A 54,879-nucleotide genomic window follows, 5' to 3' on the forward strand; every position below is an offset into this window, starting at 1 on the left:
CCCCTGGGCCTATCCGCGCGTGTACTCCGCGTGCAGGTGATGGGTCAGGGGCGTCTCGGCATGGGCCATCCACATGTCGAACACCAGGCGATCGCCGTCGAGCACGAGCTTGCGGCGCACATCATGCACGGGCTTCGCCTCCACCGAGCGCTCGATGCGCACCGGATGGAACTCCAGCACGCCCTCGTGCCAGCGCGTCGCGTGGATCTCGGTGAACCCGGTTGGCTGGCTCAGCAGCAGCTCCACGCTGCCTGACGTCGTCCGGCGCAGGTAGCCGCACTCGGTGTGCATCGGTTGCTCGGTGCGTAGGTTCCAGGTGCGGGAGCGATAGAAAAGGAACGGCTTGCCCGAGGGCACGAGCTCGATCTCCTCGCGGTAGTCGAACTCCTCGATAGTGGGGTAGTGGCCATGGCCGGTGCCATGCCATGTTCCGGCGAGGGCGGCAAGCTCATGCAGCGGATCGGTGGGGCTGGTCATCATCGTCTCCCTGGGGCTGGTCGGGGCCTGCCTCGAGGGTATCGATAGGACCGGGCGCCGCGGGTGGTGCGGGCCAGCTTGGCGTGGTTCGGCCCGGTTCAGCCCGCGAGAGTGCGAAAAACGACAGGTGAACGGCGTCAACCTGTCGTTCTTCGCACTATCGTGACGTTTCGAGCCGCCGTGCCCCCTACACCGAGAGGACGTGCGCGGCGTAGCGGGCGACAGCGAGCACGAGGTCATCGGAGTGGCGGGGCCCGACGATCTGCAGGCCGACGGGCAGCCCGGCCTTGGTGCGGCCGACGGGGATGCTGATAGCGGGCTGCTGGGTCATGTTGAACGGGTAGCTGAACGGGGTCCACTGGGCCCAGGACTTCAGCCCGCTTTCGGGCGGCACGTCGTGGCCAGCCTCGAAGGCGGTGATCGGCATCGTGGGGGTGATGAGCAGGTTGTGGATGTTGTGGAAGTTGCCCATGGTGATGCCGAGCTGCGCGGAGACAGCGCGTGCCTCGAGGTACTCGACGGCAGTGTGGCTATTGCCGGCGTCCCAGACCTTGCCGAGCTCGGGATCGACCTTCTCGCGCGATCCCTCGGGGAACCCGGCCAGCAGGGCTGCGGCGCCGGCGGCCCAGAGCAGCTCGAAGGCCTCAATGGGGTCGCTGAAGCCGGGGTCGGCCTCGGTCACGGGCAGCCCGGCCTCGTCGAGCTGGCGGACGGCCGCATCCACGAGGCTGGCGACCTCGGGGTCGACGGTGATGTAGCCGAGGTTCTTGGAGTAGGCGACGCCGAGGCCGCGGACGTCGCGGTTCATCTGCCCCCGGTAGGTGGTGAAGGTGGGGCCGAGGTAGGTGGGGTCGCGCGGATCGGGGAGGGAAAGGATGTCCATGAGCAGGGCGGTGTCCTCGACCGTGCGGGTCATGGGGCCGCCGTGGGCGAGCGGACCGAAAGGACTCGCGGGGAACATGGGGACACGGCCGTGGGTGGGCTTGAAGCCGACGATGCCGCAGAACGAGGCGGGGATGCGGATGCTGCCGCCACCGTCGGTGCCGACGGAGCAGGGGCCGAGCCCCGCGGCGACAGCGGCGGCGCTGCCACCGGAGGAGCCGCCCGCTGTCTTGCTCGGGTCGGCGGGATTGCGGGTGATACCAGTCAGCGGGCTGTCGGTGGTGGCCTTCCACGCGATCTCGGGCGTGGTGGTCTTGCCGACGAAGACCATGCCGTCCTCGCGCAGGCGCGCGGTGATCGGGCTGTCGATGGTCCATTCCTGGTGGGGGTCGATGCACTGCGAGCCGCGCAGGGTGGGCCAGCCCTTGGTGAGGAAGATGTCCTTGATGGAGATGGGCACGCCGTCGAGGAGTCCCTTGACGTGGCCGCGGCGGTAGCGCTCCTCGGCCTGCTTGGCCTGCTTGAGGGCACGCTCGCTGTCGACGAGGCAGAACGAGTTGATCTCCGGGTCGCGCGCCTCGATGGCGTCGAGCACGGCCTGGGTGGCCTCCACCGGGGAGAGCGAGCCCGCGGTGTAGGCGGTGACAAGCTCGGTGGCAGTCAGCTCTGTGGGATTCATGCGTGCTCCTTAGCCCGGGACGTAACCACGATCTTTGTCCACGATATTGAGTAGCTCGGTTCCGCGCGTCCATCGCTGGAAGTTCTCGACGAACAGGCTAGTCAGGTCATCGCGCCAGCCGACGACATCGCCAGCGTTGTGCGGCGTGATCATCACGTTGCCGAGGTCCCAGAGTGGGTGGTCGGGCGGTGGTGGCTCGGGATCGGTGACGTCGAGGGCCGCCCCTGCGATAGTGCCCTCGCGCAGCGCGGCGACGAGGTCGTCGGTGACGGTGAGGTCGCCGCGGCCGACGTTGATGAAGCGCGCAGTGGGCTTCATGGCGGCGAACATATCGGCGTTGAACATGTGGCGGGTCTGCGGGGTGCTCGGCGCGATGGAGACGACGTAGTCGGCGGTGGCGAGCGCGGCGGGGAGGTCCTCCTGGGCAATGATCGTGCCGAGGTCGGGATCATTGTCGCGGGCACGGCGGCCGGATCCTGTGACCTTCATCCCAGCGGCGCGCAGGAGGCGCCCGATGGCGCGGCCGATGGGGCCGGTGCCGACGACGATGACGTGCTTGCCGGCGATGCGCTCGGACTCGCGGTGCTGCCACTCGCGCTCCTGCTGCAGCCGCAGGGAGCGGGGGAAGTCCTTCGCGAAGGAGAGGATCTGCCCGAGCACGTACTCGGCGATGTGGGGGTCGAAGATGCCGCGCGAGTTGGTGACCGTGACATTGCTGGCAGAGAGCGCGTCGAACATGAATCGCTCGACGCCCGCGGAGGCGATGTGGATCCATTCGAGCGAGTCGGCCTCGGGCCAGGCGTCGGGCACGGCGTGGCTGAAGAAGTCGTAGGCAAAGAGGATCTGTGCGCCGGGCAGGTTCTCGGGGAGGTCCTCGGCAGTGGTGTAGCGGAGGGTGGCGTGCTCGCGGACGGGGGCGAGGAGGTCCTCGTCGGGCCGGGTGTCGCCGTGGAGGACCGTGATGATGGGGTTCTCGGTCACGTTGACACCGTATGAGGCACTCGTATGATTGTCAACAATCTGCTTAAATGCCAGAAGGAACACTCACGACTGAAGGCGAGGGCCCGTGTTGGAACTCAACCTCCCCGACTTCGAAGGCCCCATCGCGCAGCGCGGGGTCGGGATCATCGCGCCCTTTGACATGGCCCTCGAGCGCGAGCTGTGGCGCTGGCTGCCACTCGAAGTCAGTCTCCACCAGGCGCGCACGCCCTACGAGGATGTCGAGGTCAGCTGCGCCATGGCCGAGCTCGTCTCCGACACCAAGCTCATCAAGGCCGCCACCCGCGACGTCATGCACGTCGAGCCCGAGGTCGTCGCCTACATGTGCACCTCCGGCAGCTTCGTCAACGGCGTTGCCCACGAGAAGGCGCTCCGCGACGCCATGATCGAGGCCGGGGCGCCCGATGCCATCACCACCAGTGGCGCCCTCGCCGAAGCCCTCGTGCATCTCGACCTGCGCCGCATCTCCGTCATCACCCCTTACGACGCACCGCTCACCGAGCGACTCCACGACTTCCTCGGCGAGCTTGACGTCGAGGTACTCAAGTCCGACCACCTCGGCCTCGGCGGCGGCATCTGGAAGGTCAACTACCGCACCATCGCCGAGCGCATCGTCCAGGCGGACACCCCGGAGTCCGAGGCCATCTTCGTCAGCTGCACCAACCTGCCCACCTACGACCTCATCGAGCCGCTCGAGAACCTCCTCAACAAGCCCATCCTCACCGCCAACCAGCTATCCATGTGGGCCTGCCTCGGTCACATGAAGCTACCCATGATGGGGCCCGGCAAATGGCTCCGCGACGTATTCCAGGGAGAGTGAATGAGCACCACCACCGCCACCGCCCTTGGCTTCATCTACCCCGACCACGCCGCCGAGGATGACTACCCGCTCGCCGAGAGCCTGCTCCGCGAGGCGGGCGCGGATGTGGCGCTGAAGGTCGAGCACATCTACGGCACCGACCTGCACGCCATTCCTGAGCTGCTTGATCTCGGTAGCCCCGACAAGCTCGCCCACGGTGCCAGCCTCCTGGTCGGCTCCGCGCCCGCCGCGGTCATCTGGGCCTGCACCTCGGGCAGCTTCGTCTACGGGCCCGAGGGTGCTCCCGGCCAGGTCGAGGGGCTTGCCGAGGCGGCAGGCACGGCCGCATCATCGACGAGCTACGCGTTCGTGCACGCTGCCCAGTCGCTCGGCATCACCAAGGTCGCGGTCGCCGCGAGCTATCCCGACGATGTCGCCCGGCTCTTCGTGGAGTTCCTCGCCGCCGCGGGCATCGAGGTGGTGCGCATGTCCAGCGCCGGTATCGATACCGCCGCCGAGGTTGGTACCCTCGCCCCCGACCAGGTCCTGGATCTCGCAACGTCCAACGACCACGCCGATGCCCAGGCCCTGCTGATCCCGGACACGGCGATGCACACCATTGGAGTGCTGCCCCGCCTCGAGTCCACGCTCGGCAAGCCCGTCCTCACCGCCAACCAGGTGACCATCTGGGAAGCCCTGCGCCTGGCCGGGATCACGGCGGTGCAGCCCGCGCTCGGAACGCTGTTCCAGGAAAGGCCCCACCATGACGATGTTCGATCTTGAACCCGTCGCCCGGCAATCCACCGCGGAACTGATCGCCGACCGGCTCCGCATCGCCATCATGCGGGGCTCGCTCGCACCGGGCGCGCAGCTCGGCGAGGCGGACCTCGCCGCAACCTTCGACGTCTCTCGTGGTCCGGTGCGCGAGGCCATGCAGCGGCTCGTGTCCGAGGGCCTGCTGCACAGCGTCCGCCATCGCGGCATCTTTGTCATCGAGCTGACGATGGACGATATCGAGGATGTCTACTTCGCGCGAGCAGCCATCGAGCGGGGGGCGATGTGCCGCATCCTCGATGGCAGGCGCGGGGCCACCCATGCCGCGCTCGGCCCGGCGGTGGAGATGATGCGATCGGCGGCCGACCGGGGCGATGCTGCTGCCGTATCGGACGCGGACCAGCAGTTCCACGAGGTCCTGGTGCAGAGCTCGGGCAGCCCGCGGCTCGTGCGTGCCGCCCGCACCCTGCTCATCGAGACCCGCATGTGCCTCGGCGCCCTGCAAACCACCTACGGCGATGTGCATGAGCAGGTCACCGAGCACGCTGCGCTGCGTGACGCCATCGGTGAAGGGCCCGTCGAGATCGCGTACCGGCTGCTCGCCGATCACATGGAGGACGCCGTGGCGCGGCTCCGGGCCCAGCAGGCCAGCGTCAGCGAGACGCCGGCATAGCCACGAGGGCGGCAGCGCAGCTCGGGCCATCGAGGAACGTGTCGTCGTCGCCATCGCCGGGGCAGCGGAGCTGGACGCCGGGATTGACATAGGCCTGGTGCCGATCGAAGGGTGACAATCCGTCGGCGCCGATGACATTGCCCGCGTCCGCTGGGTCCCCCGAGGGATCGCACACGCTATCGCCGGGTATGCACACCGAGATCACTCGCGGATTGCGCTCCATCCAGTCGTCCTGCTCGAAGCCACTCAGCGGGACCATGCGGAAGATGCCCTCGCCGCGCTCGGCGCCGGCCGTCATCGTCGATTGCGCGGCCGACCGGCTGGGGTCGCCGAACAGCACGATCCGTGACACATGCTCGAACACGCCCGTGCCGTGCTGCTCCTCCATCGCGAGGGCGGTGTTGATCACATCGGCGCCCTGCGAGACCCCTGCCACCACGACCTCGGTGCCACTGTCCCCGCACGCCGCGCCGATCTGCCCGAGCGCGGAGCGCAAGCTCTCGGCACCCGCATCCACCGAGTCCCGGTACACCACCGGGTACAGCAGCAGGCCCTCGCCCACCCGCACTGCCGGATAGTTGATACCGAGGCCAGCAGGCTCGGACTTGCCCGACTGCTCCCGGTGCGCGCTGAAGGACTCGAAGAACGCGTGGACGGTGGGCCCCATGCCCAGGCCCTCGGTGCCATTTGGGTATACGACGCTGCCCGGCGCGGTGGTGGCGGCCGCGCCCTGCGGTGGCTCGTTCGATCCGCGCACCCCAAGCACATAGGCCTCGGAGCATGATCCGCCGATCCTCTCGCCAAGCTGCTGCCCGGGGGCCGTCAACGCTTGCTCATTATCGTTGGCCTGGGCCGCGGCAGAGGGACTGGCGGCCATCATCGCGCTGATAGCGAGCAGGGCGGTCCGCGCGGTGTAGCGCCGGAGCCGGCCGCGCGTCCTCGTGGCCGGGCGGTTCGTGGCGTGGAGCATTACTCCTATTATCCAGGAAACAACCGGGGTAGAAGCTGAGGATCCTCCGAGAATATCGCGTACCGGGCTAGCGCAGGCCCGGCAGCAGGCTCGCCCACCATGAATTGCTCGTTGCCCCCCGCGGAGGTGAGGGTTCCGCGTGCCGGGCGGCGTGCGCGGTGGGGACCGCGAGGTAGGTGGGGCTCGAACGACCGGGAAGAGTAGGCCGATCGATCACCTTCCAGTGGTTCGACTCCGCCGATGAAGCGGCCGCGATCGCGCTCCCCGAGGCGACCAGTCCCTCCGGCAGCGAGCGCGCATGCTCGGCGAGCAGCACAGCCTCGTTCACCGGATCGCCGACGACCGTGTACTTCGAGCGGTCCGAGGAGCCGATGATCGCCGCGATGACGTGCCCATGGGAAATGCCAATGCCTGCGCGCGGCGAGAGGTGGCCGAGCCTGCTGGTGAGCTGGCGCGCGGTGGCCAGTGCGCAGGCGGCAGGATCGTCGAGTGGCTCGGGCGCGCCGAAGATCACGAGTGCTGAGTCGCCGGCGAACTTGTTGACGAATCCGCCGCCCTGCCCGGCCTCCTCTACCACGATGGCGAAGATCTCGTCGAGCAGCGTGACCACCTCTTCCGCCGGGCGATGCTCGACCACGCTCGTGGGTCCCGCCAGGTCGATGCACAGGGCAGCCACCGCGTGGTGCGTCTGGTGCTGCTTGCCCGGTGATTCCAGCACATGGCGGGCGAGCTGCTGGCCGAGATGGCGGTCGAACAGGTCCCGCAACCGGGTGCGCTCGCGCAAGCCGCGCGACATGGAGTTGAACCCGGCCTGCAGGTCTCCTAGCTCGGTGCCGTCGAAGACTGGCACCTGGGCATCGAGGTCGCCCGACTCGATCCGCGCCATTCCCTCGCGCACTACCTGCACCGAGGCGACGAGGGACGAGCTGGCCAGCACGGCGAGCAGGGCGCCGAACACCAGCACGATCGCGCCGATCGCGAGGATCGCGAAAGCGAGAGTGTCACGGTCGAGCTCGTCATCCAGCAAAGCCTCGGACGCGAGCACCAGGAGCGCCATCACCGGTACCGCGGTGCCCACCAGCCACCCGATGAGAATCCGGGCACTGATCGTGCCTAGCCTCTTCCGCGCGGCCGGATTCGCCGCGAGCGCCTTCGCGACGGTCGGGCGTAGCGCGAACTCGCTGAGCAGGTATGCCATGACGCTCACCACCACGGTCGTGACCGCCGCGAACAGCCCGACACGGATGCCGACCTCACGGTCGATGGAGCCGTAGCCGAGCGCGAACAGCACTGTCCCGAGGGCCCAGAGCGCAGCCTGGACGAGGGTCAGCCGCCACGGCATCGCCAGCGCGGATCGTTGCTGGGCCTCGTCCGGCACCTGGCCGTCGATCGCCCATCGCAGCTCGCGGGTGGCCCGCTGCGTCGCGAGCAGGCCGCCCAGGAGAAACGCGACGATCAGGTAGAACGGCACGGCGATGAAGTTCAGCTGCGCGAACCGGGCGTCCAGCACCATCGGCCCGGGCACCACCAGCGCAAGGAACGCGATCACGCTGCCCACGCCCACGCCATTGGCAACGAGCAGCAATGCAGTGAGCAGCACCTGGATGCGCAGGCGATCCCGCGGGTGCTCGGCGGGATCCCCGAGGATCCACGAACCAGGCACGACGGAAAGAGTGGTCTTCATGAAGCGCAGGGCATTCTGATCCGGTGATCCTTCGCAGCGAGGGAAGCGTGGTCACCTTGATTGTCGTTCGCGCAGGCCAAAGGGTTTCATGCGCAAGTAAAGGGCGTGGTGAGATGTTCGCCATGTCGCGTGGCAGGAGTGAGCGGGGTCACTGGGGAGTTGTTCACAGAGTGCCCCCGACAGGAATCGAACCTGTGGCCTGGACTTTAGGAGAGTCCCGCTCTATCCGACTGAGCTACGAGGGCATGCGCGGCACGCGGAAGCGAGTGTACCGCGAGGGCGGGCGGGCTCGCACGCGCGGCCCGGGGCGCTGGAAGGCTTGTTTGCTCCCCGCCGCACCGGGCTTGCCTGGCCTGTGCAGTGTTACACCACGTGAACAGGTGTACCGCTCGGTGGTGCATCGCCGATTGTGACAACGAACCTTGTCGCATAAGTGCTGTTCATTTCGCGTTTCCGTTGTCTAGACTCAGCAGAGCGTGAACACAGTGACGCATATCGTCAACGCTGGGTGAAGAACCGGGCCAGAGAGGCCCAGAGGGACAGTTGGGGATAGAAGTGAGCAACTTTCAAGCGATGAACCCTGTGCGACCGACCGTGGACATGCTGCGTCGCAACGAGATCTGCTCGCGCATCCTGGACGCTGCGGAGGAGTGCCTGATGCAATCCGGCTTCCGCGCCCGGGTGCACGCGGCGATCGCCAAGCGCGCTGGCCTGTCACGACCCACCGTCTACAAGTACTTCGGCGACCAGACGGCCATCATCGAGGCACTGTTCGAGCGGGAGGTCAACAGCTTCCTCAACCGCTTGCGCCCGGTCATCGAGAGCGGTACCCACGCGAAGGCACGGCTCGTCGACAGCGTTGTCTTTGTCGTGAGCTACGCCCGCGAGCATGAGCTGCTGCAGAAGTCGCTCAAGGAGGATCCGCAGGTCGTGACCCACTTGCTCAGCTCGCAGGGGCAAACCCTCATCGAGCGGGTCGCCACTTTCATGACGCCCTACTTCACCCGCGACGACGCAGAGATGGATGAGCGGGCCCTCGTCCCCATGGCTGAATGGATCTACCGCGTCGTCACCTCGTTGATCACCACGCCCGGCGTGGTCGATACCGAGAGCCCCGAGAAGCTGCGCGTCTTCGTCACCGAGCTGATGGAGCTGCCGAGCCTCAGTGGAGCGCTCGATGCCCGCCCGGTCCGCGAGGCGGGGGCGGCACCCCTGCAGTAGCGGGCACCTGGGACGGTTTCACGCTCGGCCAGGACCGTCTGGCAGGGTGATCGCCATGCGGACAATACTTCTCATCGGTATCGGCGCGGGCGATCCCCAGCAGCTCACCCTGCAAGCCATCGACGCGATCAAGCGGGCCGATGTGTTCCTCCTGGTCGACAAGGGCGAGGCCAAGCGCGAGCTCGTGGACCTGCGGCGGGCCTTGCTCGACACGCACCGGCCCGACGGTGGCTACCAGGTGGCCGAGATCGATGATCCGCCACGCGATCGCGCCCCCGGCGACTACCAGCATGCTGTCACCGACTGGCACGCCCGCAGGGCAGCCATCTTCGCGGAGACCATCGCCGCAACGGTGCCCGAGCACGCCACGGGAGCATTCCTCGTATGGGGCGACCCCACCTTGTACGACAGCATCCTGCGCATCCTCGAGCTCGTGCAGCACGGCGGCCGCATCGACCTCGAGGTCGACGTCATCCCCGGCATCACCAGCATCCAGGCGCTCGCCGCGCGGCACCGCATCCCGCTCAACCGCATCGGCGAGCCCATCCACATCACCACGGGGCGCCAGCTCGCCCAGGGCCTGCCCCCGGGGGTGACCAACGCAGTGGTCATGCTCGATGCCCATCACGGCTACACCGCTCTCGAGGAGCGCGAGCCCGGCGCCTGGAACATCTGGTGGGGCGCCAATCTGGGCACGCGAACCGAGCAGCTGATCGCCGGCCCCATCGCCGATGCGGCACCGGCGATCGGCCGTGCCCGCGAGACCGCCAGGGAAGCCGCGGGCTGGGTGATGGATACCTACCTGGTGCGGCGGGCGGACGCGGCGGGCTAGAACAAGGCGGAGGGGCCGCCGGGGATGCCGAGGCCGGGCTCGTTGCTATCCCAGCTCTGCGGCACCAGCCCCCACTTCTCCAGTTCCTTGATGACCAGCGAGCGCAGGGCGCGCGAGGTAGGAAAGCGAACGGGGTCCAGGCCATTGACGGCCAGCGTGTAGTGGTCGCCATTGCGCAGCAAGCAGGCATCGATCACGAGCTGCCCGGCGAGCGCGTCCACCGCGGGGAACCTCGGGTGGGCGGCCCGGGCCGCGCTGGAGGCCACCTTGTACTTGCCGAGATGCGTGAGCTGCTCGGGCAGCGTGCCGACGTGGGACGCGATCGCCTCGGTGATCGAGCTGGAGCTCGTCAGCCGGGTGGCGACCCGGTCGGGCACGATGTTGAGCGTGGCGAGCGGGAACGCCGCGGGGCGCGCAGCTTCGGGAATGCTGCCCGATGACGTGCGCTGGAATGCCTCGCGGGCCCGGTCGCGGAGGAGGAACAGCTCGCCGTACCGGCTGCCACGGGGCGCCCACGTGATCGTCGACAACGTCAGCGCATTGGAGCGCAAGGGTTGCCCAGGCCCGGGATCCTCGCTCGAGGTGTCGAAGGGCATGCCAATGGTGACCGGCTCGTGGAGCCCCTTGGCGCCGCTGCTGTACATGAGGTTCGACACGATGCACACCAGCAGGCTGTTCGGGGTGCCGCTCGAGCGGGCCGCGACGGCATCCCATTCGCTGGCCATCACATCAATGATCGTCGTGGCCTCCCGCCAGGCAGCCGGGATCCGGCCTGTGGCAGCGATCGTGGCGGCGCGCTTGCGGCGCAATGCGTCCACCCGGTTGCGCCGCATCTGCCGGACGATCTCGTCCCGATTGGTGCCCTGCACGAAGATCGCATAGAAGGCAAGCAGCGAGCCGAGGACGAACTGCCAGTACTGCACAGCGGCGTCACGAAGCTCGCTGGCGAGCGAGCGGCGCCGCACGAGGCCCGCGCGATTCTGCTGCTTGCCCGCGACCGCTGCCTCCACCGCCGCGATGAGGCCCCGGGCGTCAGTGAGGGCGTGCGAGCACACCAGCGAGATGATCGTTCCGCCGTCGTCGATGCGGACGACGCTGAGCTCCCACCCGATGCCATGCTCGGGATTGAGCCGGGTGAGGGTGCGCTCGTTGGCCCACTCGATGACCCGATCCCGGGGGATGGCGTGGCGCGTGTAGTGAATGGGCGCGATGCTCGAGCCCTGGGCCCAGTAGTGCCGGGCACCGGGCACGAGAGGCTTGATGACGCGCCGGTTGAGCGGCCCCACGGCGAGCCTGCGATGCAGCTGCGACAAGGTGGTTTCGTCGACGGTCTCGTCGAACATCCAGATCCCCTGCATCACCACCGGCATGCCGTGGCCGCGGTGGGTCCGCAGGAAGTGCATATCCACGAGGCTCAGGTAGTTGCCGTCCTCGGCGGCGAGCGTCATGAGCGGCCACGCCAGGACCGGTAGCGCGCGATCAGTGCCGCGGTGGAGCCATCGACCTCTCGGCCGGCCGGGGGCGCGGCGGGATCAGCGATGAGCGGCAGCAGTTCCTTTGCCTGCGTCTTGCCGAGCTCGACGCCCCATTGATCGAACGGATTGATGCCCCACACGGTGCCCTGGACGAGCACCTGGTGCTCGTAGAGCGCGATGAGCTGGCCGAGCACGGAAGGCGTGAGCCGTGGCGCGAGGATGGTGGTGCTCGGTCGATTGCCCGGCATGACCTTGTGCGCCACGAGGCTGGGCTCGGTGCCATCGGCGGCGATCTCCTCCGCGGTGCGCCCGAGCGCGAGGATCTGCGACTGCGCGAAGAAGTTGGCCATGAGCAGGTCATGCATGCTGGAGCCATCTGCGGTGACGAGGTCATCGGTGGGCTCGGCGAATCCGATGAAGTCGGCGGGCACGAGCCGGGTGCCCTGGTGGAGCAACTGGTAGAACGCGTGCTGCCCGTTGGTGCCGGGCTCGCCCCAGTAGATCTCGCCGGTGCTGCCGTCCACCGCGGTGCCGTCGCGGCGCACCGACTTGCCGTTGGACTCCATGGTGAGTTGTTGCAGGTAGGCCGGGAACCGTGCGAGATCGTCGGAGTAGGGGAGCACCACGCGGGATTGCGCGTCGAGGAACTCGCCGTACATCACGCCGAGCATCCCGAGCACGACGGGCGCGTTGCGGTCGAGGGGCGCCTCGCGGAAATGCTGGTCGATCAGGTGCATGCCGTGCAGGAACTCGGCGAAGCGCTCGCGGCCGATCCGCAGCATGAGCGACAGCCCGATCGCCGAGCCGACCGAGTAGCGCCCGCCCACCCAGTCCCAGAAGCCGAACATGTTCGCGGTGTCGATCCCGAACGCGGCCACCCCCTCGGCGTTCGTGGAGACCGCCACGAAGTGCCGCGCCACCGCCGAATCATCGCCGCCGAGTCCCTCGAGGAGCCAGCGCCGGGCAACCTCGGCGTTCGAGAGGGTCTCAAGGGTCGAGAAGGTCTTCGAGGCGATGATGAACAGGGTCCGGGCGGGGTCGATCATCGCGAGAACGGCAGTGAGGTCCGCGGGGTCCACGTTGGACACGAAGTGCGCGCTGATCCCGGCATCCGAGTAGTGGCGCAATGCCTCGCTAGCCATCGCGGGACCAAGATCGGACCCGCCGATGCCGATATTGACCACCGTGGTGAGGCGCTCGCCCGTCGCACCGCGATGCTCGCCGGAGCGCACCCGGTCGGTGAACTCGCCCATGCGATCGAGCACCTCGTGCACCTCGGCGACCACGTCGGTGCCGTCGACGACCAGGCTCGCGGATCGGGGCAGGCGCAGCGCGGTGTGCAGCACGGCGCGGTCCTCGGTGGTGTTGATGCGCTCGCCGCGGAACATCGCCTCGCGCTGCTCGGTGACGCCCGCCGCGTCCGCGACGGAGGACAGCAGCGACAGACCGGTCGCGTCAACGCGCTGCTTCGCGAAGTCGATGTGAAGGTCGCCCGCGGTGATCGACATGGTGGTGGCGCGATCCGGATCGGCCGCGAACAGCTCGCGCAGCGTGCGCGCCCGCAAAGTGAGCAGATGGCTCGCCAGCGCGTTCCACTGCGGGGTGCCACGCACCGCTCGTGGCGCGCGCTGGGGGGAAACGGCCTGGCGGTCGGGGGTGTGCGTCACCATGCGCTCCTCGGGGTCTCGTCTGGTCCCGTGCGGTCGAGCCTAGACGGTGGACGGCGAGGCTTCAGCGCAACGTGTCTAGCGATCCCTGCCGAGGCGTCCGCGGCCGAGCCGCAGCAGCAGCATCGCGAGCGTCTGCCCCTCGGGGCCGAGCTCGCTGAACCTCTCGATGACCCTCATCTCGCGGTTGTGCACGAGCCGCGGGCCGCCGGAGGCCATGCGCACCTGCCCGATGATGCGGGAGATCTCCGTGCGCCGCTTGATGGCCCGGAGGATCTGCGCATCAAGCTCATCGATCTCCTTGCGCAGCTCGTCGATGTCGGGCGCGGCGCCTTCGATGGTCGGCTCGCTCGACCCATTCATCGGTGGAGTGTGGTCGGCCGGTGGCATCGTCAACGTGTATCCCCTGTCCTGGCGTCTGTCCAGCTGCCCGAGCCCGTGGCCCGGCGCTCGCGTAGACCCCTGATTCTGCCACGTCGCTCGGACGGATCTCCCGGGTCCCGGCGGGATGGGCCGGGCGCGCGTGGTGGGCGTTGTCGGTGCACGGCCTTATCCTGGTGAGGTCCGCGACGAGCAGCAAATCATGGGGTGAGGAACATTCTTTCTGGTACAGGCCAGCACGGGTGGGGCAGCGCGACCGGGACGGCAGGGCAATGGCCGGGCGGCGCAGCGCCCGCGGCGGGCATGGTCGCGCCTGGGATGGGCGGCGATGCGGGGCAGATCCTCGAGGGCCTCAACCCCGCGCAGCATGAGGCAGTCGTCCATGCGGGCACGCCCCTGCTGATCGTGGCGGGCGCGGGCTCGGGCAAGACCGCTGTGCTCACCCGCCGCATCGCCTACCTCCTCGCGCACCGCGGAGCGCGCCCCTCGGAGATCCTCGCGATCACCTTCACCAACAAGGCTGCTGCCGAGATGCGGGAGCGCGTCGCGGCACGAATCGGGCCCGTCGGCGCCAGCATGTGGGTCGCGACGTTCCACTCCACCTGCGTGCGCATCCTGCGATCCCAGGCCGGCCTCGTGGAGGGGCTCAACACCAACTTCTCCATCTACGATGCTGATGACTCGCGCCGCCTGCTCGGCATGATCGCCAAGGATCTCGAGCTCGACGTGCGCCGCTTCACCCCGCGCTCGCTGGCCGGCCAGATCTCCAACCTGAAGAACGAGCTGATCGATCCCGCGCGCGCCGCCGACGATGCCGAGAGCGCGCCGGGGGAGCTGCCCCGCGTGGTGGCCCGCGTCTACGGCATCTACCAGCGGCGCCTGCGCGAGGCGAACGCGGTGGACTTCGACGATCTGATCAACGAGACCGTGCGCCTGCTGCAGCAGTACCCGGACGTCGCCGCCTACTATCACCGCCGGTTCCGGCACATCCTGGTCGACGAGTACCAGGACACCAACCACGCGCAATACGTGCTCGTGCGCGAGCTGTGCGGGGCGGGAACGAACCAGACAGAGGGGATCGCCCCCGCCGAGCTGTGCGTCGTGGGCGATGCTGACCAGTCGATCTATGCCTTCCGCGGCGCGACGATCCGCAACATCATCGAGTTCGAGCGCGACTTCACGGATGCGACGACCATCCTGCTCGAGCAGAACTATCGCTCCACCCAGAACATCCTGACCGCCGCGAACTCGGTGATCGCCCGGAACGAGGGCCGGCGGCCCAAGAACCTGTGGACCGAGGCGGGGGCGGGCGAGCCGATCGTGGGCTATGTCGCCGACAACGAGCATGACGAGGCAACCTTCGTCGTCTCCGAGATTGACCAGCTCGCCGATGCTGGCGACGTCAACTACTCCGACATCGCCATCTTCTACCGCACCAACAACTCCTCCCGCGCGCTCGAGGAGATCCTCATCCGGCACGGCCTGCCGTACAAGGTCGTCGGCAGCGTGCGGTTCTACGAGCGCAAGGAAGTCCGAGACATCGTCGCCTACTTGCGGGTGCTCGCGAATCCGGATGACACCGTGAGCCTGCGGCGGATCATCAATACGCCTCGCCGTGGCATCGGCGATCGCGCCGTGGCCTGCGTCTCGGTGCATGCCGAGCAGCGGGGGATCGGCTTCGGAGCTGCCCTGCGCGATGCCGCCGAAGGGAAGGTGGCGCTGCTCGGCACCCGGGCCCAGCGGGCGATCGGTGGGTTCGTCGAGCTAGTCGATGAGCTACGTGCCCCTCTCGCAGTCGGCGGCAGTGGCGTAGGCACTGGCGAGGGCACTGGCGAGGGCACTGGTGACGGCGACGACCTCGACCTCGGACGGATCGTGGAGACCATCCTGGACCGGACCGGCTACCGGGCCGAGCTCGAGGCCAGCAACGATCCCCAGGACGGGGCGCGGCTCGACAACCTCAACGAGCTGGTCAGCGTGGCCGCCGAGTACAGCCACGAGGCGATGCGGCTGCGCGCCGAGGGCGTCACCGCCGCAGAGGGCGAGCCCGAGCCTGGATCGCTCGCGGCCTTCCTCGAACGGGTCTCGCTGGTCGCGGATGCCGACCAGATCCCCGAGTCCGAGTCCGGCGTCGTCACGCTCATGACGCTGCACACTGCCAAGGGGCTCGAGTTCCCGGTCGTGTTTGTCACGGGGTGGGAGGACGGCCAGTTCCCGCACATGCGCTCGCTGGGCAACAACGATGAGCTCTCCGAGGAGCGGCGCCTCGCCTATGTCGGAATCACCCGCGCGAAGCAGCGGCTCTACCTGACGCGAGCGGTCACCCGGTCCGCGTGGGGCCAGCCCACCGCCAACCCCGAGTCCCGGTTCCTCCAGGAGATCCCCGAGCAGCTGATCGACTGGCGGCGCACCGCGCCGAGCCCTGCCAGCCAGTTCGGGGCCAGCCAGCTCGGCAGCGCCCAGTTCGGGGGCAGCCAGTTCGGGGGCAGCTGGGGCCAGTCCAGCGGAGGCCAGCGAGGAGCGGGCCAGGGCGGATGGTCCTCGCGCAGTGGCCAGGCTAGCCAGGCTGGAGCAACACCGGACCTGCCGCGCGCGCGGCCGCGCCGCCCCATGCTCGAGCTGGCTGCCGGTGATCGTGTCAGCCACGACTCGTTCGGCCTCGGCACCGTCGTCAGCACCGAGGGCAACGGAGCCATGACCCGGGCGACCATTGATTTCCGCGGCGCCGGCACGATGACCCTGATGCTCGCGGGCGGCGTGCCCATGGTGAAGCTCTAGGCCTGCGCGCAGCGCAAGGGGCGCGTGCCCCGGGATTGGCACGCGCCCCTCATGCTGCGCTGGATGCTAGGCCATGCCTAGCGGGTCGCTCAGCTAGCGCCGAAGACGTTGACGCCCTTCTCGGACAGCCAGCCGATGGGGTCGATCTTCTGGTCGCCGTTGATCCACACCTCGAAGTGCAGGTGCGGCCCGGTGGAGAAGCCGCGGTTGCCCATGGTGGCGATCTGCTGGCCGGCCTCTACGCGCTGGCCGACGGACACGGTGTTGGTGTCGTTGTGGCCATAGACGGTGACGGTGCCGTCATCGTGGCGGACGCGGACCCACAGGCCGAAGCCCGCGGCGGGGCCGGAGTCGATGACCTCGCCACCGGCGACGGCGACGATCGGGGTGCCGATCGGGCCGGCGATGTCGACGCCACCGTGGAGGGTGCCCCAGCGCTGGCCGAAGGTGGAGGTCAGCACGCCGATCGCGGGCAGCTGGAACAGCGGCTGGCGCAGCGCCGCCTCGCGGGCCGCGCGCTCATCGCTGAAGCGCTGCGCGGTAGCGAGCTGCTGGGCGAAGGCGGAGGGGTCGAGGGCCCGATTGACATTAAGGACCTGCACGGTGCCGGCCGGGGCGCTGGCCTCGGCGGCAACGAGGTCGATGTTGTCGTCGGAAGCGCTCGAAGCGGCGAAGGTGATGTCGTTCGCGCTCGACGTGGTGTCGGAGAGCAGCACGGCCTGTCCGCCGACGACGGATGCGCCGATGGTGACGATCGCGAGGGCCATGCGGCCCTTGGGGGAACGCTTCAGGGCATGGGTGTTCGATGTGGTGCGCAGCATGGGGTATCCAGAAAGGGGTGCGAATCCCTCGGGTTGGTTCCGCCGCGGTCTCGCTCAAGACTGCGGTGTCATCCCGGTTGATGACTCCAGCGGTGGTGGTGCTTACCGCCGGTGCACGATTCCTTATCCCGTCCGCGGGGCCTTGTGCCTGTCGGGGCGCCCCGTGGTCGTGATCAGATCGTGACTTGCACTGATGAAAAGGTAACGAAACGGTTGCGACGCTTGCAAGCATTCACGGTCGCTCGGGGCGTTATTGAGAGCGCACTCACAGCGCAGGGGGGCAAAACCCCTGTTTGCGGGAGTGCAGATGGTATTTACCCACGCAAATTGTCTCACGATATGGAACGGTGTTCGCTCCCGGCTAGCGCTCTAGCGGGTATCGAGACCTTATTTCCATCAATCCGGCCGATCCACGACTGCTATCGATGCGGCAGATCTGCTAGCCCTGCCTGACTGCTGCCGCGGCTATCACGGTGGTGGCCGCGGATCAAGGATGGATGGCCCGCATCGGGTGGAGGGGGTCGGTCCATATATAGGTGGCGCCTCTATAGGAAGCAGTTGCCAGCCGCCCCCTCACCACGCCGCCCTGGCCTTGGTGAACCCGGCGCGCGACTCCCGATCGCCCACCAAATACAGCCATAACGTCACGTTTCGTGGCCCCGCGCGATAGGTTGGATTCGCCTAGGGCGTGACGTAGCGCACGTCCGGGCCATGCCTGTGCCGCGCGCGCACATGGCCTGGACTAAGGTCCGACTTGGCTCGCCCCAACCCGGGTGAGCGTCACAGTAAATGAGACGGTGAGCACATGGATCTCTTCGAATACCAAGCGAAAGAGCTTTTCGCGAAGCACGGAGTCCCCACCACACCGGGGCGCGTCGCGGACACAGCTGAGGAAGCCGAGCAGGTCGCCGCGGAAATCGGCAAACAGGTCGTGGTCAAGGCCCAGGTGAAGGTCGGTGGCCGCGGCAAGGCCGGTGGCGTCAAGCTCGCCTCCGACGCCGCTGATGCCCGCGCCAAGGCCGAGGACATCCTCGTCCTCGATATCAAGGGCCACATTGTCAAGAAGCTTCTCGTCGCCGAGGCCAGCGACATCGCCGAGGAGTACTACATCGGCTTCCTTCTCGACCGCACGAACCGCACCTTCCTCGCGATGTGCTCGAAGGAAGGCGGCGTGGAGATCGAGCAGGTCGCCGTCGAGAACCCCGACGCGCTCGCCAAGGTTCCCGTGGACGCCACCGAGGGCGTCAGCATCGAGCTCGCCCGCCAGATCGCCGAGCAGGGCAAGCTGCCCGCCGAGGTCCTGGACGCGGCCGCGGAGACCATCGCCAAGCTGTGGGAGGTCTTCGTGAACGAGGACGCGCTCCTCGTCGAGGTCAACCCGCTCGTGCGTACCCCCGATGACCAGATCCTCGCCCTCGACGGCAAGGTCACCCTCGATAGCAACGCCGACTTCCGGCAGCCCGACCACGAGCAGTTCGTCGACGCCGATGCCGCCGATCCGCTCGAGGCCAAGGCCAAGGAGAAGGGCCTCAACTACGTCAAGCTCGAGGGCGAGGTCGGCATCATCGGCAACGGCGCCGGACTCGTCATGTCCACCCTCGATGTGGTGGCCTACGCCGGCGAGGACTTCGGTGGCGTCAAGCCCGCCAACTTCCTCGACATCGGTGGCGGCGCCTCGGCAGAGGTGATGGCCAACGGCCTCGACGTCATCCTGGGCGACCCGAGCGTCAAGAGCGTGTTCGTCAATGTCTTCGGTGGCATCACCGCATGCGACGCCGTCGCCAACGGCATCGTCAAGGCCCTCGAGATCCTCGGCGACGAGGCGAACAAGCCGCTCGTGGTGCGCCTCGACGGCAACAATGTCGAAGAGGGTCGACGTATCCTCGACGAGGCCGCGCACCCACTCGTGCAGCAGGTCGACACCATGGATGGCGCGGCAGCCAAGGCCGCCGAGCTCGCTGCAGCGGCAAAGTAAAGGGGAACGAAGACAATGGCTATTTTCCTTACCAAGGACAGCAAGGTCATCGTCCAGGGCATCACCGGGGCGGAAGGCACCAAGCACACCCGCCGCATGGTTGCCTCGGGCACCAACATCGTCGGCGGCGTCAACCCGCGCAAGGCGGGTAGCGACGTCGATGGCATCCCCGTCTTCGCCTCCGTCAAGGAAGCGATGGAGAAGACCGGAGCGGACGTCAGCGTGCTGTTCGTGCCCCCGTCCTTCACCAAGGCCGCCGTCATCGAGGCGATCGACGCGGAGATCCCCCTCGCGGTGGTCATCACCGAGGGCGTGCCCGTGCACGATTCCACCGAGTTCTGGGCATACAACCTGAAGAAGGGCGGCAAGACCCGCATCATCGGGCCGAACTGCCCCGGCATCATCAGCCCCGAGCAGTCCAACGCCGGCATCATCCCCGCCAACATCACCGGCGCCGGCAAGATCGGCCTGGTGTCGAAGTCCGGCACGCTGACCTACCAGATGATGTTCGAGCTCGCCGACTTCGGCTTCACCACCTGTGTGGGCATCGGTGGCGACCCCGTCATCGGTACCACCCACATCGACTGCATCCAGGCATTCGAGGATGATCCCGATACCGAGCTGATCGTGATGATCGGTGAGATCGGTGGCGACGCCGAGGAGCGCGCCGCCGACTACATCAAGGCGAACATCACCAAGCCCGTCGTCGGCTACGTCGCCGGGTTCACCGCTCCCGAGGGCAAGACGATGGGCCACGCCGGCGCCATCGTTTCCGGCTCCTCCGGCACCGCGCAGGCCAAGAAGGATGCGCTCGAGGCCGCAGGCGTAAAGGTCGGCAAGACCCCGTCCGCCACCGCGGAGCTCGCGCGCGCGATCCTCGAGAAGAAGTAGACCCCTAGCGCTGGGTCCTCGGACGCCGCGGCACTGCGACTCGCAGGCCGCGGCGTTCGTGTGTGTCCTTGTGTCCGCGGCGAGTGTGCGAAGTACGACAGGTTCGAGCACTGGAGCTGTCGCATATCGCACACTCGCGGCGAAGCAGCGGCGCGCCTTTCCCCGTCCGCGGCGGCGAGGTGCCACTCTCGATACCGATGACCGATCTGCAGACACGAGCCCGCGCATCCCGGCAGGATGGCCGCGACAACGAGATGAGCGATATCGCCCGCTCGCTCATGAAGGCAGCATTCGTGCCCACCGGGACCGTGGTGGGTGCCATCGCCGTCACGATCGTGGCGCTGCTGCTCGCCTCCCGCAGTGATCTCACCGGTGTGTTCGCCGCTGTCGGCGCGTCCTGGCTGGCGATCCATCAGGTAGTGCTGCCGCTCAGTGGCGTGCACCTTGGTGTGCTGCCGCTCGTGCTTACCTTCGGGATGTTCGCGCTCACCTTCCATTTCGTGAGGCGCGCGAGGCGAGTGGCCGCCACCACCCGCGAGATGACGCAGCTCATCGCCGCGGCCACCGGCATCCCTGTTGTCATGACGATCATTTCCTTGGCCGTCATCAAGGATGCCTCGACTGTCCTGAAGATCGATACCCCCAACGTACTGATCGCGCTGCTGCTCACGGCCGTGCTTCATGGCGGCGCGGCCACCGCGGCCCTCCACCCCCTTGTCCGGGAACGCCTCGAGCAGCGATTCACTCCTCCCGAGTGGATGGCCGTCGCGCTCGAGGCGGCTCGGCGGGGCGCGCTGGTCCTCGTGGCGAGCAGTGCGGCTGTCACGATCGCTCTGCTGGTGCTCTCCGCGTCAAAGGTGCTCGAGCAACTCCTCGCGTTCGAGGGAGCCGGGGCGTTCCTCGGCCTCGGCGCCCTCTCGCTCCTCTACCTCGGGAACATCATTGTCGGCATGGCGTCCGTCCTGGTCGGCGGCAGCGTGCAGATCGGTGATGCTTCCGCATCGCTGTTCGCGACAGAGACAGCTTCGCTCCCAAGCCTGCCCGTTCTCGCGATCATGCCCGACGGGCCTGCTGGGGCATGGTGGCCTATCGCGCTGGTCATTCCCGCAGCGGTTGCTGTCGCCACCGGCAAGACCGTGACCCGCTATCACCTCGAAACCCGCGATCAGGTAGCCACCGTGCTGACGGCGGCGGTCCTCCAGGCCGGGGGATTGCTGGTGCTCGCGCTCCTCGCGGGCGGCCCCATCGGTGTGCTCGGTAGCGCCTCCTATTCACCCTGGCTCTCGAGCGGTCTCCTGCTCGCCTGGATCGCGACGATCGGCACCGTCGTGGCCACTGCCACCGCGCGGGTTGCTGATCGGCACGAGCGCCGCGAGCGCAGGGCGGAGATCGAGCAGGCTATCGCCGAGGCCCTCGAGGACGAGGCGGCCGACACCAGCGAACCGGACCACTCCGAGCCGACCGTGGACGGGGAGCAGAGCGAGCAGGAGACGCTGAAGCAGGAGACGGCGAAGCAGGAATCCGGCAAGCCGGCGAGTACGCGGTCTCCCCGTGCCGCCATCGCGACTGCGGGCAAGCTGCTTCCCTCGATGCCAGGCAAGGGTGGTCGCCGCAGCAAGCCCGAGGCCGGGGGAGAGGTAGCGCCCGGCGACGATTCCGGAACGGGGCCCGCGAGTGCCGAGAATGACGCTGCAGAGCCCGCGAGTGCTGAGAAAGCGAGCCCGGAGCCCGCGGGCCCCACGAAATCAAGCCCCGAGGACGATGCTGCCGAGAAGGGTGCCTCCAAGCAGGATGCAGCCGAGCCGCCCTCCGAGAGCGAGGACAAGCCCGCGAAGAGCAGCGCCAAGCGTGACCGAGGGAAGGACACCAAGCGCGAGCGGGGGCGTCGCCGCCGCAAGGCGTGATAGCACAGTCCCGGACCCGATGGCGACGCCCCCGATGCCAGCCACTAGGCTATGTCGCGTCGGTCGGCCCAGCAGGGTCGATGTGCTCGCCTGAACCAGGAGATCCGCGCTGAACCGCCTCGATCATTCCCGGAGCCCCCGCCTCGGCACCGAGGATGCACCAGCCCGCATCGTCGTGCTCGCCTCGGGCAGCGGCACCCTGTTCCAGGCACTGCTTGATGCAGCGGCGGACAGTTTTCCGGCACGGATCGTTGCGCTCATCACGGATCGCGAATGCAATGCCGAGGAACGTGCCAAGGAAAGCGGCATCCCGGTGGTCCGCATCGTGCCCGCGGACCACCCCACCCGCGAAGCGTGGAACACCGCGCTCGCCGAAGCCGTCAACCAGCATGCGCCAGACCTAGTGGTCACAGCAGGATTCATGCGCATCCTCGGCAAGTCGTTCCTCCGCGCATGCACGAGCAGCATCGTCAACAGCCACCCGGCGCTGCTGCCCTCGTTCCCCGGGGCCCACGCGGTGCGCGATGCGCTGGCCCACGGCGTGCGGGTCACCGGAACCACGGTGCATCTCGTCGACGACGGTGTCGATACCGGGCCGATCCTGGCGCAGGAAGCAGTGCCCATCAAGCCCGGGGATACCGAGCCTGGACTGCACGAACGAATCAAGGAAGTCGAACGGCGCCTCCTCATCCAGGTGGTAGCCGACGTGGTGACCCGAGGAGTGGTCATCGATGGACGGAAGGCCATGATCCCGTGAGCAACAGCACCCCACCCACCATTCCCATCAAGCGCGCCCTCGTCAGCGTCTATGACAAGACTGGCCTCGAGGACCTTGCGCGCGGGCTCGCCGAGGCAGGCGTGGAGATCGTTTCCACCGGCTCCACCGCCAAGCGCATCGCGGACGCGGGCGTCGCCGTCACCCCGGTGGAGGAGCTCACCGGCTTCCCCGAGACCCTCGACGGCCGTGTCAAGACCCTGCACCCGCGCGTGCACGCCGGGATCCTCGCCGACACGCGCAAGGATGAGCACCTCGAGCAGCTCGACACCCTCGGCGTCGAGGCGTTCCAGCTCGTCGTGGTCAACCTCTACCCCTTCACCCAGACGGTGGCGTCCGGCGCCACCGAGGACGAGTGCGTCGAGCAGATCGATATCGGCGGCCCCTCCATGGTGCGTGCCGCGGCGAAGAACCACCCCTCCGTCGCGGTTGTCGTCGACCCCGCTAAGTACGCGCAGGTCCTCGAGGCCGCGCGCGGCGGCGGGTTCAGCCTCGACCAGCGCATCGAGCTGGCCGCCGAGGCGTTCCAGCACACCGCCATGTATGACGTCGCCGTCGCGAGCTGGATGACCAGCGTCCGTGCCCGCGCTACCGCCGACAGCCCGTTCCCCTCGTGGGCCGGCGCCACCTGGGGGCGCAGCTCCGTCCTGCGCTATGGCGAGAACCCGCACCAGGCCGCGGCGCTCTATGTCTCGCCAGCGGGTGGAGGCATTGCCTCGGCCGAGCAGTACCACGGCAAAGAGATGTCGTACAACAACTACACCGACACCGACGCGGCATGGCGTGCCGCGCATGACCACGACGCACCATGCGTGGCGATCATCAAGCATGCCAATCCGTGCGGCATCGCGATCTCCAGCCTGTCCGGTAGCGGTGCCATCGCCGATGCGCACCGCCGCGCGCATGCCTGCGACCCCGTGAGCGCGTTCGGGGGCGTCATCGCCGCCAACCGCGAGGTGACGGTCGAGATGGCCGAGCAGGTCGCCGAGATCTTCACCGAGGTGATCGTCGCGCCCTCCTACGAGGAGGGGGCGGTGGATGTGCTCAGCCGCAAGAAGAACATCCGCATCCTGCGGGCCACCGCGCCCGAGCCGCGTGGCACCGAGCTGCGTGCCATCTCCGGAGGCATCCTGCTCCAGGATCGCGATGTCCTCGACGCCGACGGTGACGATCCCGCGAACTGGACCCTCGCCGCTGGCGAGGCCGCCGACGACGCCACCCTCGCCGACCTCGCGTTCGCCTGGCGCGCCTGCCGGGCAGTGAAGTCCAACGCGATCCTCCTCGCCCACGAGGGCGGCACCGTCGGAGTGGGCATGGGCCAGGTCAACCGGGTCGATGCCGCGCGCCTCGCGGTCTCACGCGCCGGAGACCGGGCACAAGGCAGCGTCGGAGCCTCCGATGCGTTCTTCCCGTTCCCTGACGGCTTGCAGGTGCTGCTCGATGCCGGGACGCGCGCCGTGGTGCAGCCCGGTGGTTCCGTGCGGGACACCGAGGTCATCGCCGCCGCCAAGGAAGCAGGGGTCACGCTGTACCTGACGGGCGCGCGTCACTTCGCTCACTAGCCGGACACTGGCACGCCCGCCACGATCATCCGCGTGGCGGGCGTTGCCGTCCCGGCGGCATGGAATTGCTGGCTAGAGGAGCACGGCGCACGCCGCGATCACCGGGACCGAGAGCACTGTGGTGACGATCGCCGAATCCCGCGCGAGGACCACCCCGCGGCCATACCAGCTGGCGAACACAAACACGTTCTGCGCCGTGGGCAGTGCCGCGAGCACCACCACCACAAGCAGCGACTGGCCCTCGAGCCCGAGCAGCCACGCGCCGATCAGCAAGGCGAGCAGCGGCTGAACGATCACCTTGATGGCCGAGGCAAGCAGCACATCGCGGCGCGGGCTCGTGCCTCGACGCAGCGCCCGCGTGCCATGCAGCGAGATCCCGAACGCGATCAGTGCGCCCGGCACCGACATGCCGCCGACGAGCTCCACGGGCTGATCGACGACCTCGGGCAGGCTGATGCCAGTGAGGGCAACGAGCATGCCCAGCGCGGCCCCGATCAGGATCGGATTGCGCAAGGGTGCCGCGATGATGCCCGCGAGGGAACGTCGCTGGAGTGGATCCCGCGTGATGATCTCCAGGATCGCAAGGGCGATCGGACCGAGAAAGACCACTTGGAACAGCAGGACCGGCGCGATGACCGCCGCATCGCCGAGCACATACACCGCGATGGGCAGGCCCAGGTTGACGGAGTTGACGTAGGACGCGGCGAGCCCGCCGATGATTCCCTCCGCGACCCGTCGGCGCAACCAGGCGCGCGCGAGCACGAAGTACAGCAGCGCTGCCAGCGAGGCCGAGGCCGCTGCGACCACAAGACCGGGGGAGAAGACGACCGATACATCAGCGTGGGCGAGCGTGTGGAACAGCATCGCCGGTGTCGCCACGAGGAAGACCAGCCGGGCGAGAACCTGTTCGCCGCCCGCGCCAAGAGCGCCCGTCCGGCCGAGCAGGTAGCCCACCCCGATGATGCCGAGGATGACCGCGAAGCCGACCGCCACTCCTGACATCCGCGCGCCCATCCTCCCCGGCTGATCCTCGGCCACTGCGGTCCGAGCGTGGTGCCATGCTAGGCCGGGAACCTGGGGCGTCGTTATGGCCTGGGTCTCTGTCTAGGGGCGCCGTCCGAAACGACAAGGTCGCCGGAAGGACCGGGAAAGCACGACTAGCCCCGGCAGCGTCGATCTGTGCTGCTGGGGCTAGGGCTGTGCTGCTGGGCCGGTTGTGGCTAGCGGCTGGAGAAGGGGAGAAGCGCCATCTCGCGCGCGTTCTTCACGGCGATAGCGACCTGGCGCTGCTGCTGTGGCGTCAAGCCCGTCACTCGGCGTGAGCGGATCTTGCCACGGTCGGAGATGAAGGTGCGAAGCAGGTTGACGTCCTTGTAGTCAACGTGCTCGATACCGGCTGAGATCAGCGGGTTCTTCTTCGTCTTGCGACCCTGGTCTCCGCCCTTCTTCTTTACTGGTGCGGTGCTCTTCTTGCCCATTTACCCTTCGTTCCTCAACGTTTGTGGTTTACCAGCTGGACTTGCTGACACCGGGGAGCTCGCCGCGGTGTGCCATCTCGCGCACGCGGACCCGGGAGAGTCCGAACTTGCGGAAGTAGGCGCGCGGGCGGCCGTCGACGGCGTCGCGGTTGCGCACCCGGATCGGGCTGGCATCGCGGGGCTGACGCTGCAGCTCGGAGACAGCGTCCGCGCGATCCTCTTCGGAGGTCGCGGGGTTGCTGATGATCTGCTTGAGCTCGTTGCGGCGAGTCGCGTACTTGGCGACGATGGCCTTGCGCTGCTCGTTGCGGGCGATCTTGGACTTCTTGGCCATCAGCGCTCCTCGCGGAAGTCGACGTGCTTGCGAACGACGGGGTCGTATTTGCGCAGCACGATGCGGTCTGGGTTGTTTCGGCGGTTCTTGCGGGTCACGTACGTGAAACCTGTGCCAGCCGTCGACTTCAGCTTGATGATGGGGCGCACGTCATTTCGCGCCATGGTGTTCCCTTCCTAGTTCGATAGCGGGGTGGTGCTAGACCTTGTCGCCACGTGCACGGATCGCGGCGACAACGGCCTCGATGCCATCCCGATCGATGGTCTTGATGCCCTTGGTGGAAACCTGGAGCGTGACGTACCGGCCTTCGCTGGGCAGGAAGTACCGACGACGCTGGATGTTCGGGTTCCAGCGACGCGAGGTGCGCTGGTGCGAGTGGGATACGGACTTCCCAAAGCCCGGCTTGCGCCCAGTTACTTGGCAGTGCGCCGACATGACTACAGACCTCTCGTAAGTGACGTTCATTTTCGACAAAGCCGACGGGACACGGTACCTTCTCGGTAAGGAATCTGACAACCATTACCGATAAGGAGCATCGAGTGACCGATCAGCGCACACCCGTCGTGCTGGTCTGCGGATGGCAAGAAGATGCTAGTCTCATTGCGCGCGCATTTCAACGCGAGGGTACCTCAATCGTCCACTATGACCTCGCAGAGGTCAAAACGGGCGTCGTCTGCAGAGCATTGACCACCACTGACGGTGTCACGTCCCGCATGCGAACAACCCTGCTCGCGGCCGCCCCTGGTCGTGCAGCGGACGCGATCCGCGAGGATCTCCTTCCCTTGTTGCGCCGTCTGGCTAGCCGGAGCCGTGTAGAGCGGATATTACTCCTCCTGCCCCCGGCCCTCGACATCGAGGACCTCCGCGAGACCATCAGCACCGCTGCCGTCGCCGGGATGATCGGCCATCGCGACGGCCCGCTCCGCGACGACATCCGCATCGATGCGGTGCTCAGCGCCCTCGACGCGAAAACCTGGCTCGCCGACGCCACCAGTGCCGAGACCCTCGCCGAGCGCGGGCTAGCTGGCTGCCCGGACGAGCGCACCGTCGCTAGCGCAGTGACCAGCTGGGCCCGATCCGCGGATGGCATCGCCGTCCTGGGCGCGCGAGCGGACCATGGCGGCCCCATCCTGGATCATCCTGGCCTCGACCATTTCCCACGCCTCGCTGCGATCCTGGACCGCCTCGCTCCCGGCGTTCCCATCGCCTGGCAGGGCGGCGACATCATCCCTGACCCCCACGCCCTGCTCGCGCTGCTGCCCGCGACCGCCAGCCGCCCGGCTGCCCCGAGCATCCACGACCCCCTGCTCGCCGCGCAGCCACCGCTCGAGGCCGACCACGGCATCCAGTGGCTCGAGTTCGGCGCGACCCGGCCCTTCCATCCGCAGCGCTTCCACGAGGCGCTCGACCCCATCCTCGACGGCACCATCCACGCGCGCGGCCGCGTGTGGCTCGCCACCGCTCCAGACGCGGTGCTCTGGCTCGACGCGGCCGGGGGAGGACTGACCGTCAGCGCCGCGGACCGCTGGCTCGCTGCGATGACCCCGAGCGAGCAGGACGCGCAGCCCGCGGATCGCACCGCGATGGCAGCGGCGCGCTGGACACCGGAGCACGGCGACCGCCATACCGCGCTCGTCCTGCTCGTCCATGACGGGCAGCCCGAGCGGATCCGGGACGCGCTCGGGGCCGCGCTGCTCACCGATCCCGAGCTCGCCGCGGGCCACGAGCTGTGGCGGACATGGGAAGACCCCTTCGGAGAATGGCACCAGGATCCCTGTGCCGGCTTCCCGGGATACGGCGCCTCCACGGGCGCAATTGACATCGACACAAGGAAAGAAGGACACTAGTGCGACCAGCCATTCATCCTGAGTATCATCCGGTTGTCTTCCAGGACGCCAACACCGGATCCATGTTCCTCACGCGGTCCACCGCTACGAGTGAGCGGACAGTGAGCTGGCAAGACGGAAACGAGTATCCGCTCATCGTCGTCGATGTGACCGCCGAGTCGCACCCGTTCTGGACGGGCGCGCAGCGTATCCTCGACACGGCCGGCCGGGTAGAGAAGTTCCGTCAGCGTTATGGCAACCGTGCCCGACCCGCGGGCGCTCGCAGGAACGCGGGCGGCAAACGAGAGGAGCTTGATAGCAATGGCAGTACCCAAGCGTAGGAAGTCGCGCGCGCGGACGCACCACCGCCGCTCGCAGTGGAAGGCCACTGCGGTCGACTTGGTGCCCGTGACCGTGGGTGGCGTGGCGACCCGGGTGCCGAGCCGCATCGTCAACGCCGTCCGCCGCGGACTGATCGACCCCGACAAGCTCTGATAAGAGCCACCTCGGGCTAGCAGCATCGTCCTAGGGCCCGCGCAGCATCGCTGCGCGGGCCCTAGGCTGTGCCTGTGCTGCTGACCATCCTGGATCTCTCTGGCATCGCTGCGTTCGCGGCATCCGGCGCGCTCGTTGGCGTTGCCAAGCGCCTCGACGTGTTCGGCATCTGCCTCGTCGGGGTGACCACAGGCATCGGTGGCGGCATCATCCGTGATGTGCTGCTGGGCATTCATCCACCCTCCTCGCTGCAGACCTGGCCGGCGTTTGCCACGGCATTGTCGGCGAGCATCCTGGCGATGTTGCTGCACCCCGAGCTGCGTCGATTGCGCGCGGGCGTCCTGCTGCTCGATGCGATGGGGGTCGGGGTGTTCGCGACCGGCGGCGCGGCCATCGCGCTGGAGGCGGGCGCCGGGCCGCTCGCAGCGATCGTGGTGGGGACCGCGACAGCGATCGGCGGCGGGGTGATCCGCGACGTGCTCGTCAACGAGATGCCCCTGCTGCTGCACCGCGATCTCTACGCCGTGCCCGCGTTGCTCGGTGCCGCGCTGATCGTGGCCGCCGATGGGATCGACATGCCGAGCACTCCCGCGCTCGCGGCGGGCGTGGCGCTTGCTGCCGGGCTACGGCTCGCCGCGCTGCGCTGGGGCTGGAACCTTCCCGTCGCCCCGCGCGCCCCGGAGACTCCGGGATAGCGCGGCGACTCTTACACATTGTTCAGGTGGGCAGTACACACTAGTGGGCATGCGGATACTCGTTGTCGATGATGATCGGGCGGTGCGGGAGTCGCTTCGGCGGTCGCTGTCCTTCAACGGCTACACGGTGGACCTCGCCGTTGATGGCGTCGATGCCCTGGAGCAGGTCGCGGCCACCTCGCCGGACGCTCTCGTGCTCGACGTCATGATGCCCCGTCTCGACGGCCTCGAGGTGTGCCGCCGTCTGCGCAGCCAGGGCGACGATCGTCCCATCCTGGTGCTCACAGCACGCGATTCGGTGTCCGAGCGAGTCATGGGCCTCGACGCCGGGGCCGACGATTACCTGCCCAAGCCATTCGCGCTCGAGGAACTGCTCGCGAGGCTCCGGGCGCTGCTGCGGCGACGCGGCGCGGCGGACGCCGACGACGGCACCGGCGAGGCGATGGAGTTCGCAGGGCTCACCATGGATCCCGTGACCAGGGAAGTGACCCGCGATGAGCGGCAGATCAGCCTCACCCGCACCGAGTTCTCGCTGCTCGAGATGCTGATGGCCAACCCGCGGCGGGTGCTCACCCGCGCCCGCATCCTCGAGGAGGTGTGGGGCTATGACTTTCCGACCAGCGGAAACGCCCTCGAGGTGTACATCGGCTATCTTCGTCGCAAGACCGAGTCGGAAGGGGAGCCGCGGATCATCCACACGGTGCGTGGCGTGGGCTACGTGCTGCGGGAGACGCCCCCGTGAGGACAGAGGGGTGGTTGCACCCCTCGCGGCGCATCGGCCGCACGATGTCCCTCCGTACGCGCGTCACCTTGCTCGCGGCGTTCGTGGTGACGATCGCGGTCGCGCTGATGGCCGGCGCGGCGTTCAGCGTTGTTGCGCGCGCGCTCTACAGCGATGTGGATGACCAGTTGCGCAAGCGTGTCGATCTGATCGTCGCGTCGCACCTGCCCGAGCGGTTCGGCAGCGATGCGGTCACCGCGGCCTCGCTGTTCTCCGACACGCTCTCGGGCACCCTGATCTATCCCGACAACACCGCCGCGCCGATGTCGCCGTTGATCGAGCTGGGCGAGCCCGAGTTCGCGGTGATCCGGGGCGAGCAGGAATCGTCGCTGCGCACCATCGGCAACCGGCGCGTCATCGCGCAGCGCTCCAACCAGGGCGCCACGCTCGTCCTTGCCCAGGACCTTGCCCCCACCCAGGAGGTTCTCGACCGGCTTGCCCTCGTGCTGCTGATCGTCGGCGGATGCGGAGTGATCCTTGCTGTGGTCGCCGGCACCGGGGTGGGCCGGACCGGGCTGCGGCCGGTAGCAAGACTGACGGCCGCCGCTCAACGGGTGGCGCGCACCGACGACCTCACCCCCATTCCCGTCACCGGCGATGACGAGCTTGCCCGGCTGACCGAGGCGTTCAACTCGATGCTGCTCGCCCTGCGCGAGTCCCGGGAGCGCCAATCCCGGCTGGTCGCCGACGCGGGGCATGAGCTGCGAACCCCGCTGACCTCGCTGCGCACCAACACCGAGCTTCTGATCGCGGCGAGCAGGCAGGGCGCGCCCGCGCTGGCCCCCGAGGACATGGAAGGCCTCCAGGAGGACGTGCTCGCCCAGATCGAGGAGCTGTCCACCCTGGTCGGCGACCTCGTGGACCTCGCGCGGGAGGACTCGACCGAGCCCGGCATGGAACGGGTGGATATCGCGGAGATCGCCGACCGGGCCATCGAGCGCGTGCGCAGGCGCCGCACCGACGTCGAGATCGACGCGTCCACCCTCGGCTGGTGGGTGTGGGGCGATGCGGGCGGCTTGACCCGCGCATTGCTGAACGTGCTGGACAATGCCGCGAAATGGAGCCCTCCGGAAGGTCGCATCACACTGCGGATGCAGCCAGGCCGCGGGCGCAACGTGGACGTGACCATCGAGGACGAGGGCCCCGGCATCCCGCTCGAGGAGAGGGCGCTGGTGTTCGAGCGCTTCTATCGCTCCGACGCATCGCGATCCATGCCCGGCTCGGGGCTCGGGCTCGCGATCGTCTATCACGTGCTGCACCGCCACGGCGGCAAGGTCACCATCGACGATGCCGACGGCGGGGGCGCGCGAGTGACCCTGAGCATTCCCGGCGAACCGGTCGAACAGTGATCCTGCTCTCGTGGCAGAATTATCTGTCCAGTCTCAGGATGCTCTCAGAGCGCCGATGCACCGTGTGGCTACAAGATCCGAACGGCGACGCCCCGGCAGCGGTCGCATGGACCATGAGGAGCTGATGTCATGAACTACGGAGCTGAAGGGGGCAATCCGCCCGGCCGCGATCCCCGGTACGGACTGGGCAACCCGCCACAGCACTATCCACCCATGGGCGTGGAGCCACCGCCCGGCAGCCCGGCACCAGGAGGAACGGGCGGCCCCTCCCCGGGGGGCTCGCCCCCGGGGGGTCCGGGCGGTCCGCCACCGGGCGACCGCCAGCCCCGAGCCGAGCAGCAGCCCCGATCGCGCGGTTCGTGGATCATCGTGGGAGCACTCGTGCTGGCACTGGCCAGCGGCATCTTCGGTGGCCTCGTGGGCGCGGGGATCGCTGGGCGCGATGGCGGCAGCGCGCAGACTACCCAGTTCGGTGGCCAGCTGCCCTCCGTGGCGGACCCGGAGGAGGAGGCGCCGCTAGGCTCGGTCCAATGGGCGGCGGAGCGCGTGCTGCCGTCGGTGGTCAAGATCGATGTGGATACCGCAGCGTCCTCGGGGAGCGGCTCCGGGGTGATCCTGAGCAGCGATGGCGTGATCCTGACCAATAATCACGTGGTGGTGGGCTCCGATGGCACCGTGGAGGTGGCGTTCAACGATGGATCCGTCGCGCCCGGCCGGGTCATCGCTGGCGATGCCCAGTTCGACATCGCTGTTGTCCAGGTCGAGGGCCGTACCGATCTCACTCCCGTCGAGATCGGAAGCTCGGGGGCGCTGAACGTGGGGCAGCCAGTGGTGGCGATCGGCTCGCCGCTCGGGTTGTCGTCGACAGTGACCACCGGCATCGTGAGCGCGCTGAACCGCCCGGTATACGCGGGTGGCGAGACGGCCGAGGAGACGTCGGTGATCGATGCGATCCAGACCGATGCCGCGATCAACCCGGGCAACTCGGGTGGCGCCCTGGTAAACCTCAATGGCGAGCTCGTGGGCATCAATACGGCCATCGCGACGCTCGGGCGCGCCGGTGGCGGCCAGGGCTCGATCGGCCTGGGCTTCTCGATCCCGATCGACCAGGCCAAGCGCGTTGCCGATGAGCTGCTCTCCACCGGTGCGGTGCGCAAGGCGACCCTGGGCGTGCTGGTGGACATGCGTGACCCGGAGCGCGGCGCGCTGGTCACCGAGATCGTTCCGGATGGCGCGGCCGAGCAGGCTGGCATCCCACCGGGGGCTGTGGTGGTCGGACTCGATGATCGGCCCATCGCGACCGCCACGGCGCTGATCGCGGCGGTCCGCTCGCAAGTACCGGGTGATGTCGTGGAGATCTCCTGGATTCCGCCCGGCGGCGGCGCGTTGCAGCGCGCTCAGGTCGAGCTGCGGGAAGGATGACAAAGCGCAACACATTCGTGGGCGAGACTGTTGACGATTCCCGTTCCGTGGCAATGGTCACGGGCATTACGGTAAGAGGTATGGAGATGCAGACATCGCCGCAGGGGCGGGCGCTCGTGGTCATTGTCGATGACGGGCACACATCGGGTGAACCGCCTGAATCTATTGGCCCGCTAGTGCGGGAGCTGCTCACCGAGAGCGGTTTCCACGTCGACGCGATCGTCGCGGTGCAGCCAGATGAGGTGCAGATTCGCAATGCACTGAATACCGCAGTGATCGGCGGGATCGACCTGGTCATCTCGATCGGTGGCACGGGCAGCACGGCGCGGGATGTCACTCCCGAGGCCACCGCAGGCGTCCTGGACCGGGAGATACCAGGCATCGCCGAGGCATTGCGGGCATCGGGGCGAGCGGACAGCGTCCAGGACGCGGCCCTGTCGCGAGGGCGTGCCGGGGTCTCGGGCAGCACCGTGGTGGTGAACTTCGCGTCCTCGCGAGCGGCGGTGCGCGATTCCATGGCGACTATCGGACCGCTGGTGTCGCACGTGCTTGCCGAGCAATCGGATTTCGACGGCGAGGTCGTGTACCGGTGAGCATTCCCGAGGATCCGCGCGAGCGTGCCCGGCAGCGGGCGAGGCTCGATGCGGTGTTCGGGGATGTCCTGCCGGAGGAGCGACCCTCGACCGGCGCACGCTCCGGGGCAGAGGACTCCCAGCTCGAGCAGTGGTTGCGGGAGAACAAGCCACCGCATCACTGAGCTGGTAAAGGCCCACGCAAACAGGTCCCGCCCTCGATGACCTCGAAGGGCGGGACCTGTGCCGCATGCGGGGTGGGATCAGGAGCGCGGAGTCTGGTCCTGCGAGGTCTGGGCCTGCAGGAGGTCGCGGATCTCGCTGAGCAGCTGGATATCGGTGATACCAGCTTCCTCGTCCGCGACCTGCTCCTTGATGAGCCGCTTCTTGGCGTGCGTGAACGGCACGATCAGCACGAAGTAGACCACTGCTGCAAGGATCACGAAGTTGATGACCGACGTGATCACCGAACCCACGTCGATGAACGTGGCATCGATCCCGGGGCGGATGAAGAACCCGAGACCATTGACATCCGTGTCCGCGCCAACGGCAGCGATGAGTGGATTGATGATGTTCTCGGTGAACGCCGTGACGATAGCGGTGAACGCGGTACCGATGACGACCGCGACAGCGAGGTCAAGCACGTTGCCCCGCATCAGGAAATCGCGGAAACCTTTAAGCATGGGGACTCCAGGTGTGTGCAGTGGATGGCCAGAAATTACTCGGCTGGAATGGATACTAGCGCCACGGCGCCCGCCATGATCCGCCAACGCGGCGCTGGCTCACCGAAGCGTCACCGTCACGATTCCCTGCGCGGCATGAGCGGCCACGGCTACAGCCTCGGCGGGGCCGAGCGCGAGCACCGCGAGCGCCCCGCTCGTCTCGCCAGCGGTGCTGGTGAACAGGACCGCGACATCCTTGGCGAGCACGCTCGCGGGCAGCTCCGAACCTGGTGGCACGGCAACGACATCGACCCGGTCGCCCGGCTGCAGGAGGCTGGTGACGGCAGGGTCGGAGAGCCTGACGGGGACCGCGCGCGCACCGGACGCGTGGCTGGTCTCGTCGACGATCCTCGGTGTCAGCAGCCGCGCGTCGGTGATGATCTCGCCCGCGCGGATCGGCGTAGCGGCGCGTGATCCGATGGCCTGGTCCTTCGTTATGAGCGCGGAAGGCGCCAGGCTTGTCGCTTCCACGGCATGCACGGCCACGTTGGCGGTGGTGAATTCCTCGCCAGCAGCAATGGCGCGGAGGGCGATCGTCGCCTTGGTGTGATCGGGCCCGCGCTGGAGAAACATGAGGAGCGCGAGCGCGAGCAGCAAGAGAGCGATGGCCTGGCGGGCGCGGTGCAGCTGGTGGGGCGCGATGGCGCAGCGGCTAGTGATCTTGTCGAGCAGGCTGGGGGAGAGGTCGTCGATCCTGTCAGGGGACCGCGGGCGCTGCCTGCGGGGCTGCGCGGGCGCATGATCTACCGGGGGCACGCGATCTCCTGGGGCTGCGGGCTGGCATGGCGTTCCCCGAGCGAGATGCTGGGCATGCTGCGCGAGGTTGATCGCAGTCTAGGGAGCGTGACAGGCCTGCTGGACCCATGCGCGCGGGGTTGTGGACAACCCGGGGTTCATCCACAGGATCGCTGCGGGAGAGCCGCGGCCGGGCAGGTGATCGTGCTAGGAGCCGGAGCTACCCTCTGTGCTGCTGCTCTTCGTGGAACTCGTCGACGAGCTGCTATTCGAGGAAGCGGATGCGTTTGCCGAGCTCGCGGAGCTGCGGCTATCGGTGCGGTAGAAGCCGCTGCCCTTGAACACGATGCCCACTGAGTTGAACAGCTTGCGGAGCTTGCCATCGCAGCGGTCGCACTCGGTCAGCGCGTCATCGGTGAACGACTGGACGATGTCGAACTGGTGATCGCACGCTGTGCAGGCGTAGGAGTAGGTGGGCATCGGGGACCTCCATGAGGACAGGATCAGCTGTTAGCACTCTATCGCGCGGAGTGCTAGGAGTGGTAGTGGGCCGCGCTAGCCGTTGCGGCGATCACCTTCCTCCAGTGCCCTCAACGCCCACGGGCAGCCGTATATGCCCGCCCCCGGGCGTGATCACTCCATCCATGCGCACATCGTGCGGATCGGCGGGCAAGCTCGCCACCAGCTCCTTGTCGCGAACCACTGCTACCAGCGGTGGCCGCCGCGCGAGCGCCCCCAGCGCTCGGTCGTAGAATCCAGAGCCCCGGCCCAGCCGCGTGCCCATGCGATCGACCGCTAGCGCTGGAACCAGGACCACGCCGCACTCCTGCACCGCGCGCGGCCCGAGCAATGGGCCGTCGGGCTCCAGGATCCCGTACCGCGCTTCCCGGAATCCCGCCGCGCCGCTGAACCGGGACCAATCGAGAGCCTTGCCCGGCCGCATCACCGGCAGGATCACCTCGAACCCGGCCCCGGCCAGGGCCTCGAGAATCAGGACCGAGCCCGGCTCCGTTCCCGAGGGGGCATACGCGGCGATCTCGCTTCCCGGAGCAAGAGACCGGGCCACCGCTACGGCGTGCACCGCGAGTTGATCCGCCTCGTTGGCATGCACGGACCGGGGCAGGGTTGCGCGCTCGTGAACGAAAAACGTACGCCACGCGGACTTGCCGTGTTGCTTGCGCGGATCAGGGCGGAACCCCGGATGATCGGTGTTAGTAGCATCACCAAGCATGGATAACCTCGGTATTCATCTCGCACACTTCTAGCGGGCCGGCGTTTTCCCATGCGCGGCATCTCTGCCAGTTCCACAATAGGCATGACGACAGGCACGTGACGACATGGCAGTGTGCAGCACGAACAGGCTTATACGCGAGCAGAACAATGAGGTGGAAGATGAGTGACGTCGGTGCGGGTCCCGCGAAGCCGTTTCGCACAGCGATCGTTCCCGCGGCGGGGCTCGGGACGCGCTTCCTGCCCGTGACCAAGACGGTTCCCAAGGAACTCCTTCCGCTCGTGGACACGCCTGCGATCGAGATCGTGGCGAGCGAGGCTGCCGAGGCCGGCGCGGAGCGACTCGTCATCATCACCTCCGAGGGCAAGCAGGGCGTGATGGCCCACTTCATCAAGCACGACGTGCTCGAGGGCACCCTCGAGGCCCGGGGCAAGCACGCGCTGCTCGACAAGGTCCGCCGGGCCCCCGCACTGCTCGATGTGCAAGCCGTCGTCCAGGAGAAGCCCCTCGGCCTCGGTCACGCCATCGCCTGCGCCGAGGCTGTCCTCGACGACGACGAGGATGACATCGCCATCCTCCTGCCCGATGATCTCGTGCTGCCCACCGGCGTGCTCAGCAAGATGGCCGCGGTGCGCGCCCGGCATGGTGGCAGCGTCATCTGCGCCATCGAGGTCGAGGCCAAGGAAGTCAGCTCCTATGGCATCTTCGACGTCGTTCCCACCGGCAACGACGACGAGGCCGACACCGTCCTCAAGGTCACCGCGATGGTCGAGAAGCCCGCCCGCGAGGACGCGCCCTCGAACCTCGCCGCGGCGGGCCGCTACGTGCTCGACCGGGCCATCTTCGACGCGCTGCGCCGCATCAACCCTGGGGCGGGGGGCGAGCTGCAGCTGACCGACGCCATCGAGATGCTCATCGAGGAAGGGCACCCCGTGCACGTGTATGTTCACACGGGAAGCCGACACGATCTCGGAAATCCCGGCGGCTTCATCAAGGCTGCGGTTGACTTTGCTCTCGACGACGAAGAGTATGGTCCGCCGTTGACGCAATGGCTGACCGAGAGGCTTGGCCTCCCCTCCCTGCCGGGCCTCGTTCCCACTTCGGACGAGGACCCAGGCCCGGAAGGGGACTGACCGGAAGGAAGGGGTCCATGCGCACGGTCGAGGAGCAGCACGCTCGTATCGCGGAGGCGGCCGTGGAGCTGGAGCCACAGCGAGTCAGCATCGCCGACGCGCGCGGGCTCGTGTGCGCGGAGGAAGTGACAGCCCGCAGGCCCCTGCCTGGGTTCGATCAATCCGCCGTCGACGGCTACGCGGTACGCAGCATCGACATCGCCGAAGCTGGCCCGGACCACAAGGGACAGTTCGGCCAGCCAGCGGATCTCGCGCTGCCCGTGGTCGGCGAGATCCGGGCCGGAGCCAGGCAGATCCCGCGGCTCCAGCCCCAGCAGGCGGTCCGGGTCGAGGCCGGGGCGCCACTGCCCGCGCTCGCTGACGCCGTCGTGCCGCTCGACGGCACCGATGGCGACCGCACGAAGGTCGCGATCTATAGCCCCATCAAGCCAGGCACCAACATCCGGGAAGCCGGTGATGACGTGCGCGTGGGCGATGTGGCGGTCACCGAGGGCACCTTGATCTCTGCCGCGCATGTGGCGCTGCTCGCCTCCGTCGGGCGCACCGACGTCCTCGTCAGGTCCCGGCCCCGCATTACCATCATCGCGGTGGGCCCAGAGCTGGTGGACATCGCGTTCACCCCGGACACGGGCCAGGTGTACGACGTCAACAGCTACGCGCTCGCCGCCGCCGCCACCGAGGCCGGTGCCATCGCCAACCGTGTCGGCATCATTGATCCCTACGCGGACGCGGTGCGCTCAGCCATCGCCGAGCACCTGCCGCAATCAGACATACTCGTCATCACCGGGGGAGTGGGCGGCCGAGCCTCCGACACCGTGCAGGAGGCGCTCCTCGATTTCGGCAATATCGAGATCAGCCGCGTAGCGATGCACCCCGGCGGCGTCCAGGGCTTCGGGATGCTCGGCGACCGCAAGGTGCCCACCTTCCTGCTGTCCGAGCTGCCCACCAGCGTGCTCGTCGTCTTCGAGATCATGGTGCGGCCCCTCGTGCGCGGCATGCTTGGCCGCCCCGACCCCTACCGCCGCCGCGTGAAGGCGCGCACGGTCAATGACTTCACGTCCGAGCCTGGCGTGATCGGCTACGTGCGCGGCAACCTCATGCGGGATAGCGGCGGCAAGTACCACGTGCGCGCCCTCGGCGCGGTCGACGGCGCGAACCGGCTCGTGCACCTAGCGGACGCGAACTGCCTCATCGAGCTCGACCCGGGCACCACTCACGTCGGGGCGGGGGAGATCGTGCACGTGGCGTTCCTGGCGCAGCGCGGGTGACGCAACCGGGCTGGCCGGCTGTTGTCGGCCCCATCACCACGGCCGCGGGCACGATCCTCCTGCGGCCTGTTCGGCTCCGGGACGCATCGCACTGGAGCCGGCATCGCCTCGACGACGAGAACTATCTCCGGCCGTGGGAACCTACCGGCGAGGGCGGCTGGATCCCGCGCCACCGGGCAGGCAACTGGCCCGCGGTCTGCATGACCCTGCGGGCGGCCGCGCGCAAGGGCACGATGATGCCGTTCGCCATCGAGGTCAACGGCGAGTTCGCTGGCCAGCTCACCGTTGGCAATATCGTTCGGGGGCCGTTGAGCTCGGCCTGGATCGGCTACTGGGTCGCGCGCTCGATGGCGGGGCAGGGCATCGCTACCGCCGCGCTCGCGCTCGGCGTGGACCACAGCTTCACAGCCAGCCACCTGCATCGCCTCGAGGCGACGGTGCGGCCCGAGAACCATGCCAGCCGCACCGTCCTGCGCAACGTGGGCTTCCGGGAGGAAGGACTGCTGCGCCGGTACCTGCACGTCGATGGTGACTGGCGGGACCACACCCTCGTGGCGCTTCTCGCCGATGAACTGCCCGACAGTGCTGCCTCGCGCATCGTCCGCATGGGCAAGGCATCATGGTGAACTCTTAGAATCCCCGCTCGGCGCGTCGCGCGTTACCCAACGGTGATCCCACCTAGCCTGTCCTCGAGGCGTCAAGCACTGTTGACGCGAACGTCCTGAGCTTGGCAGCAAGAAGGGAGCCCGTGCTCATGCCGAATTCGTTCCTCTGGTTGGGACTCGTGGCACTCTCGCTGTTCGTGCTCGTTCCCATGATGGTGAACACGCGCGAACCTGTCTTCCGGGCGGGCGACCGTGCCTTCGCCACCAGGGTCCTGCATTATGGCGGGGCACGACCACGCACCGAAAGTGCTGCCGCGGCCGCGCCCATCACGAGTGGCGCCATGCAGGCACACATCGAGCTGAACACCAATCCCGGGGAGGATCGGATGGCAATGCGCGATACGAGCAGTCACGGCGGGGCAGCGGCCGGGCCGTCCGAGGAGGAGCTAGCGCGCCGTCGCGGCCGCGGCGGCTTCGACCCGGAGGCCGATGCGCTAGCGAGCGCCGCGCGGTACCGGTTGCGCCAGCGCATCGTCGTTGGGCTGGCCGCGACTGTGGTGCTGTCCGCCGTTATCGCCCTCATCGTTGTGTCGGCGGCCTGGTACTTGACTATCGCCAGCATCATCGCCCTCGGCGGCTACCTGATGTACCTGCGCACCCAGGTTCGCATCGAGCAGGATATCCGCGAGCGCCGCATGGCCCGACTGCGTGGCGAGCGTTCCCTGCGTGACCCGCGCGCTGCCGGGGGCGATCCCAATGGCCTGGACCCCCGCGACGCCGAGTATGTCGCCTTCGACGACGAGGACCCCGAGTTCGATCCCGTCGGGGACTATGACGAGCCCGGCTACCAGTACCACCCCGGCCAGGCGCGCTAGCCTGCACTTGCCCCTGGCACGGTTGTGATCCAGGCCAATGTTTCTCCAGCAGCGTGATGCGACACACAAGCATTACGGGCCGGTCACCGTTCAGCGATATGCCGGAAACACGGCACGCGAACACTGGAGTGCATGGAATGGGAACGCATCAGTGACACTGGACAGATCTGGCGCGTGCGCGTGCAACTCGTGGACCGGCCAGGAACCCTCTCGGCCCTCACCGCGCGCCTCTCCGCGCACGAGTGCAACCTGCTGGCGGTGACCGTCCTGCCCATATCGGGCAGTGACACCTCCGAGGCAAACGTCGTCGACGACTTCGTCCTTCGCGCCCCTGCCAGCATGACCGCGGATCACCTGCGCGAACTCGTGGAATCGGATTCCGTGACGTGCTGCGGGCTCACTGCGGGCAGCGTCAATGACCTCGTCGACCCCGAGACCACCTTGCTGCGCCTCGCTCGCGCTGCGTTTTCTGGAAAGATCACCATTCCCGAGGCGACCCGGCGATTGCTCGGCGCTGACTCGATGCAGCCCGTCGACCGCACCGCGCAGGCTCCCGAACAGGCCATGCTCGACGCCACGGGCCACATCGCCACCATCGCGACGGGAGGAAGCACAGCGCGATACACCCGAGCCTGGGCACCCTACGTCGATGGCGAGCTTGCCCGCGTCGAAGCGCTGCTCGAGCTCGTCGCGCCCGTACCGGAGACGGCTCGCAAGACGGAGGCTACCCGCGTTGCGCCCGTGGAGGCAGAAGCGCCAGAGGTGGAGATGCCGCCTGCCACCACGCTCGCCACGCCGCGGGTCCGCCAGCTCTCCAGCCTCGACGTCCAGTTCCTCAACGCCGAGACGCCCACTACCGTCATCCACGTCGGCGGCCTGACCATCCTCGACCCCAGCGAGCTGCCCGGCGGGCTTCTGACCGCGCCCGCGCTCCGCGACGTCATCGCCAGCCGTCTCCACCTCGTGCCACCCCTGCGCTGGACTCTGCGCACCGTGCCCCTCGGCATCGACCTGCCCTACTGGGACGATCAGCAGCCCGTGGACCTGCACTACCACGTGCGCGCCATCGACCTGCGCCACGAAGGCGACGGTTGCACGAGCGATGCGGCACTGCGCGAGCTGGTCTCCCGCCTCGACGCCACGCACCTCGACCGCAGCAAGCCGCTGTGGGAGGCCTATCTGATCACCGGCCTCGACGGCGGGCGCCAGGCCCTCTATACAAAGGTGCACCACGCCGTCATCGACGGAGTATCGGGCGCCGAGGTCATGGCCGCGGTCATGGACCTCACTCCTGAGCCTTTCGCCGTGCCACCGAGCACAACCCACGGGCCCGAGTACCTCGCGCCCCGCGCTCTCCGGCTGCTCGGCCACACCGCCCGCCGCGCCGCCACCAAGCCCGCCCGCCTCGCCCGCGCCGCCCGCACCATCGCGCCCCATATCGCCGACGTGCCCGGCATCATGGCACTGCCCGGTGCTGATCGAGTCGCGCGGGCAGCCAGCCGCAGCACCACGGGCGCGCAGCCCGAGCGGCCCGGTGCCCCGCCCATGACGCCGTTCAACCGGCGCATCACCGCGCGCCGCAGCATTGCCACCACCAGCATTCCACTCGCCGACATCAAGACCGCCAAGAACGCCTGGGGATGCACCGTCAACGACATCGTCATGGCACTGTGCACCACCGCCATCCGCCGGTGGCTCAGCGACAACGATGCGCTGCCCGCCAAGCCGATCGTCGCCTCCATGCCTGTCTCCGTCCGCACCGCCGAGCAACACGGCACCGCCGGCAACCAGATCGGTTTCATGCCCACGATCCTGCCCACCCATGAGCCCGACGCGGCCCAGCGCATCACCCACCTCACCCACGGCATCGCGGCCGCCAAGCAACGATTCGCCGACGCGCCCGCCACCCTCCTGCACCATGCGACCGAGGCGCTCCCGCAGTTCCTCCACGGCGTCGCTTCCCGCGCCGTCTTCGCCACCGCTGGCGTCGCCGCGCCCCCGTTCAACCTGCTCATCTCCAATGTGCCCGGTCCGCAGATGCCGCTCTACGTCGCCGGGGCCAAGGTGCTGCACAACTACCCCGTCTCCGTCATCTCCGACTTCACGGGCGGGCTCAACATCACCGTCATGTCCTACAACGGCAACATCGACTTCGGGCTCGTCACCTGCCCCGACCTCATCCCCGACATCGACACCCTCGCTCGCCACCTCCATGACGCGATGGCCGAGATCCTCCAGCTTGCTGCCGTCGGTGCGTCGGGAGCGGCGGCTGGGGCGCGGGTGCGCTGAGAGTGGTGTTGCCGTCGCGGGGAGCGGCGCGCGGCGTGGTGCCGGGGAGCGGCGCTGGGGGTATGGCGCTGGGTGCCGCGCTGGGGGCATGGCGCTAGGTGCAGCGCGTCGATTTCCACACCCGGCGCAACGGCTGCTAAAGTTCCACACGACACAACCTGGGGCTATAGCGCAGTTGGTAGCGCGTCTCGTTCGCATCGAGAAGGTCGGGGGTTCGATTCCCCCTAGCTCCACCAGTGTCAACGCAGGCCAGGGCCGTTCCGGTGATGAACCGGGGCGGTCCTGGCCTGTTTTTGTGCGCTAGTGGGGAGCTCCGGGGCCTTCTGGGTGAATCTGCCAGCTGATGTCACTCGACACGCCGCGACACGCTCCCGCATGCGTGACATGAGCTAGCAGATTTTGCGGGGACGGGCGCTCGGAGTTCGAGTCCGCCAACCGATGCAAGTAGGCGAATCGCGTAGCGTCGACGATATGGGCACAGCACAGCATTCCCAGGAACCGTCGCTGCCAGCACGACCAACGGGCTTGCGCAGGCTCGCGTTCCGGCTGCCGATCATGCTGTACAAGCTCCGGCTCGGCTTTGTCCTCGGGGAACGGTTCATCCTGCTGCGCCACACGGGGCGCAAGTCCGGGCGGCTCCATGAAACGGTAGTGGAGGTCGTGGCGCACGATCCCGACGAGGGCTCGTGGACCGTCGCGGCTGGATTCGGTCCGAAGACTGATTGGTACCGCAATCTGAGGAAGCAGCCAGACACTACGGTTCAGGTTGGCAACCGGGAGTTCCCCGTGGTGGCAACATTTCCCGACGAGGAGACCGGCGGCGAGATCATGGTCCGGTATGCCCATGCCCACCCAGCAGCTGCTAAGCGGAGCACTGCCTTCCTCGGGCATTCAGGCGACGCAACCCCAGAGGGGTATCGGCGGCTCGGTCATGCGATCCCGTTCGCAATCTTCAAGCCCGTCTAGCAAGGCTTGCAGTCGTTGGCGGCTCCAGCGCGACAGTGCGGATGCGTGAGCTGCGCCGGTGACATCCTCTGAGATCGCCTTGCGCGGGGCATGGGCGCTCCGGTCGCGCTCGCGGATTGCTGGTTCAGCGGCGCGCGATGCTGCTATCCCACCTGCCCGCCACTGCGGCTAGCCGGGTGCTAGCAACATGGTGGCTCGTTGCGGCCCCGCTGTTTGTGGGTGGCCCCTTCTGGGTGAATCAGCTAGCTGATGTCACTCGACACGCCGAGACACGTGCCCGCCTGCGTGACATTAGCTAGCAGATTTCGAGGGGACGGACGCCCGGAGTGCGAGACTGGGCGTCGTGAATATTGCTAGCCAAGCCACGGATTGGTGGCGTGCCCGCTCGCCGGTGGAGCGCATCACCGTCTACATGGTGTGGCCGTGGTACCTGGTGCTCTGGATGCTTCCGCTGCTGTGGGTGGGAACGGCCTGGTTCGTCGCGCCGAGGCGGGATTGGTTGCTCTCCGCGCTGGTCATGGTGGTGCTGCTCGGCTTCGCAACAGTGGTGTTCCACGGCGGGATGCAGCAGCGCATCCACCCTGATTCGCCGGTGACGCGCGCGCCGTGGCGGTGGGCGACGGTGCTGCTTTTCGTGGCGGCCGTCCATTTCGCGGTGCTGGCAGTGGTGGGCGAGGGCGATGAGGACTGGGTGCTCGCGCATTTCTGGAGCGGCATCTTCGTCGTGGCGATCGCGCTGGGGCCATTGTTGCGGCAGCGCATGGCCGCTGTGGTGGGCCTGGTGGGCGCGGTCGCGGCCTTCGTCGTGGCGGGAACGGTTGGTTTGGCGGTCGCGGCAGCGGTGCTGGCGCTGGTGATGGTGCTGCTGGTGCATTCGACGCTGTGGCCGATCGATGTGATGCGGCAGCTCGAGGAATCCCGCGCGCGGGAGGCGGCGCTGTCGGTGGCGGAGGAGCGGCTGCGGTTCTCCCGGGACGTGCATGACGTGGTGGGGCGCGCCCTATCGACGATCGCCATCAAGTCGGAGCTGGCGGCGAAACTCGCGGATCGGGGTGATCCAGCGTCGGCGGCGCAGATGCGCGAGGTGGAGGGCATCGCGCACGAGTCGCTGCGGAGCGTGCGGGAGCTCGTCCGCGGGTACCGGACGATCGATCTGGACAGGGAGGTCCGGGGGGCTCGCGAGCTCCTCGAATCCGCCGGCATCACAACGACCGTCGAGGGCGGATCCCAAAATGTTCCGGACCTTGTGCGGGAATCCGCGGCGTGGGTGGTGCGCGAGGCAGTGACGAACATCCTGCGGCACTCGCACGCCGGTAGCTGCCGCATCGTCATCGGGGTGGAAGGCGTGGCCATCACCAACGATGGCGCGGCCGCAGGGTCGCGGGCCACCGAGGGAGTCGGGCTGACGGGACTGCGCGAGCGCCTGGCTACCGTGGGTGGAGAACTGTCCATCCGGCGCAGCGAGAACGAGTTCACAGTCGCGGCCCGGTTCCCCGGCTCCCGCTCGATGGGGGAGGCGCGATGACCAGCAACGAGCGCGTGATCAAGGTCCTGCTCGCCGACGACGAGAACCTGATCCGCAGTGCCCTGGCCGCGATGCTGTCGCTCGAGGATGATCTCAAGATCATCGCCGAGGCCGCCGACGGGACCGAGGCGCTGGCGAAGGCCCGTGCGCTGAGCCCCGATATCGCCGTGCTGGACCTGCAGATGCCAGGCCTCGACGGTGTGGAGCTCGCCGAGCTGCTCACGCGCGAAGTACCGGACTGCCGGACGATCATCGTCACCAGCCACGCCCGCCCCGGCTACCTCAAGCGGGCCCTCGCCGTGGGGGCGCGGGGGTTCCTCCCGAAGACCGCCACCGGAGCCACCCTGGCCGACGTCATCCGCCGCGTCGCCGATGGTGGCCGCTACGTGGACCCTGACCTTGCCGCGGATGCCATCAGCGCCGGTGACAGCCCGCTGACACCGCGTGAGGCCGATGTGCTCGACGCCGCGGCGGACGGCGCCCCGATCGAGGAAGTGGCCCGCCGCGTCTCGCTCGCGGCGGGCACCACCCGCAACTACCTCTCCTCGGCGGTGACGAAGCTCGGTGCACGGAACCGTTTCGATGCCTGCACCATCGCCCGCCAGCGCGGCTGGATCTAGGACCTACGCGCGCGGCTCCCACCGCCACGTTGCCCGTGCAAGCCACAGGCCAGCACCGATCCACACCACGGTGGACAGCACATCCACCAGGACGATCGGCATGCCCAGCGCGGCCGGAGCAGAGGCGAGATCCGCGCCCATGCCGCGGGCGAGCAGGTCCGCGACGCCAGAGAACGGTGCCAGCAGCAGCCACGATCGTGCCTCGGCCTCGATCAACGGCTGCAACGCGAGCGTCGGGAACGCCACGCTCACCAGCAGCACCGGGATCGTGGTGAACTGCACCGACGCAGCGCTCGTGGAGAACGCGCCCGTCGCGATGCCACCAATGATGCTCAGCATCACTACGCCCACCAGGCCCGCCAGCAGCAGAGCCCAGCTCTCGGGCGCCGGTGCGCCCAGCAGCGTGAAGGCACCCAGCACGAGCGCGCCCACGACCATACCGATCACCAGGTACGGCGCGGCGAGAGCCAGCACCATCTGCACCGGCGACAGCTCCGTGGTGCGCAACGCCTTGAACACATGGGACTCGCGGCGCACCGCGATCACGATCGCCAGCGCCGAGGCCACCGACATCGTCACCAGCACCGGCGTGGTCGACGCGACCATCGTGCCCCACACCGCGCGATCGTCAGACTCCACGACCGTCGCCAGCAGGATCGCCATGACCGGGCCGAACGCCAGCATCGCCAGCACCATCCGCTGCTTGAATGTGTAGCGGACCTCGAACAGTGACATCCGGGCAACCCGCTTCGCCGGGCTCAGTGGGGCTATTGTTTGCGAGCTCATGCCTGACCTCCTGCGATCTGATGGAAAACCTCATCGAGCGAAGCGGGATTGGCGCGGATCATCCCGAGCTCCACCCCCGCCTCGTCGGCCTGCTGCAACAGCCACAGCATCGACCGCTGCTGGTCCGCTGCCTCCACCACCACCGTCGGCTTGCCGCGCTGATCACCGACCGTGATCGACACGCCCGCAGGCGGTCTCGGGCACCACCCGGGCGGCGCGGAAACCACCTCCGCCACCACGCGCGCCGGACGGCTCGCCAGCACCTCCTCCAGCGTCCCCTCCACGGCGAGCACGCCCTCATGCACGATGCCGACCCGGTCAGCGAGCTGCTCCGCCTCCTCCAGGTAGTGCGTCGTCAACAGCACCGTCGACCCCGCCGCCTTCAGATCACCAATGACCCGCCACATTCGCTTGCGCGATTCCGGATCCAGGCCGGTCGTCGGCTCATCCAGGATGATCAGCTCCGGGCTGCCCCACATCGCCAGCGCCAGATCCAGCCGACGCCGCTCGCCACCCGACAAGCTCTGCACCGCAGTGCCCGTCTTGTGCGCGAGATCCACGCGCTCGAGCACCCGTGCGGCATCATCGCGCCGCGACGACAAGCCAGCATGCAGGTTCACCGTCTCCCGCACCGAGATCTCGCCGAAGTGACCACCCTGCTGCAGCACCACGCCAGTCCCGCGCCGCACCACATCAGGCTGCTCCCGCGGATCGCGCCCGAACACCCGGACAGAACCACCCGACCGATGCCGGAAACCCTGCACCGTCTCGAGAGTGGTCGTCTTGCCCGCGCCATTCGTGCCCAGCAGCGCGAAGCACTCGCCGCGCACCGCCCCGAACGAAACGCCGCGGACCGCCAGGAAGTCGCCATACCGGCACTCCAGCGAATCCACCTCCACAACCAGTTCACTGTTCATGACACTTATCGTCTTCGGTTGCCGGGTTTCGCAGTAGAGCAGCGCATCACGAGAAAGTGGGAGGAATGCACGGGCGAGGCGTGACAGGTGTCATGGGGTGGGGGTGTGCCGTGCGCGAATTTGCTAGCTGATGTCACGCGACACGCCGCGACACGGTCTGTTTGGCGTGACATTAGCTAGCAGATGCTGGGGGCAGGTGAGCGGGGAGCCGGTCGGGCGCCTCATTTGTGACGCAGTCCACAGTGGAGTGATGGAACCATCGTCGCTCGGGTTGCGTCCTACTTCCCAAGGCGATTGCTGGCGACGACCAAAGGGGATGGGCATGCGGGGAGCGGCGGCGGGGTTGGTTCTGGCTGCGGGGCTGCTGGTGGGGTGCGGCCTGCCTGTTGCCACCGAGGGTGGCGGGGAGGCGACGACCATCGCTGCCACCCCGACCGCGCCGCAGCGCCCGCCCGCGCTGTTCGATCCGTGCACCGATATCCCCGACGAGGCGCTGGAAGCGGTGGATGTGGAGCGGGACTCGCAGTACATGAGCCTGTACGGGACGGTGAAGCTGTCGGGGGAGCACTGGGATGACCACCGGGAGTGCGCGTGGCGGGGCGAGGATCATCGCATCTTCATTGTCTCGGAGATGCGCTCGCTTGATGAGGTGCGCCAACGACCCATCGCCTCGGTCGTCACCGACGTGGTGATCAATGGTCGTGCCGGGATCCGCAGCAACCTCGACTCGTGCGGGGCGCGGTTGTGCGCGGAGATCGCGCTGCCCACGGGGGAGGGCACGGTGTGGGTGAACCTGAGGTTGTCGCCCCTCGGGGACCGTTCGCTGCATGCTAACGAGGAGGTCATCCGCTACACGACCCTGCTCGAGCCCTATCTGCCTGCCCGCTAGCCACGAGCTAAAGCGCCGCGCGGCTCCTTACCTGGGAGTCTGCTGGTCATTGGCACGAGGCACGCCGCGACACGAGGCCGGAAGCGTGACTTCTGCTAGCAGATCACCTTGTCATTGTGGTGCAACCCACAATCGCGCGGGGAACCATCGGTGTGATGAGTGCGTCCAACTCTTCAACGAATTGATTGATCAGAAGCAGGGGGACAGGCATGCGGGGAGTGGTGGCGGGAGCGGGCTTGGTTGTGGCGGGAGTGCTCGTGCTGGCGGGCTGCGGCCTGCCTGTCGCCACCGAGTTCGAGGGGGAGGCGACGACGATCGCTGCCACCCCGACCGGGCCCGTGCGCCCGCCCGCGCTGTTCGACCCTTGCACCGACATCCCCGACGAGGCGCTGGAAGCGGTGGATGTGGAGCGGGACTCGCAGTATATGAGCATCTATGGCAATGCCAAGATCTCCGGAGAGCACTGGGATGATCACCGCGAGTGCGCCTGGTGGGGCGAGGACCATCGCATCTGGATCGCCTCGGAGATGCGCTCGCTCGACGAGGTGCGCGAGCGCCCTATCGCCTCGGAAATCACCGAGGTGGTAATCAACGGGCGTGCCGGGATACGTAGCAACCTCAAGTCGTGCGGGGCGCGGGTTTGCGCGGAGATCGCCCTGCCCGCTGGCGACGGCACGGTGTGGGTGAACCTGAACCTCGCATCGCGGGGGGACAAGTCGTTGCACGCCAACGAGGAGGTCATCCGCTACACCACGATCCTCGAGCCCTATCTGCCCGCCCGCTAGCCACACCACCACGACCCCAGGGGAACCACCATGTCCTCACCGATCACCACCGCCGGGGGCCTGCTCGAGCTCGACCCGGCCTCGATCGACCGCGCCATCGCCGCCTGCGAGCAGCTTGGCACCGATCTTGCCGATGTCCAGCGCAACCGCATCCGCACTTTTCCCTCGGCTAGCCTGCGGCTGGGCACCCTGCCCTCGGGCCAGGCCCTGGCCGGAGCCTACGGATCCCTGTGGGACGGCGGGGAGGCCTCCCTCGATGGCATCGTCACCTCCCACATCGCCATCGCCGAGGCGATGGCGAAGACCCTGGGCTCGGCGCGCGACCAGCTGAGCGGCACTGATGCCGACGCCGCCGCGGCGCTCGCCGCCCTCGAGTCGCTTGCCAAGCAGGGGGGCACCGGTGCGGTGCTGGCCAAGAGCCTGCTGCCCAGCACTGACGTTGCGAGCACCGACACGAACGGGCCGATCGAGTCGCTTGCCAAGCAGGGCGGCACCAGCGCGGTGCTGGCCAAGAGCCTGCTAGCTGCTGCGGCGGCGGTGTTCAACCTCAGTCCGCGCTCGCCGGGCTACCACGCCTTGCCGGTGGCGGTCACCGAGCCGTTCGCGGCGATGGGGCATGCCGAGATCGCCGCGGCCGCCACAGCGCTGGCCGCCGACCTCGACAGCCTGATGAACTTCGCGGACTCGTGGAAGCTCGCTGCCACGGGCCTCACAGACGCTGCCGAGGATGCCGCGGCGGGACTGCGCGTGCTGCCTGCCGGGCTGTCCGGCGAGCTTGCCGATCGGATGATCACCGCGATCGAGGACCACCTGGTCAACCTCGCCACCCTGGGAGCGGTGGCGACTGAAATCGGCGGCAAGCTCGACACCGCGGTTCAGGGATTGTCGGACGCGGCTCGGGCAGTGCCGGATGTACCAGTGATGAGCACCGCCGAAGTCGCGGACCCGACAGGAGCATCGCAGGCGCAGCTGGCCGCCGAGCATCAGGCGGCCCTGGAGCTGGCGCGGGATGCGATGGAGCTGCGCTACCGCCCAGTAGTCCACGATGCCGCGGACCGGGTGCCGCTGCTGCCTCCAGCAGAGGTGCCCACTACCGGCAGCGCGGCGCGCATCGCGTCGGGCGGTCCCTCGGAAGGCGGCATTGCGGCAACGAGCGCGGGGGAGCCGGGACCTGGCGGGGCCGGAAGCGATGCGTCCAGCAGAGGCCAGGCCGCCGCGTATACGGGCAGCAGCCTGGCTGCCAGTGCAGGGCGGGACGCCACCGAGCCGAGCTATTCGGGCCAGCACGGCGAGCCGACCACCCTTCCGGCCGGGACACAACCCGCGGGCCTGGCCACGGCTAGTGGCGAGGCCCCCGCATCCCCGAGGCCAGGCATCGGTGCAGGGTCAGGCAGTGGTCCGGGAGCGGACGGCGCTCGTCTCGCGGGCCCCAGCGGTCAACCCGGTGCCTCAGGCCCGGGCGGGATGTACGGACCTGGTGGCTCAATAGCAGGTGGAGCGGCATCCGGTGGGGCACCGCGCGGTAGCGCGCCCGGCAGTGCTCCGGGCAGCGGACGACCACCTGCCAGCAGTGGCGGGGCGCCGAGGCTGCCCGGGGGAACCCTCCCCCCAGCCACCGGCACCGCCACCACCGCACCCAGCGCTCCAGGCACAAATGCCCGTTCGATGATGGGCGGCATGGCTCCGATGGCACCGATGGCAGGTGGAGGCGCCGCTGGGGGCCAGGGGCACACCCCGGCGTCGTACCTGACATCCAAGCGCAATGGCCGTGCACTGATCGGGGACCTGCCACGCACGCCGCGAGGCATTATCAGCGGTTCCGACGAAATATTCGAGAAGTAGCCCGGGCAAAAGGCCCGCAAACGCCTATGAAACGCAACAAATAGTGCTCGGGATCAGGGCAAATCGTTGAGATTCATAGGCGTTTGCCGCGAGGCCCGCGGGACCACAGGGCGAAAGACCCGCAGCAGTCACCACCGACAAGCAGTGACAGACGCCACAAGGTCCGACGGAACCAATCGCAGCGCGAGCGCGTCCAATCTCTTGTGTCAAAAAGGGGGGATCTATTGTGACCGCGCCATTGCATGGGGAGGAGCGCCGCCCCGCTGCCGCTGAGGGCAGTGCAGGCGTGCTGCACGTCGAACCGGAATTCCTGCGGCTGGTTGCTGGCAGGTTCCGTGACCATGCGACCACGGTCGAGGGTCTCGACCCAGCGGCTGGGCTGGGTGCTCTCGCGGCGGATCTGCCCGGGGCATCGAGCGCGGCGTCCGTGCCGTATGCGGCGGCGTTGATCGACCAGGCGATCCAGGTCGTCGCGGACAGGGCGAACGCGTTGGGCGACCTGGCGCACGGCACGGCGGAGGACTACGACCTTACTGAGGCTCAGTTCACTGCGGATCTCGGCGCGTTTGGTGGTGGCTCATGATCACTCGTACCGCCGTGATGCAGTGGCGCACGGACTCGATCACCCGCCACGCCGAATCAATCGACGCAGCCGGTGGCGCGCTGTTCAGCAGCGGCAAGACCATGAATGCTGAGTTCGCGCAGCTCACCGAGGCCTGGGTGGGGGATGCCAGCGTCGCGGCGGGGGAGCGCGCGGGCAGCGAATGGCAGCAGACCCGCACGATCGCGACGATGATCGAGGACGTCGCCGACGACATCAAGCGTGCCCATTTCACGCTCGGTTCGACATGCGCTGCCCTGCAGGATCTCGTTCGCGAGATCGACGCGCAGCCCGCGACGGTCACTGATTCCTGGCAGGTCCAGGCGCGCGCGGATGTCGACGAGGGTGTGGTCACCGCCTGGCAGACCCGGATCAATCATCTCGTCGGTGATCTCACTGCCCAGGACCATGCTCTCGCGGCACGGCTTGACGCGTTCATCGACGAGTTCGGGCGTGCCATACCGCAGAACTCGGGACATGAGCCAGGAGACGGTGCCAGGCTTGGCGATGCGCTCGCTGCGGCCATCACCACCAACATCCCCTACGACAGCATCTATGGGCGCATCCCCATCGAGCTTGCTCAGAGCATCGGCGAGCACCTCGAGGAGGTGGGTCTCACGCCCCGGCAGCTGGAGGCTCTCGCCGCGGGCGAGCCTGTCGCAGCTTCGCCTGACCAACTGATGTTCATGAAGAACTTCGTCGAGCACGCGGGCATGAACGGAATCCTTGCGCTTAGCAGGCACTACGCTGATGAGGGAACGGAGCAGAGCGCAGCGCACCAGACCGCGCTGGCGAATACTCTCCTGGCAGTGTCGAACGAGAACATTGGCACCGGAATCGCAGGCGGTGAAGTCCGCGGCCCGGGAGGATTCGAGCAACTCCCGGACGATCTGCAGGAGCTCATTCATTGGAACCGCGATGCCGACCGCTATCCCAGCGGAAGCGAAATGACGGCGCTCCGGGACTTTGCCGGACTTCTCGAAACCTCGGATGCCACATATCGGCCGGGGGAGGAACTCGGCGCGCACCTTGTTGACCGGGCCGCGGATTTCCACGCGCTCGGATACGAGGCCGAGCATCATGTCCGCGAACCGAGGACAAACCCCTATCCCATGCGCGGTGAATACGACGGGATAGCGAATACCTTCACCGAGATCGGCACCCGCAACGAGGATTCCTCCGCCGCGATCCTCACCGGCATCTACAGCGATGGGCGCGAACTACCTAGATACGAACGCGATACCGCCGTCGGCTGGCTCCTCCTCGAAGGCGGCGAGCCAGCAGAAAAACTCATCGACTGGATCCAGGACGACGCGACATCACCCAACCTGGACACAGCGCAACGAACCGGGGAAGCAGCATTCGGCCTCGCGAGCGCCATCTCCTCCGACGACTCCGGAATCAACGGCAACAATCACGACGCATTCCTCAACCTGCCCGACCGCGACGGGCAACCCCTCGGTCAGCACGACCCGAGCATGACGCGCGCGATAGCGAACGCATTGACGTCGTACATCGCCAACATCGGACTCATCGAACCCGGATTGCTCACCACCCGGGGATTCTCGGACATGGTCGAAGAGGACTCCATGCGCCTGTTCTCCATCATCGACAGCAACCCAGAAGTGGCCAAAGATTGGAACGGCAGCGTTTACACGGCCATCAAGGAGATCGAGGATCGCTACGTCGCCAGCCTGCTTTACGAGGACAAGCCCTTGAACGCGCTCGGCCACCCGGTGGGCCTATTGCAAGAGTACGTCGTGGAGGGATACCTGAGGGAGGTTGATGACCGCAACGCCGACCGGCAGGAAGCTTCGGACGCGCAGCGCGCCGCTATCGAGCGAACAGGCACAATCACGGGCTCGGTATTGTCGTTCCTGCCCTACGCCGGGCCTGCCATGGGCGGGGCTACCGCCCTGCTGGCCGAGGGCTATTCCAGCCACAGCGTGCCCAACATCGAGCCGATGGATGCGGATACAGGAGCACGCTCCAAGCACGTCGATGCGCGCCACTACTACAATCTCATCGTGTCGCTCGATGCGCGAGGAGCGCTGGATGCCAACGAATACATCGACCAGTACCGCGGTGCCGATGGCGCGTTCCTGCCCTACGACGAGGCCATATCGGTCGACAACCCGCGGACGAGCGAAAGCGCGCGCGCTGTAGCGTTCGAGGATGATGTGTACCACGGACTCGAACAGCAGGGATTCGAGATTGACAAGTTCATTCTCATGATCAGGAAATCACAGGAAGATCTGAAGGTTCCGCAATGAAAATCCGGACTACTGATCGGCTTCCTGGCGCAGTTTGCGCAGGTCTAGCCGGTCTGCTGCTTGTAACCGGCTGCGCCGAGAAACAGAAGCTAGCTGAGCCGATATTTGATCACAAGTGTTTTTCGCTGATTTCTTCCTCTGCTGCATTGACCCATAATCTCGTTGGTTATTTGGAGGACACGGAAGGGCTCGATCAGTTTAATGGCGACTTCGCCAGCTACCTGGACGAATCGGGAAAGCTATTGCCGCTCGAGGAAGCGCTCGTGCGGAATAATCATCCGCAGGGTGGCTCGCGCGGCTACGCGAAGGTCGATGAAACCATGGCGCACTACCTGACCTCAGTAGGATTTCGCGACAGGCCGCTGCAATACGGGTTCTACGAGGCGATGCAGGAGACCCGCGACCGCGAGCAACTGCTCACCGATGACTACCTTCTGTATGCGATCGCAGAGATCGATGAAGCCCACAGGGCTGCAAGGCCGGAAACCTCAGCCGCGCTGCTGCCTGACTCGCCGATCCTGGATCCGTTCCGCGACGAGGATGGGCTGATCCCATACGAGGATGCGCTCGCGCTGGTCAAGCCCACCGATGATCCGGCGATCGGGCATGCGGCGTTGACGCGCATCCTGACCGAGTACTTCGTCACCCACGACATTCCGGTGGATGTGGTGATCGATACGTATCGGGACGTGACCAGCGACTGCATCGTTGAGCGGGTGGCGGAGTGAAGGGTGTTCGGTGCCGAACATGCGGTCGTTTGACCTACGCAATGGCTAGCTCAACGTGACATTCGGCCCGCCCCTCGCGGGCGCGGCGTCCGCAAACGCTAACGTGCTCGTCAGAGAGTGGATGACGCCTGCGCACCGATACTGCGCCTGGACGGTCAACAGCAGAATGCCCATGCTCACTCGCCCATCTGATACTCAAACGCTTGACGCACCAGGCCCATGATGTAGGTGAAGTCAGAGGACTCATCGAGGGTGACTTGGATGTTTCCATTTCCCCACTTGCCGAGGCCGGTGATGTCTTTCGCGAGGCCGCGCTCGTCGTGCAGGGCTTCGAACGGCATGTTCAACGTTAGGCGCATGCGGCTGACCTGGGGCACGATGTCAACGAAATTGGTCTCGGTCTTATAGGCGATGTAGAGCTTGAGAAAGTGCTCGGTGACGGCGGGATCAAGCCCTAGTACGTGGGACCGGAACTTCTCGAACAGCGCACGGCGCTGCGGCGGAAGCAAATAGGGGTGGTCCTCGACGGTGTAGCCGGTTTCCTCCCGCGGCTCCCGGAATGCTGTCAGTTCCTGCGCGCTCAGCGTGGGGCGGGGCCAGATGGTCACAGCCTTGGCGGCGAGCTGCGCGGCTCGGGCTTCGATGGTGTCGGCGTTCCAGGTTTCTATCTGGCCGAGGCCTGCGTTCAATCGCAGCGGGCTGTCCTTGAACCCGCCTTCCATGTCCCGCTTGTCGGCGAATGGCCGGTCGCTGTACTCGGAGTTGTAGCCGGTGAGGGTGAGATTGCCGAGGGTGTGGAGGTAGCGGGCCTGGACCTGCTGCCACTCGGGCCCCAGTACTTGGGACTGCTGCACGGATAGGTGACATCTGATCTGTGGTGCCGCAAGGCACTGCTGGAAGGATGTGCCCTGTGCCGAA

At 67.6% G+C, this 54,879-nt stretch carries 55 protein-coding genes and 2 tRNA genes; 35 read left to right on the top strand and 22 right to left on the bottom strand.

Annotated features, from left to right (window positions below):
* Positions 1-9: 9 nt before the first annotated feature.
* From QC765_RS09495 to QC765_RS09505, 3 genes are all read right to left on the bottom strand, one after another.
* Entirely contained in the window at positions 10-477 is a 468-nt protein-coding gene (locus tag QC765_RS09495; protein ID WP_278314195.1) for a heme-binding beta-barrel domain-containing protein, read from the bottom strand.
* Positions 478-664: 187 nt separating this feature from the next.
* Positions 665-2,038 carry an amidase gene (locus tag QC765_RS09500; RefSeq protein WP_278314196.1) on the bottom strand — a complete coding sequence of 458 codons (1,374 nt, stop codon included), beginning with the start codon at positions 2,036-2,038 and terminating at the stop codon, positions 665-667.
* A gap of 9 nt (positions 2,039-2,047) precedes the next feature.
* A complete protein-coding gene (locus tag QC765_RS09505) occupies positions 2,048-3,019 on the bottom strand; it encodes a D-2-hydroxyacid dehydrogenase (protein ID WP_278314197.1) in 972 nt (323 codons plus the stop codon).
* 88 nt (positions 3,020-3,107) lie between these two features.
* Here QC765_RS09505 and QC765_RS09510 point away from each other — a divergent pair, with 88 nt between their 5' ends.
* Genes QC765_RS09510 through QC765_RS09520 form a run of 3 tightly spaced genes read left to right on the top strand, consistent with a single transcriptional unit; the run spans position 3,108 to position 5,283 of the window.
* Complete coding sequence (locus QC765_RS09510) at positions 3,108-3,857, top strand: maleate cis-trans isomerase family protein (protein WP_309297299.1); 750 nt, start codon at positions 3,108-3,110, stop codon at positions 3,855-3,857.
* The gene (locus tag QC765_RS09515) at positions 3,858-4,619 is read left to right on the top strand and encodes a maleate cis-trans isomerase family protein (RefSeq protein ID WP_278314198.1); all 762 of its coding nucleotides are present in this window, start codon (positions 3,858-3,860) and stop codon (positions 4,617-4,619) included.
* On the top strand, positions 4,600-5,283 hold the full coding sequence (locus tag QC765_RS09520) for a GntR family transcriptional regulator (protein WP_278314199.1): 684 nt from the start codon (positions 4,600-4,602) through the stop codon (positions 5,281-5,283). Before QC765_RS09515 ends, QC765_RS09520 begins: the two co-directional genes overlap by 20 nt.
* Here QC765_RS09520 and QC765_RS09525 read toward each other — a convergent pair.
* From QC765_RS09525 to QC765_RS09535, 3 genes are all read right to left on the bottom strand, one after another.
* On the bottom strand, positions 5,264-6,253 hold the full coding sequence (locus tag QC765_RS09525; protein ID WP_278314200.1) for a cutinase family protein: 990 nt from the start codon (positions 6,251-6,253) through the stop codon (positions 5,264-5,266). The two genes, QC765_RS09520 and QC765_RS09525, sit on opposite strands and share 20 nt — an antisense overlap.
* Positions 6,254-6,320: 67 nt before the next feature.
* Positions 6,321-7,937, bottom strand: coding sequence for an adenylate/guanylate cyclase domain-containing protein (locus QC765_RS09530; RefSeq protein WP_278314201.1), 1,617 nt, complete (start codon positions 7,935-7,937; stop codon positions 6,321-6,323).
* Positions 7,938-8,108: 171 nt separating this feature from the next.
* Positions 8,109-8,182: transfer RNA gene (locus QC765_RS09535), tRNA-Arg, on the bottom strand.
* 328 nt (positions 8,183-8,510) lie between these two features.
* Between QC765_RS09535 and QC765_RS09540 the strand changes: the two genes are divergently transcribed.
* Positions 8,511-9,158 (top strand): TetR/AcrR family transcriptional regulator, encoded by a 648-nt coding sequence (locus QC765_RS09540; RefSeq protein WP_278314202.1) that lies wholly within the window; start codon positions 8,511-8,513, stop codon positions 9,156-9,158.
* A gap of 55 nt (positions 9,159-9,213) precedes the next feature.
* On the top strand, positions 9,214-9,990 hold the full coding sequence (cobF, locus tag QC765_RS09545; protein ID WP_278314203.1) for a precorrin-6A synthase (deacetylating): 777 nt from the start codon (positions 9,214-9,216) through the stop codon (positions 9,988-9,990).
* Here the strand turns inward: cobF and QC765_RS09550 are convergent.
* The 3 genes from QC765_RS09550 to QC765_RS09560 all read right to left on the bottom strand — a co-directional run bounded on the left by QC765_RS09550 (position 9,987) and on the right by QC765_RS09560 (position 13,495).
* A complete protein-coding gene (locus tag QC765_RS09550; protein WP_278314204.1) occupies positions 9,987-11,438 on the bottom strand; it encodes a hypothetical protein in 1,452 nt (483 codons plus the stop codon). The genes cobF and QC765_RS09550 overlap by 4 nt on opposite strands.
* On the bottom strand, positions 11,435-13,135 hold the full coding sequence (gene pgi / locus QC765_RS09555; protein ID WP_278314205.1) for a glucose-6-phosphate isomerase: 1,701 nt from the start codon (positions 13,133-13,135) through the stop codon (positions 11,435-11,437). Before pgi ends, QC765_RS09550 begins: the two co-directional genes overlap by 4 nt.
* A gap of 75 nt (positions 13,136-13,210) precedes the next feature.
* Entirely contained in the window at positions 13,211-13,495 is a 285-nt protein-coding gene (locus tag QC765_RS09560; RefSeq protein ID WP_278314206.1) for a chorismate mutase, read from the bottom strand.
* Positions 13,496-13,816: 321 nt separating this feature from the next.
* On the opposite strand from QC765_RS09560, the gene QC765_RS09565 reads away from it, so the two are divergent.
* The gene (locus QC765_RS09565) at positions 13,817-16,291 is read left to right on the top strand and encodes a UvrD-helicase domain-containing protein (RefSeq protein ID WP_278314257.1); all 2,475 of its coding nucleotides are present in this window, start codon (positions 13,817-13,819) and stop codon (positions 16,289-16,291) included.
* Between the two features lie 89 nt (positions 16,292-16,380).
* Here QC765_RS09565 and QC765_RS09570 read toward each other — a convergent pair whose 3' ends face one another.
* Entirely contained in the window at positions 16,381-17,112 is a 732-nt protein-coding gene (locus QC765_RS09570; protein WP_278314207.1) for a M23 family metallopeptidase, read from the bottom strand.
* A gap of 805 nt (positions 17,113-17,917) precedes the next feature.
* Here QC765_RS09570 and sucC point away from each other — a divergent pair.
* The 5 genes from sucC (at position 17,918) to purH (ending at position 24,219) form a co-directional block, all read left to right on the top strand.
* On the top strand, positions 17,918-19,087 hold the full coding sequence (gene sucC / locus QC765_RS09575; RefSeq protein ID WP_278314208.1) for an ADP-forming succinate--CoA ligase subunit beta: 1,170 nt from the start codon (positions 17,918-17,920) through the stop codon (positions 19,085-19,087).
* A gap of 15 nt (positions 19,088-19,102) precedes the next feature.
* Complete coding sequence (gene sucD, locus QC765_RS09580; protein WP_278314210.1) at positions 19,103-19,978, top strand: succinate--CoA ligase subunit alpha; 876 nt, start codon at positions 19,103-19,105, stop codon at positions 19,976-19,978.
* 197 nt (positions 19,979-20,175) lie between these two features.
* The gene (locus QC765_RS09585) at positions 20,176-21,882 is read left to right on the top strand and encodes a cell division protein PerM (protein ID WP_278314211.1); all 1,707 of its coding nucleotides are present in this window, start codon (positions 20,176-20,178) and stop codon (positions 21,880-21,882) included.
* Between the two features lie 109 nt (positions 21,883-21,991).
* Entirely contained in the window at positions 21,992-22,639 is a 648-nt protein-coding gene (purN, locus tag QC765_RS09590) for a phosphoribosylglycinamide formyltransferase (RefSeq protein ID WP_278314258.1), read from the top strand.
* Entirely contained in the window at positions 22,636-24,219 is a 1,584-nt protein-coding gene (purH, locus tag QC765_RS09595) for a bifunctional phosphoribosylaminoimidazolecarboxamide formyltransferase/IMP cyclohydrolase (RefSeq protein ID WP_278314212.1), read from the top strand. Before purN ends, purH begins: the two co-directional genes overlap by 4 nt.
* Before the next feature lie 72 nt (positions 24,220-24,291).
* Here the strand turns inward: purH and QC765_RS09600 are convergent, their stop codons facing one another.
* The 5 genes from QC765_RS09600 to rpmB form a co-directional block, all read right to left on the bottom strand.
* Complete coding sequence (locus tag QC765_RS09600; protein ID WP_278314213.1) at positions 24,292-25,221, bottom strand: AEC family transporter; 930 nt, start codon at positions 25,219-25,221, stop codon at positions 24,292-24,294.
* 218 nt (positions 25,222-25,439) lie between these two features.
* The gene (gene rpsR / locus QC765_RS09605; protein WP_149361110.1) at positions 25,440-25,697 is read right to left on the bottom strand and encodes a 30S ribosomal protein S18; all 258 of its coding nucleotides are present in this window, start codon (positions 25,695-25,697) and stop codon (positions 25,440-25,442) included.
* A gap of 28 nt (positions 25,698-25,725) precedes the next feature.
* Positions 25,726-26,031 (bottom strand): 30S ribosomal protein S14, encoded by a 306-nt coding sequence (gene rpsN / locus QC765_RS09610; RefSeq protein ID WP_278314214.1) that lies wholly within the window; start codon positions 26,029-26,031, stop codon positions 25,726-25,728.
* Positions 26,031-26,195, bottom strand: coding sequence for a 50S ribosomal protein L33 (rpmG, locus tag QC765_RS09615; RefSeq protein WP_192038562.1), 165 nt, complete (start codon positions 26,193-26,195; stop codon positions 26,031-26,033). The genes rpsN and rpmG overlap by 1 nt, the downstream gene beginning before the upstream one ends.
* Positions 26,196-26,229: 34 nt before the next feature.
* Positions 26,230-26,466 carry a 50S ribosomal protein L28 gene (gene rpmB, locus QC765_RS09620; protein WP_149361107.1) on the bottom strand — a complete coding sequence of 79 codons (237 nt, stop codon included), beginning with the start codon at positions 26,464-26,466 and terminating at the stop codon, positions 26,230-26,232.
* Positions 26,467-26,594: 128 nt separating this feature from the next.
* Between rpmB and mrf the strand changes: the two genes are divergently transcribed.
* From mrf to QC765_RS09665, 9 genes are all read left to right on the top strand, one after another.
* Positions 26,595-27,878 carry a ribosome hibernation factor-recruiting GTPase MRF gene (mrf, locus tag QC765_RS09625; RefSeq protein WP_373876725.1) on the top strand — a complete coding sequence of 428 codons (1,284 nt, stop codon included), beginning with the start codon at positions 26,595-26,597 and terminating at the stop codon, positions 27,876-27,878.
* Positions 27,878-28,198, top strand: a complete 321-nt coding sequence (locus QC765_RS09630) for a type B 50S ribosomal protein L31 (protein ID WP_278314216.1) — start codon at positions 27,878-27,880, stop codon at positions 28,196-28,198. The genes mrf and QC765_RS09630 overlap by 1 nt, the downstream gene beginning before the upstream one ends.
* Positions 28,179-28,352, top strand: a complete 174-nt coding sequence (gene rpmF, locus QC765_RS09635; RefSeq protein WP_149361104.1) for a 50S ribosomal protein L32 — start codon at positions 28,179-28,181, stop codon at positions 28,350-28,352. The genes QC765_RS09630 and rpmF overlap by 20 nt, the downstream gene beginning before the upstream one ends.
* Positions 28,353-28,426: 74 nt before the next feature.
* Positions 28,427-29,047 (top strand): trimeric intracellular cation channel family protein, encoded by a 621-nt coding sequence (locus tag QC765_RS09640; protein ID WP_278314217.1) that lies wholly within the window; start codon positions 28,427-28,429, stop codon positions 29,045-29,047.
* 49 nt (positions 29,048-29,096) lie between these two features.
* On the top strand, positions 29,097-29,789 hold the full coding sequence (locus QC765_RS09645; RefSeq protein WP_278314218.1) for a response regulator transcription factor: 693 nt from the start codon (positions 29,097-29,099) through the stop codon (positions 29,787-29,789).
* A gap of 44 nt (positions 29,790-29,833) precedes the next feature.
* Positions 29,834-31,177 (top strand): sensor histidine kinase, encoded by a 1,344-nt coding sequence (locus QC765_RS09650; protein WP_278314259.1) that lies wholly within the window; start codon positions 29,834-29,836, stop codon positions 31,175-31,177.
* Between the two features lie 129 nt (positions 31,178-31,306).
* The gene (locus QC765_RS09655) at positions 31,307-32,599 is read left to right on the top strand and encodes a S1C family serine protease (RefSeq protein ID WP_278314219.1); all 1,293 of its coding nucleotides are present in this window, start codon (positions 31,307-31,309) and stop codon (positions 32,597-32,599) included.
* A gap of 80 nt (positions 32,600-32,679) precedes the next feature.
* Positions 32,680-33,192: a MogA/MoaB family molybdenum cofactor biosynthesis protein gene (locus tag QC765_RS09660; RefSeq protein WP_278314220.1), complete on the top strand. Its 513-nt coding sequence runs from the start codon at positions 32,680-32,682 to the stop codon at positions 33,190-33,192.
* Positions 33,189-33,356 carry a hypothetical protein gene (locus QC765_RS09665; protein WP_278314221.1) on the top strand — a complete coding sequence of 56 codons (168 nt, stop codon included), beginning with the start codon at positions 33,189-33,191 and terminating at the stop codon, positions 33,354-33,356. Before QC765_RS09660 ends, QC765_RS09665 begins: the two co-directional genes overlap by 4 nt.
* Before the next feature lie 78 nt (positions 33,357-33,434).
* Here QC765_RS09665 and mscL read toward each other — a convergent pair whose 3' ends face one another.
* The 4 genes from mscL to QC765_RS09685 all read right to left on the bottom strand — a co-directional run bounded on the left by mscL (position 33,435) and on the right by QC765_RS09685 (position 35,859).
* Positions 33,435-33,854 carry a large conductance mechanosensitive channel protein MscL gene (mscL, locus tag QC765_RS09670; RefSeq protein WP_278314222.1) on the bottom strand — a complete coding sequence of 140 codons (420 nt, stop codon included), beginning with the start codon at positions 33,852-33,854 and terminating at the stop codon, positions 33,435-33,437.
* A gap of 99 nt (positions 33,855-33,953) precedes the next feature.
* On the bottom strand, positions 33,954-34,649 hold the full coding sequence (locus QC765_RS09675) for an SAF domain-containing protein (protein WP_278314223.1): 696 nt from the start codon (positions 34,647-34,649) through the stop codon (positions 33,954-33,956).
* A 186-nt stretch (positions 34,650-34,835) separates the two neighbouring features.
* Positions 34,836-35,108, bottom strand: a complete 273-nt coding sequence (locus QC765_RS09680; protein ID WP_278314224.1) for an FmdB family zinc ribbon protein — start codon at positions 35,106-35,108, stop codon at positions 34,836-34,838.
* A 91-nt stretch (positions 35,109-35,199) separates the two neighbouring features.
* Positions 35,200-35,859 carry a 5-formyltetrahydrofolate cyclo-ligase gene (locus QC765_RS09685; protein ID WP_278314225.1) on the bottom strand — a complete coding sequence of 220 codons (660 nt, stop codon included), beginning with the start codon at positions 35,857-35,859 and terminating at the stop codon, positions 35,200-35,202.
* A 161-nt stretch (positions 35,860-36,020) separates the two neighbouring features.
* Between QC765_RS09685 and QC765_RS09690 the strand changes: the two genes are divergently transcribed.
* The 9 genes from QC765_RS09690 (at position 36,021) to QC765_RS09730 (ending at position 45,140) form a co-directional block, all read left to right on the top strand.
* On the top strand, positions 36,021-36,992 hold the full coding sequence (locus QC765_RS09690; RefSeq protein WP_278314226.1) for a UTP--glucose-1-phosphate uridylyltransferase: 972 nt from the start codon (positions 36,021-36,023) through the stop codon (positions 36,990-36,992).
* A gap of 17 nt (positions 36,993-37,009) precedes the next feature.
* The gene (gene glp, locus QC765_RS09695; RefSeq protein ID WP_278314227.1) at positions 37,010-38,260 is read left to right on the top strand and encodes a molybdotransferase-like divisome protein Glp; all 1,251 of its coding nucleotides are present in this window, start codon (positions 37,010-37,012) and stop codon (positions 38,258-38,260) included.
* Positions 38,257-38,886, top strand: a complete 630-nt coding sequence (locus QC765_RS09700) for a GNAT family N-acetyltransferase (RefSeq protein WP_278314228.1) — start codon at positions 38,257-38,259, stop codon at positions 38,884-38,886. Before glp ends, QC765_RS09700 begins: the two co-directional genes overlap by 4 nt.
* Positions 38,887-39,014: 128 nt before the next feature.
* Positions 39,015-39,740, top strand: coding sequence for a SepX/GlpR family protein (locus tag QC765_RS09705; protein WP_278314229.1), 726 nt, complete (start codon positions 39,015-39,017; stop codon positions 39,738-39,740).
* A 132-nt stretch (positions 39,741-39,872) separates the two neighbouring features.
* Entirely contained in the window at positions 39,873-42,029 is a 2,157-nt protein-coding gene (locus QC765_RS09710; protein ID WP_278314230.1) for a wax ester/triacylglycerol synthase family O-acyltransferase, read from the top strand.
* Positions 42,030-42,189: 160 nt separating this feature from the next.
* Positions 42,190-42,265, top strand: a tRNA-Ala gene (locus QC765_RS09715).
* A gap of 235 nt (positions 42,266-42,500) precedes the next feature.
* Complete coding sequence (locus QC765_RS09720; RefSeq protein WP_278314231.1) at positions 42,501-42,995, top strand: nitroreductase family deazaflavin-dependent oxidoreductase; 495 nt, start codon at positions 42,501-42,503, stop codon at positions 42,993-42,995.
* Between the two features lie 343 nt (positions 42,996-43,338).
* Positions 43,339-44,520, top strand: coding sequence for a sensor histidine kinase (locus QC765_RS16495; protein ID WP_373876721.1), 1,182 nt, complete (start codon positions 43,339-43,341; stop codon positions 44,518-44,520).
* Positions 44,517-45,140 carry a response regulator transcription factor gene (locus QC765_RS09730; RefSeq protein ID WP_278314232.1) on the top strand — a complete coding sequence of 208 codons (624 nt, stop codon included), beginning with the start codon at positions 44,517-44,519 and terminating at the stop codon, positions 45,138-45,140. Before QC765_RS16495 ends, QC765_RS09730 begins: the two co-directional genes overlap by 4 nt.
* Before the next feature lie 3 nt (positions 45,141-45,143).
* Here QC765_RS09730 and QC765_RS09735 read toward each other — a convergent pair whose 3' ends face one another.
* Both QC765_RS09735 and QC765_RS09740 read right to left on the bottom strand, forming a co-directional pair.
* A complete protein-coding gene (locus QC765_RS09735) occupies positions 45,144-45,926 on the bottom strand; it encodes an ABC transporter permease (protein WP_278314233.1) in 783 nt (260 codons plus the stop codon).
* Positions 45,923-46,843, bottom strand: a complete 921-nt coding sequence (locus tag QC765_RS09740; protein ID WP_278314234.1) for an ABC transporter ATP-binding protein — start codon at positions 46,841-46,843, stop codon at positions 45,923-45,925. The genes QC765_RS09735 and QC765_RS09740 overlap by 4 nt, the downstream gene beginning before the upstream one ends.
* Positions 46,844-47,165: 322 nt before the next feature.
* Between QC765_RS09740 and QC765_RS09745 the strand changes: the two genes are divergently transcribed.
* The 6 genes from QC765_RS09745 (at position 47,166) to QC765_RS09770 (ending at position 53,961) form a co-directional block, all read left to right on the top strand.
* Positions 47,166-47,732, top strand: a complete 567-nt coding sequence (locus QC765_RS09745) for a DUF3558 family protein (protein ID WP_278314235.1) — start codon at positions 47,166-47,168, stop codon at positions 47,730-47,732.
* A 209-nt stretch (positions 47,733-47,941) separates the two neighbouring features.
* A complete protein-coding gene (locus QC765_RS09750) occupies positions 47,942-48,517 on the top strand; it encodes a DUF3558 family protein (protein WP_278314236.1) in 576 nt (191 codons plus the stop codon).
* Between the two features lie 30 nt (positions 48,518-48,547).
* The gene (locus QC765_RS09755; RefSeq protein WP_278314237.1) at positions 48,548-50,359 is read left to right on the top strand and encodes a hypothetical protein; all 1,812 of its coding nucleotides are present in this window, start codon (positions 48,548-48,550) and stop codon (positions 50,357-50,359) included.
* A gap of 226 nt (positions 50,360-50,585) precedes the next feature.
* Positions 50,586-50,942 (top strand): hypothetical protein, encoded by a 357-nt coding sequence (locus tag QC765_RS09760; RefSeq protein ID WP_278314238.1) that lies wholly within the window; start codon positions 50,586-50,588, stop codon positions 50,940-50,942.
* Positions 50,939-53,233: a TPR repeat domain-containing protein gene (locus QC765_RS09765; RefSeq protein WP_278314239.1), complete on the top strand. Its 2,295-nt coding sequence runs from the start codon at positions 50,939-50,941 to the stop codon at positions 53,231-53,233. The genes QC765_RS09760 and QC765_RS09765 overlap by 4 nt, the downstream gene beginning before the upstream one ends.
* Complete coding sequence (locus tag QC765_RS09770) at positions 53,230-53,961, top strand: hypothetical protein (RefSeq protein ID WP_278314240.1); 732 nt, start codon at positions 53,230-53,232, stop codon at positions 53,959-53,961. The genes QC765_RS09765 and QC765_RS09770 overlap by 4 nt, the downstream gene beginning before the upstream one ends.
* A gap of 176 nt (positions 53,962-54,137) precedes the next feature.
* On the opposite strand, the gene QC765_RS09775 is transcribed toward QC765_RS09770, so the two are convergent.
* The coding region (locus tag QC765_RS09775; RefSeq protein WP_278314241.1) for a GmrSD restriction endonuclease domain-containing protein at positions 54,138-54,879 on the bottom strand (742 nt) is incomplete at its 5' end.

The organism is Hoyosella levis, assembly GCF_026008515.1.
Classification (GTDB): Bacteria; Actinomycetota; Actinomycetes; order Mycobacteriales; family Mycobacteriaceae; genus Lolliginicoccus; species Lolliginicoccus levis.

Excerpts from the sequence above, each read along its gene's own strand:
- QC765_RS09705 (WP_278314229.1), top strand. The coding sequence starts at position 39,015 with ATGCCGAATTCGTTCCTCTGGTTGGGACTCGTGGCACTCTCGCTGTTC.
- rpsN (WP_278314214.1), bottom strand. The coding sequence starts at position 26,031 with ATGGCCAAGAAGTCCAAGATCGCCCGCAACGAGCAGCGCAAGGCCATC.
- QC765_RS09770 (WP_278314240.1), top strand. The coding sequence starts at position 53,230 with ATGAAAATCCGGACTACTGATCGGCTTCCTGGCGCAGTTTGCGCAGGT.
- QC765_RS09755 (WP_278314237.1), top strand. The coding sequence starts at position 48,548 with ATGTCCTCACCGATCACCACCGCCGGGGGCCTGCTCGAGCTCGACCCG.
- QC765_RS09600 (WP_278314213.1), bottom strand. The coding sequence starts at position 25,221 with ATGTCAGGAGTGGCGGTCGGCTTCGCGGTCATCCTCGGCATCATCGGG.
- QC765_RS09680 (WP_278314224.1), bottom strand. The coding sequence starts at position 35,108 with ATGCCCACCTACTCCTACGCCTGCACAGCGTGCGATCACCAGTTCGAC.
- QC765_RS09750 (WP_278314236.1), top strand. The coding sequence starts at position 47,942 with ATGCGGGGAGTGGTGGCGGGAGCGGGCTTGGTTGTGGCGGGAGTGCTC.
- QC765_RS09585 (WP_278314211.1), top strand. The coding sequence starts at position 20,176 with ATGACCGATCTGCAGACACGAGCCCGCGCATCCCGGCAGGATGGCCGC.
- QC765_RS09710 (WP_278314230.1), top strand. The coding sequence starts at position 39,873 with ATGGAATGGGAACGCATCAGTGACACTGGACAGATCTGGCGCGTGCGC.
- QC765_RS09500 (WP_278314196.1), bottom strand. The coding sequence starts at position 2,038 with ATGAATCCCACAGAGCTGACTGCCACCGAGCTTGTCACCGCCTACACC.
- rpmG (WP_192038562.1), bottom strand. The coding sequence starts at position 26,195 with ATGGCGCGAAATGACGTGCGCCCCATCATCAAGCTGAAGTCGACGGCT.
- QC765_RS09565 (WP_278314257.1), top strand. The coding sequence starts at position 13,817 with ATGGTCGCGCCTGGGATGGGCGGCGATGCGGGGCAGATCCTCGAGGGC.
- QC765_RS09655 (WP_278314219.1), top strand. The coding sequence starts at position 31,307 with ATGAACTACGGAGCTGAAGGGGGCAATCCGCCCGGCCGCGATCCCCGG.
- QC765_RS09560 (WP_278314206.1), bottom strand. The coding sequence starts at position 13,495 with ATGAATGGGTCGAGCGAGCCGACCATCGAAGGCGCCGCGCCCGACATC.
- QC765_RS09540 (WP_278314202.1), top strand. The coding sequence starts at position 8,511 with ATGAACCCTGTGCGACCGACCGTGGACATGCTGCGTCGCAACGAGATC.
- sucD (WP_278314210.1), top strand. The coding sequence starts at position 19,103 with ATGGCTATTTTCCTTACCAAGGACAGCAAGGTCATCGTCCAGGGCATC.
- QC765_RS09690 (WP_278314226.1), top strand. The coding sequence starts at position 36,021 with ATGAGTGACGTCGGTGCGGGTCCCGCGAAGCCGTTTCGCACAGCGATC.
- QC765_RS09525 (WP_278314200.1), bottom strand. The coding sequence starts at position 6,253 with ATGCTCCACGCCACGAACCGCCCGGCCACGAGGACGCGCGGCCGGCTC.
- mscL (WP_278314222.1), bottom strand. The coding sequence starts at position 33,854 with ATGCTTAAAGGTTTCCGCGATTTCCTGATGCGGGGCAACGTGCTTGAC.
- rpmB (WP_149361107.1), bottom strand. The coding sequence starts at position 26,466 with ATGTCGGCGCACTGCCAAGTAACTGGGCGCAAGCCGGGCTTTGGGAAG.
- rpsR (WP_149361110.1), bottom strand. The coding sequence starts at position 25,697 with ATGGGCAAGAAGAGCACCGCACCAGTAAAGAAGAAGGGCGGAGACCAG.
- QC765_RS09730 (WP_278314232.1), top strand. The coding sequence starts at position 44,517 with ATGACCAGCAACGAGCGCGTGATCAAGGTCCTGCTCGCCGACGACGAG.
- rpmF (WP_149361104.1), top strand. The coding sequence starts at position 28,179 with ATGGCAGTACCCAAGCGTAGGAAGTCGCGCGCGCGGACGCACCACCGC.
- QC765_RS09765 (WP_278314239.1), top strand. The coding sequence starts at position 50,939 with ATGATCACTCGTACCGCCGTGATGCAGTGGCGCACGGACTCGATCACC.
- QC765_RS09515 (WP_278314198.1), top strand. The coding sequence starts at position 3,858 with ATGAGCACCACCACCGCCACCGCCCTTGGCTTCATCTACCCCGACCAC.
- QC765_RS09530 (WP_278314201.1), bottom strand. The coding sequence starts at position 7,937 with ATGAAGACCACTCTTTCCGTCGTGCCTGGTTCGTGGATCCTCGGGGAT.
- QC765_RS09520 (WP_278314199.1), top strand. The coding sequence starts at position 4,600 with ATGACGATGTTCGATCTTGAACCCGTCGCCCGGCAATCCACCGCGGAA.
- QC765_RS09660 (WP_278314220.1), top strand. The coding sequence starts at position 32,680 with ATGGAGATGCAGACATCGCCGCAGGGGCGGGCGCTCGTGGTCATTGTC.
- QC765_RS09735 (WP_278314233.1), bottom strand. The coding sequence starts at position 45,926 with ATGAGCTCGCAAACAATAGCCCCACTGAGCCCGGCGAAGCGGGTTGCC.
- glp (WP_278314227.1), top strand. The coding sequence starts at position 37,010 with ATGCGCACGGTCGAGGAGCAGCACGCTCGTATCGCGGAGGCGGCCGTG.
- QC765_RS09720 (WP_278314231.1), top strand. The coding sequence starts at position 42,501 with ATGGGCACAGCACAGCATTCCCAGGAACCGTCGCTGCCAGCACGACCA.
- QC765_RS09570 (WP_278314207.1), bottom strand. The coding sequence starts at position 17,112 with ATGCTGCGCACCACATCGAACACCCATGCCCTGAAGCGTTCCCCCAAG.
- QC765_RS09495 (WP_278314195.1), bottom strand. The coding sequence starts at position 477 with ATGACCAGCCCCACCGATCCGCTGCATGAGCTTGCCGCCCTCGCCGGA.
- QC765_RS09550 (WP_278314204.1), bottom strand. The coding sequence starts at position 11,438 with ATGACGCTCGCCGCCGAGGACGGCAACTACCTGAGCCTCGTGGATATG.
- sucC (WP_278314208.1), top strand. The coding sequence starts at position 17,918 with ATGGATCTCTTCGAATACCAAGCGAAAGAGCTTTTCGCGAAGCACGGA.
- pgi (WP_278314205.1), bottom strand. The coding sequence starts at position 13,135 with ATGGTGACGCACACCCCCGACCGCCAGGCCGTTTCCCCCCAGCGCGCG.
- QC765_RS09740 (WP_278314234.1), bottom strand. The coding sequence starts at position 46,843 with ATGAACAGTGAACTGGTTGTGGAGGTGGATTCGCTGGAGTGCCGGTAT.
- QC765_RS09650 (WP_278314259.1), top strand. The coding sequence starts at position 29,834 with ATGTCCCTCCGTACGCGCGTCACCTTGCTCGCGGCGTTCGTGGTGACG.
- QC765_RS09645 (WP_278314218.1), top strand. The coding sequence starts at position 29,097 with ATGCGGATACTCGTTGTCGATGATGATCGGGCGGTGCGGGAGTCGCTT.
- QC765_RS09745 (WP_278314235.1), top strand. The coding sequence starts at position 47,166 with ATGCGGGGAGCGGCGGCGGGGTTGGTTCTGGCTGCGGGGCTGCTGGTG.
- cobF (WP_278314203.1), top strand. The coding sequence starts at position 9,214 with ATGCGGACAATACTTCTCATCGGTATCGGCGCGGGCGATCCCCAGCAG.
- QC765_RS09685 (WP_278314225.1), bottom strand. The coding sequence starts at position 35,859 with ATGCTTGGTGATGCTACTAACACCGATCATCCGGGGTTCCGCCCTGAT.